Consider the following 54,619-nt stretch of genomic DNA (forward strand, 5'->3'; position numbering starts at 1 on the left):
AGCGGGAGCGAGTTGGAGGATTGGGCGGGGCGGGAGTTCGACGGGTTCCTGCTGAAACCGTTTACGATGGAGACCCTGGCGGGAGCGATCTCCGGTGGTTCCGCTCGGGGCGAAGCGGGAGCAAGCGGCGCGAGTGGAGTTGTGTTGGATGAGGGCGTTTACGCGAAACTGATAGGGTCGATGCGGCGTTCACAGTTAGACGAGCTATATGCGCTCTGCCTGAAGGATGCGGAGGCGAGGGTTGGGAGGATGCGGCGGGCAGCATCCGAGGGCGATAATGCTGCGTATAGAAAGGAGGCCCATGCGATCAAAGGCGGATGCGGAATGGTGGGTGCCCTTGAGCTGCAAAGACTTGCAACGTCAATGGAGGAGCGGGGTTTGTGTGATGACGATGTAGCTACACTGGACGAATTCATGGTGGCGTGCGAACGGCTGCGGCGTATTCTGGTCGCACGCGAAAGCAACTAGTGTCGAGTCAATGAGTTGTCGGGAGATGATGCACGATGAAGGAATCGATAAAGAAATCTGACGATGCAGTTGTTGCGGCGACACCGATTCGTATCGTTGTTGCCGACGATCATCCTGTAGTGCGCTTCGGCGTGAAAAACATGCTGGAGAATGAGGCTGGCTTCGAGGTGGTAGGCGAGGCCGAGGACGGCGATGTGGCGATTACACAGACGCTGGAGCTGGAGCCGGATATTCTGCTACTCGATTTGCAGATGCCGCGTCTGCCTGGGCTTGAGGCTCTGCGCGCGATTATGAGCAAGTCGCCGCGCGTGAAGATCATCATGCTGACGAGTACGATCTCGACGCAGCAGATTATCGAAGCGCTGCAGATCGGAGCTCGCGGGATCGTGCTGAAGGATGCGGTTGCGGGCGATCTTTCGCGTTCGCTGCGTGCTGTACTGTCTGGCGATTACTGGATTGGCGGCGAGCGTGTCGTGAATCTGGTGACGGCACTGAATGAGTTGATGAAGAAAGCGGCCGCGGTGCCCGAACGGAAGACCTATGGGCTGACACCGCGAGAGTTGGAAGTTGTGACCTGCATCGTGGAAGGCTGCAGCAACAAGGATGTGGCGAAGCAGTTCACCATCAGTGAGGAGACGGTGAAGCGGCATCTTTCAAATATCTTCGATAAGACCGGCGTTTCGACGCGGCTGGAGCTGGCGCTGTTTGCGATTGCCCACAAGCTGGTTGTACTGGATAACTAGCTCTGGGACTGGACGCTTGCACCTTCAGTAGAATGAGGGGATGAGTGAGGGTGCGGATTCAGAGATTGTAGATTTACTGGTGATTGGCGCGGGTCCGACCGGCATGGCCTGCGCGATTGAGGCACAACGGGCTGGCTTTACGACGATGCTGGTCGATAAAGGCTGCCTTTGCAACTCGCTGTTTCATTACCCGGCGCATATGACGTTTTTTACGACGCCGGAGCTTCTGGAGATCGGGGACATGCCCTTCTCCAGCCCTAATCAGAAGCCTAATCGCAGCGAGGCGCTTGAGTACTATCGCAAGGTGGCGGAGTTCTACAGGCTGGACGTTCGACAGTATGAGAATGTCGAGCGGGTGGATGGCGGGGACGGAAACTTTACAGTTCATACGATGGATCGCTTTGGGCGGGCGGTACAACATCCTGCGCGGAAGCTGGTGATTGCCACCGGGTACTACGATCTGCCGAACTATCTTGGAATTCCAGGGGAAGATCTTAGCAAGGTGAAGCACTACTATCATGAGCCGCATCCCTACTACGGACTCGAGGTGCTTGTGATCGGGGGCAAGAACTCCGCTGCGATTGCTGCGCTCGATCTTTGGCGGCATGGGGCGAAGGTGACGCTGGTGCATCGCGGCAAAGAGATTCAGAAGAGCGTGAAGTACTGGATTCTTCCCGACATCAATAACCGGATCAAGAATCATGAGATCGAAGCCTACTTCGACAGCGTTGTCACAAATATTACTGAGGACGATGTGACGCTCGCGACTCGGAGGGGAAAGGTGACGATTGCAAACCAGTTTGTGTTTGCGCTGACGGGATACCATCCGGACTTCGAGTTCATCGAGCGGTTGGGGGTGAAGCTGGATAAGTCGAATGATCGTTGCCCGGTATGCAATCCGGCTACGCTCGAGAGCAATGTGCCGGGGATCTATGCGGCTGGGGTCATTGTTGCGGGCGAGCGGACGAGCGAGATCTTCATCGAAAATGGGCGCTTCCATGGGAAGTTGATCGCGGAAGATCTGCGGCGAAAAGGAGTTGCGACTTAGCTTGCGAAAATCGGCCGGAGCAACAGTCCCCGCAGCCAATCCTTTTGTTTGACTACCGACGGATGGTAGTCTGGAACCCACACTAGCAGATCTTCAAGTAAGCGTTCGACTTCGCGCTTTGCGCAAACTTAAGGAGAAGGTGCCTTATCGCTCACGTTGTAATCATCGGATCAGGGGCAATGGGTCTTTCCGCAGCGTTCCACGCCACTAAGGCCGGACATACAGTCGAAGTGCTGGAGGTGGCGCCGGAACCCGGAGGCATGGCCGCACACTTTGACATGGGAGGGCTTTCGATTGAGCGCTTTTACCACTTCATTTGTAAGAGCGATGTGCCAACGATGGAGCTACTGGAAGAACTTGGTATCCGCGATCAGCTGAGATGGAGGACTACCTCCATGGGCATCTTTACCGGCAACAGGATGCACGATTGGGGGACTCCGCTTGCGCTACTAAAATTTCCAGAGATCAGTCTCCTCTCCCGGCTCAGATATGGCCTGTTTGCGTTTTTGTCTGTACGCAGAGAACGCTGGGATGCGATTGAGACTGAGGCAGCGCATACCTGGATTACACGATGGTGTGGGACGGAGGTGTTTGACCGTCTCTGGAAGCCGCTGTTCGCGCTGAAGTTTTATCAATATGCGGATAATGTTTCAGCGGCGTGGATATGGACGCGGATCAAGCGGATCGGCCGCTCCCGCAAGTCGTTCCTGGAGGAAGAACTCGGCTACATTGAAGGCGGAAGTCTGACGTTGGTGAATGCTCTGTGCTCGTCGATTGAGAAGAGTGGTGGGAGGATTCGCACGCGTTGTGGCGCGAAGAAGGTAGTCGTGGAAGGTGGACGGGCAACTGGTGTGATCACGTCCGAGGGTTTCGTGCAAGCGGATGCGGTTATTTGTACGGTGCCGACGCCGCTGGTTACGGCGATGATCCCAGACCTGCCCGAAGATTGGAAGGCACGTTACGAATCGATCAAGAATATGGGCATCTGCTGCCTCGTCTTTAAACTCAAGCGATCGATAAGTCCGCACTTCTGGGTCAATATCAGCGAACCTGATATGGCTATCCCGGGAATCATTGAGTTTTCGAGGCTAAGACCTGTAGGCGGCGAGACGGTGGTGTATGTGCCTTACTACATGCCGAACGACAATATCAAATTCACCTGGACCGATGAAGAACTTCTGAGCGAATCGTTCGGATATCTGCAACGATTAAATCCGGAGTTGACGCGCGACGACGTTATCGCTCAACATGTAGCTCGTCTTCGTCACGCACAGCCTGTCTGCGAACCTGGATTCGCAGCGAAGATTCCACCTATACAGACTCCTATACGCGGACTACAAGTTGCCGACACTTGCTTTTACTATCCCGAAGACAGAGGGATCTCCGAAAGCGTCCGTCTCGGGCGTCAGATGGCGGAAGATCTTTCCAAGCTCGAGTTTCCGTCGGCCTGACGTACGATTGTCTAACCTGGCTTACGACGCAACCGTACTTCGGTTGGTTGTTCGTCTTCAGTCGAGCGAACTCGAAAGAACGAGGGTTGAAGTTGTCTATTGAGAACCGGCGTGGTGTTTTCTATCCTGCATTGATTTGTGCGTTTGCTTTGGCCGCAGCCGTTGCAATCTCGCATCCGGTGCTGGAGATGGCAACGTGTGACGACTGGTCTTATGTGTGGAGTGCAAGGGTGCTGGCCGAAACAGGCCATGTTGTGTACAACGGTTGGGGAGCCATGATGCTGGGATGGCAGTTGTACCTTGGCGCCCTCTTCATCAAGCTATTCGGCTTCTCTTTCACTGCTGCTCGAATCTCTGTTCTGATTGTTTCCATGGGGACGGTCGCGTTGATCCAGCGACTCTTCCTGCGATTCGGGATTAGCCAATGGAATGCTACGATCGCAACTTTGACGATTGCCCTCTCGCCACTCTTCCTCCCGCTGGCCTATAGCTTCATGTCCGACGTGCCTTGCCTCTTCTGCCTCATCGTGTGCTTTTATGGTTGCGTGCGTGCCATGCAGGCCAAAACTGACAGGGCCACTGCAGGCTGGCTTGTCTTCGCGGCGTTGTCCAACGTGCTTGGTGGGACCGTACGTCAGATCGTGTGGCTCGGTGCGTTGGTCGTCGTACCCTGTACAACGTGGTACCTGCGCCGGCGAGCAGGCGTTCTTTTAGCTGGTGCAGTCGCTTGGCTGGTGAGCGCCGTTGCGATTGTGGGGTGCATCCATTGGTTCAACCACCAACCGTATTCCGTGACAGAGAAGCTGCTGTCCAACCCACACACGTGGATTGAGTTGTTAGCGACTATAGACAGGTTGATAAGAAACTGTCTGGCAACATGCTTGTTTGTGCTACCAGTCCTGATTGGGTTTGTCTGGAAGCCCCGTGTGAGCTCTAAGCGAATGCGCAATCAGTATGTCGCCCTCTGTACCTTCCTTGTGTGCATAACCATGTTTTTTGTATTGCATCACGGTCCTACAAACTGGCTCGCTCCTTTCTCTCACAATATAGTGACCGAAAAAGGGTTGAGCGATGGTTCTGGAATGGTCGGCCATCAACCAGACATTCTTCCATTCAGTCTTCGGCTGATCTTATCCGTCCTGACTTTTGCCGCTATCATCACTTTTCTTCTTCAGGTATGGAACTCTTCCTTTAGGGAGAATCTCCCTTCAGAGAAGGCATCTGTTCTCCCGTGGCGGGCGCTGTTCACGATCTTCGCCCCATTTACAGTGGCCTATTTTTTTCTGATGGCAACCCGAATCGATATCTACGATCGATACATGCTTCCCCTCATCTTTATATTCATGGTAGTACTCCTGCGTGTCTATGAACAGCAGGTTGGCGATCGTTTACCTGCCTTGAGCATTCTTCTAATCATGCTATTCGCTGTATTTGGAGTGGCCGGTCTGCATGATCTTTTTGCCTTGGGTCGGGCGCGATTGACAGCAGCTAACGAGATGCGTGCCAAAGGCGTTATGAGAACAGAGATTCAGGGCGGGTTTGAGTATGACGGATGGACCCAACTTGAAAGTACAGGCTATATAAACAACGATCGAATCCACATTCCGGTCGGGGCCTTCCATCCTTTCGCCCTACCCACTAATCTTCCTTCCAAGTGTTATTTTGCTCTGGCAGAGTTCGTCCCCGCAGTCAACGCCCGCTACGTACTTTCCTTTGACCAGTCGTCCTGCTATTCGCCTTCAGAGTTTGCGCCGGTTTCCTATCGAGCCTGGCTATATCCATATGATCGGGCTGTTTATATCCAGAAGATACCCTAGTTCGAGCAGATCTCTTCCTGAGTTGTCCGTCTGAAACGAGTGTAGCCCCGAAACGCAATACTTATTTTTGGGAATAAAATAAACCTTCATGCGGATTCACAGTCTTGATGGTCTTCGGGCAGTCGCAGTGCTGGCTGTGATACTGCATCATCACGAGATTTTGCGAGGCGGGTGGGTCGGTGTCGATCTTTTCTTTGTGCTATCAGGCTATCTGATCACTCAGATTCTTCGCAGAGACCGACTTCTGCCTCATTACTGGAAACGGTTCTACATCAAACGCGCGACACGAATCCTTCCGCCAGTCCTGCTTTTAATTGCGTATGTTGCGGTGGCATTCAAGCCCCGCATGCTTTCCGTTCTGGCATACCTGGGGTTCATGGGCAATTTTGCCAGCGCTTCAAGCTGGGTCATTCCGAATTTGATCATGTTGTGGTCGCTGGCGGTGGAGGAGCACTTTTACCTTGTGTTTCCCATAGCAGTCCGCAATATGCAGCGAAGAAGTCTGCAGATTTTGTTACTGGGGCTTCTACTGATTGAGCCGGTGTTACGGTTCCTTGCTACTCCTCATGTGCGGGCTTACGAGCAAATTTATTTCTTGACCCCATTCCATTTAGATGGTCTGGCGATGGGCTGCCTGCTTGCGATCTGGAGCGAGACGGATAGGGGAAAAGCACTTCTTACCCGATGGTCAGGAGCTACCCTTGTTGTCTCGTGGGCTTTGTTCACGCTGATGTCGCGGGCGTTGCCGCATACCTTTGATCGCGAGGCGAATACACAACTCTTCAATACCCTTGGTTATAGTCTTCTCGGGGTTTGTTGCGCCAGCCTGGTGGCTCATGTCTTGTTGCATCCCTCTGCCGCACTGAGCCGTGCCTTGTCGTGGCGGCCGCTCACCTTTATTGGCGTCATCAGTTATGGTTTGTACCTCTGCCATCAGCCAGTTCGTAGCGCTTTTACAGGAGCAACCGGACTGCCCTCCAAAGTGGCGTTTCCGCTTACCCTATCACTCGCTATTCTTTTGAGCTGGATATCATTCCGGTGGTTTGAAACTCCTCTGATAGGATGGGGCCAAAAGCTTGCATCGGCATGGCGTGCGGACAGGCTGGACAGCAAGGTGACGGCTGTGGATGCATAGACGCGAACGCCACCGATGAGATTGCACCACGTTATTTAGCCGCCGGGGGGACTGCTTATTGCCTACGAGAGAAGGACTGCTGAAACGAAATACCTGGCGCTGGATTGCGTTGCTGGCTGTATTGCTGAGTGGGGTCGCGGCTCGAACCTATAAACCCCTGGCGATTCCGGCAGGTTTTGATCAGGACGAAATGTCAGAGGCCTACGAGAGCTATTCGTTGCTGAAGACGGGAGCCGATCGATGGGGCTATCGTCATCCGGTTTATTTCGTTGGGTGGGGATCAGGCCAGAACGTGCTGCAGGCTTACGCTACTGTTCCTGTCATTGCTTTTTTTGGACTATCAGGGTTCTCCACGCGTTTTTTTGATCTTGCCTGTGGACTGCTGACGCTGCCTCTTTTCTTCGTCGTGTGCCGAAGAAATTATGGAGAGCGTGCTGCGTTGTTGAGCACCCTGTTTCTGGCTTTATCTCCATGGCATATCGTGCTTTCTAGATGGGCTGTCGAATGTAACAGCTTGCCCTTCTTTGTTCTGCTGGGAATCATCTGTTTTCAGGAGGCATTGAGCAGAAGATCGACCCTTCTGACCGCCATCTGTCTGGTTCCGTTTGCGATTGCCTTCTACGTCTATGGAATCGCGTTGCTGGTTGTGCCAACTCTGATGCTCCTGTTACTGATGACGGAGTTTCGCCGGATAAAGGCCGATTGGCATGCTTGGGCCGTCGGAGTCGCGGTGTTTCTCACGGTCTCTGCACCCTTTGGCTTCTTCGTATGGAAAAACTATTTGGTAAAAAGAAGCTACGGCTTCGAGCGGTACCTTCCGGTCTCCGTTCCGCTGATTCCTGTCAATCGGCTGCATCAGTTATTGAAGCAAGAAAGCACAATCTCCAACAATATTAAATTCCTGACGCATGCGTTGCAGGATCATACGACATGGAGCCAGGTGAAGCTGTCCCCACCAATTCCGTTGACTGTGCTGGCGTTGGCAGCGATTGGGATTCTCTTGACTATGTCGCGGGCGATCCGATCGCGAAGAATCCCCAACCCACTCGTTCTCTGGCTGGTGGCCGCTCTTCCGGTTTTTTTGATTGTGCCGGTACAGATTAACGAAGCCATAAATATCTACGCTCCGTTGCTCGCTCTTGCTGGCGCCGGGGCGATGGCTCTTTGGTACAAGCTGCGGCGGGTGCGCCTGCGGCCGGTGATTGTGACTATTCTCTGGTGCCTCTTCGCGTTCGAGTCGGGCTGGTTTCTGACCAGTTACTTCGGAAAGAGATATGCGGCGCAGAGCGCCCCTGACTTTCATCCGGAGATGAAGGAGGTTCTCACGAGACTGCAGAACATAGCCCACCCAGAGGACTCGGTTTTTCTTTGTAACCTCTTGAGACTGAACTATATCTATGTGCTCTATTACAACCGCATCGATCCAAAGCGGTTTCAAGATGCACACACGACGTATGCAAACCCCGATTTCGATCAGTATGTCTTTACCCGAGTGAGACTCGCACAACGAAGCGGGCCGGTTACCTATGCGATCTATCGAGGCGAGACTCCCATTTGCGAGAATCCATCGGAGGTTAGAGTGGTTGGGATGTTTGAGACAGGTCGATGCCTTGCGCCTCTACCGTTTATCGGCCCCGAAAACTCCCCTCTCTATTAGCCGATGACTCGGCGGAGGAAACCCTTGATGCCCAGCCAGGTGAGGAGGCAGAGAGAGGCTACAAGCATGCCTACGATGAGGTAGGGGTCCATGTGGGGCAGAGTGGGGGTGAGGGCGGCGCGTAGGCCTTCGCTCATGTAGACGATGGGGTTGATGAGAACGCCGACCTGGAGCCAGCGAATGTGAGTGAGCGCGGCCCAGGGGTAGTAGACGCAGCCCAGGAACGTGATTGGAATCACGACCACGCCGAAGATTAAGCCGATCTGCTGCGGTTTGACGCTGGTGCCGATGGTGAGGCCGAGCGCGCCCGCGGTGAGGCTGGCAAGAGCTACAACCAAGATCAGGAATGGCCAGTTGCTGATATGGGTCGTGGGGTGCGTCGCTGGGACGTAGTAGGCCAGCGGGTAGACGATACAAGCGGCGATGACGCTCTGGACCGCGGAGAAGCAGATCTTTTCGATGGCGACGAAGGGTACGGGCAAGGGGCACATAACGCGGTCATCGATCTCACGGGTGATACCGAACTCCTGCGCGAGAGGGAGGGCGACGGCGGCGATGCCGGAGAACATGATGGCAACGGCCATTAGACCTGGAAGTAAGACCGTAGAGAAGGCGTTGCCGGCCATGGATGCGGTGGGATTCATGGCGGCGCCGGCGTTCATATGCGGGATGACGTAGGTGAAGACGAAGAGGAAGAGCAGGGGGTTCATGCAGACGCGGATGATGAAGGGGAAGAGCTCGCGACGCAGGACATGGAGATCACGGCGGAAGAGACCGACGAAGGCGCGAGTGTACTGAGTAAGCTTCGGGGTTTGAGCGCCGCTGGTGGATTCGCGATTCTGCGGCACGCTCGGTTTTGCGGCTTCTGCCAGTTGGGTCATAGATATCTCGATCTTGGTACGGTGCTCCTGTTGAGGTTTCCCCTTCGCGCTCGCCGCTACTCGCGAAGGTCGCGGCCGGTGAGGCGGATGAAGACGGTCTCGAGGCTGGTTTCGGTAATGGTGAGATCGCGGAGGCCGTACGGGTTCGATTCGCGGACGACGTCGGAGAGCAGACCTTCGGCTCCGTGCGCTAGAACGCGTACGCCCTTGGGAGTGGGCTCTGCGCTGGCCACTCCGGTGAGTTGCTGGAGCTGCTGCACCAGGGTTGGGATGTTGTCCTGACTACGGAGGTAGAGCTCGTAGACCTTCTGCGCGCCGACAGAGCCTTTGAGTGCAGCGGGGGTGTCCTGCACGAGGATCTTGCCGTGGTCGATGATGGCGACGCGATCGCAGAGTTCGTCGGCCTCCTCCATATAGTGGGTGGTGAGGACGACAGTAATTCCCTCTTCGCGGAGGTTGCGGACGGCCTCCCACATGGCGATGCGGCTTTGGGGGTCGAGGCCGGCGCTGGGCTCATCGAGGAAGAGAACCTTGGGGCGGTGTGCGATGGCTCGGGCGATCTGGACACGCTGGGCAAGGCCTCCGGAGAGTTGCGCGGGATAGGCGCCGGCACGCTCGGTGAGGTGGAACTGAGCGAGAAGCTGATTCGTCCGTCCTGTCGCCTCGGGGCCGGAGAAGCCGAAGTAAAGACAGTGGAAGTTGATGTTCTCGTAGATGGTGCAGGCTCGGTCGAGGGTGTTGTACTGGGGCACCACGCCGATGAAACGACGCGCCACCGCAGGGGTTTTGACGACATCGATACCTGCGATGCGGACACGCCCGGAGGTGGGCAGGGCGCGGGTGGTGCAGATACTGATGGTGGTGGTCTTGCCTGCGCCGTTGGGACCGAGAAGGCCGAAGAGCTCGCCCTCGCGGACGCTGAGATCGATGCCATCGACGGCGACGACTCGTTGCTTGCCTTCGTAGATCTTCTGGAGGCTTTCGATCTCGACTATCACTTTGACATAGCCCTCCTGCGCTTCTGCGATTATATGCAACGTAACGGAGCACTCTGAACGCGGAGTTGTTGACTGTTTGCAATGCCAACAAGTGACGCTCTGAAGTTATTAACCGGCGTTTACTTCTGCGATGTGATGCGAATGACGATTTTCCCGAAGTGCGACGCGGACTCCATGTGAGCGAAGGCCTCGGCGGCGTGGGAGAAGTCGAAGACCTTGTCGATGACGGGATGAAGGCTGGCCTTGGAGATGGCATCGTTCATCTGCTCGAACATGGCACGGGAGCCTACATAGATGCCCTGCACGCGAAGTTGCTTGTGAAGAATGGGGGTGAGGGCGACGGGATCCGAGGTGGCGGCACCGGAGAGTACTCCTATCTGCGCGATAGTGCCGCCGACGCGGGCTGCTCGCAGGGATTGACCGAAGGTGCCGCCACCGCCTACTTCGAGGATGCGATCCGCGCCTATGTTCGCGGTCGTTTCGGTGACCCATTTGGACCAGTCGGGGCGCAACTTGTAGTTGCATCCTTCGTCGAGGCCGAGGTTGCGGGCGCGGGATAATTTTTCCTCGCTCGAGGAGGTGCCGAGGACCCGGGCTCCGAGGAGCTTTGCGAATTGCAGCGCGAAGATGGAGACGCCGCCTGTGCCCTGGATGACTACGGTCTCTTCTGGATGGGTTGGATTGGCTGGGTCTCCGGCATGATGCAGGGCGTTCCACGCAGTGACACCGGCGCAGGGCAGAGTGGCGGCCTCTTCGTAGGTCAAGTGCTCGGGGAAGCGGACGACTCCTTCCTGGTCGAGGAGAGCGTACTCGGTGAGCATGCCGTCTACGTCTCCGCCGAGAGCGACCTTTGATTTGTCGGCGGTGAGCGGCCCGTCGAGCCAGCGCTGCATGAAGATGCCGCAGACACGGTCGCCGGCTTTGACGCGCGTGACACCTTCGCCCGTGGCGACCACCTCTCCCGCTCCGTCGGAACAGGGGATGCGCGGGAGGGCCATCTTCGGGTTGTAGAGACCCTTGACCATCATGAGATCGCGGTAGTTAAGAGAGACGGCGTGAACCTTGATCAGGACCGTGCCGGGGGTTGTTTGGGGAGTGGGCAGGTCGATCTGCCGGAGGTAATCGATGCCGAATTGCCGGACCGGGAATGCGTACATTTGGGGCCTCTGGACGACGTCAGGTACTGGTCAAATTGGGATGCAGAAGGAAGAGGAAGTGGCAAACTATTTATATATTGATATATCGCAGCGTAGAATGGGCAGTATGTCGCGAGGATGGGAGAGTAAATCCGTGGAAGAACAGCAAAATCAGGCTGCCGCTCCGAAACCTGTCACCGCAAACGATAATGCCGAGGTGGCGGAACGCAAACGAAGACGGCAGGCGTTAGAGTTGCAGCGAGAACGTATTCTGTCGGAGCGGACCTCAAGCCCGCATCGACGATCCGCGCTTACGATTGCGTTGGCCGATATCGAAGAAAAGCTCTCGGAGCTTGGGTGGTCGATTCACCTTTAGGCTTCGACTGCTGGCTGTGGCAATTGTGCTCCACGGCGTCAGCGTCAACATCGCTGATGTCTGATCGGTCGCCGACTTTGCGGCTTGACCGGCGCTTGACCACTGGCGCGTAAAAGACCTCGCTGGGAAGAAGTTCAATCGTTCATGTGGGAATGAGAAGGGCCGCTCTGGGCGGCCCTTTTGTTTTTTGAAGAAACGAAATTACTGCGGTGTTGCGGAGGGAGCGGGATCGGCGTCAGGGCTGCTCTGTTGAACACCGATTGCGTCGCCTGAGACGACTAGATTGACGCGGCGGTTCTGGGCTCGGCCCTGCGCGGTGGCGTTGTCGGCTACAGGCTTGGCTTTGCCGTAACCGGTGGCGGTGATGTTGTCTGGCTGGACGCCCTGGGTTTCCAGGAAGTCGCGAACGGCGTCGGCTCGGTTCTCCGAGAGTTTCTGGTTGTATTGGTCGCCTCCGACGCTGTCGGTGTAACCCTCGACCTGAAGCTTCAATCCTGGGTAGGCCTGCAGAATTCCAGCCACCTTGGCCAGACTGATCTGAGTGTTGGTCTTGAGGGTGTAGCGGCCGGTGTCAAAGAGCACGTCGGACATGTTGACGATGAGACCGCGGGCCGATTCACTGGTGGCAAGGACGCTGTTCAATTGAGCGCGAAGCCTCTCGCGAACTGCGTTGGCGTCGGTTGCGCTCTTGTTGGCAGCGGCCGCACGCGCCTGTGCTTCGGCAGCGGCTGCTTCGGCACGGGCGCGGTCGGCATCCGCCTCAGCCTGGGCGGCACGGGCACGTTCGGCCTCGAGCTGGGACTGTTGAGCCTGAAGCTGCGACTGTTGGGCCTGAGCCTCGGCGTCGCGCTTGGCGTTGTCAGCGTTCAACTGGCGCTCGGCTGCCTGCTTGCGCAGAGTGACGAGGCGAGCGTCTTCAGCACGCTGTACGGCCTGACGCGCGAAGGTGATCTCCATCTTGCGATCGCCCTTTTTGTTCTGATCGATGTCGGTGGCGTTGCGAAGGTCCTGCATCGCCTCCGCCATGATGTCGGGAGCGTATTTGTCCGCCCCGGTGTTTTGGGCGATTCGAATAGCGTTATTGGCCTGATACAGCTCAAGCGGCGACCTCTCATCCCGAGTAATCGGGTTCAGGTTCGACTTGGAGCCCTCCGTCTGAGCGTACGCGCCGCGTGCCAGAAGCGAGTAGTGGGCATTCACTTTTTCGAGCACGCCGGTTGTTTTGTCATTGAGAATCACGTTTTGAAGCACGACGACGTCGCTTGGCTGCGTTACCGAGAAATAGGGCTCTGCGGTGACGATCATGCCGAAGGACTGCAGGGCGGTGGTCACCTCGATGTTGTTCTTGTTGTTGGCAGGAAGGACCTCGCCAAGGTTGTTGGGACGGCCGTCGGGGGTGATCGCCCAGAGGACATAGGTCAGGTACTCGGGGCCGAAGCCGTTAGCCGGAGTGAGTCCTTGGAACCGGGCTGAGATGTGAATTCCACCACGCTCGCTTGTTACCTTGGCCTCCCCTTTGGCCAACGGAAGAAGAGCCGTACCCTTGAAGCCTATATTGGTCGAACCGCTGCGATGGAGGTAGTTGACAGCGTCGAGGTCGCGCTGGACGACCTTCACCCGGTAGAGATAGATCCCGTTGTCCTGTTTCTTGATCTCATTCGTGTCCTGAGGGGGATTTGCCTGGGAGGTCGGGTTTGGTTCCTGCGCGCGGAGCTTCAAAGATCCGGCTGCGAAGTATCCAGAGATTCCAGCAGAAAGCATGAGGGCAGTAAAGACGTTCTTGGCGCGATTCATTCACAATCTCCTTGCCGAACACTAGCTAATGGCACAGGCACAGAACTTTTCCTGCATCTGGCGGATTATCATGCGATGCGCAGGCCGGGGTAAAGGGTGTCCGGAGGGGCGCGTTACCGGACACACTCCGTAAGAATACACAAATACAAAACGCAGAAAACAGGCAAGTTGCAGAGACGGAACAGCGCGGACCCTCCGGACGAACGACGGCCCCCGCTGAGGAGGGCCGTTGGTGTCGTCTGGCGCTATGCGCTGTGCTGATGTTGTGGGGTGGTCTTATGTACGAAGTGATACGGAGGCCAGGGGCCGGAGAGTTGCATGCGGCAGTCTTTGAGTTCGAGCGTGGCTGAGGTGTACTTGTTCTGGTAACGCTCCACGGTCTTGTTGTCGATCAGGTGGGCGATGTCGAGAAGCATCTTGCCGGTGTCCATGCGCTTGCAGGTGATCTCTTCGGCCAGCGGCAGGAACATGCGATGCATCTGGATGGAGAGGGCGCGGGCCTTCGATTGACGCTCGCGTTGACGGCTGGCACTCTCGCGCAGGCTGGTCAGGTATTGCTGGCCGACTGTCATGTCGCGAGCTGAGTTACCGGGGCAGATGTCGTCAACCAGGACCTTGAGATGCATCTCGGCCTTGCCGCGGAGGCGCTCAACGTTAGCCTGGAAGTGTCGCTGATTGGAGCGGACGGAGCGGCGCAGGGCGTCGTCATCCTGGAAGGTGGTGCCAAAGCGAAAGGGCAGAACGGTGGAGAGCTTAAAGCAGTCTGCGACGACACGTGCGTGGTCTTTGGCGGCCTGCTGGTCGAGCCGGGCAGTGTCTTCGGGGCTGTGCTCGGAGACGATGACCGCAAGATCACTGGCAGGAAAGAGAAACGTCTGGTTACCGAAGAGTCCCGAGACATTCGTCAGGGGCATCGGGCGGCGGTGGCGACAAAGCTCCGGAAATGCTTGTCTCTCTGCGACGCAATACGCGTACCATGCCATAGCTTTTTATCCTTCCGAGCGCGCTGAGGGGTCTAACTGCCCCATCAGGAAGTTGTTATGTAACTCAAACCGATACGTAAATTTTGAAGGAAGTCTTCATTTCATTAGGTTTTTGGTCCTGAGAAGCAGGCCTATTTGCCGCAAACTCCGCCGAACCGAAACGGATAGTATGCCTATTGAAGTACGGTTGGCAATACTTTCTTCGCCGAAAAGATGCACTATTTTCTGGGCACGCACTTTCGCGATCTGGAGGCTCGGCAAGAGGTCGGACCGGCGACACTGCCCTCGGAAGGTCGCCCCCTGGCTGAGACCAAAGATACGGATCTACTCATCAGAGACGGATCTCTGCTTCAGATCTACTCTTCTCTACTCTCCGGTTGAAGTCTCTTTCGATTTGATAGGCGTAGGCGCACGGGTCCGCCAGGAGGGAGGATCTGAAGCAGCCATCGGCCTGGGAGCAGAGTCTTCCGGGCTGGAGATACCGACCAGACGCAATACTTTTCCAATGACACGAACAACGGGTCGCATATTTACCTCGAAACCGCGCCGACTTCTGTCCAGGCTACGCTATTTTTAACGGATGAGCTCACACTACCAAACGAATCCCGGCAGCAGGCGCGGTAAGTGGTACAGCCTGTTCGCCTTGAGTCTGATCACAGGCGTCGCCTTTCAGCAGACAGCAACAGTATGCGCCCAGAGCGCCCCGGCAAAACCGGCACCCGACATCATCGTGTTTACCAATGGCGATCAGTTGACTGGAACTCTGGAGCGGGCGACGGGCGATTCTTTTGTCTTCAAGAGCGATATCGTCGGCGAGATTACAGTCACTGCGGACAAGATCAAAGAGTTGCACACCGGGGGTAAGTTCGTCGCGCTCAAGAACGGCGAAAAAGTGACGCGTACTTCGAAGACGCCAGGGACGATCACCTATCGGGACAATGCCGTGACGCTGGCGGATACCTCTTCCTCGAGCGTGATTGACACGGTGCCTGTGAAGGATCTCTCTGTTTTGATCGACGGCGCGACCTATACCAAAGAGGTGACGGGGAATCCGGGCATCTTCCAGGACTGGACCGGGGGGCTATCGGGCGGCGTGACGCTGGTCGAATCCACGCAGACAGGACAGACATTCAGCGCGGCGGTCAATCTGATACGGCTGGTTCCTTCGGTGATGTTTCTGCCAGCGAGAACGCGTGATTCGATCAACGTGCTGGAGACCTATGGCAAGTTGACGCAGCCTGTGATTCCGCAGACGACTCCTCCGACGCCGGATTCGGTGGCGAAGACGAACATCTTCCATGCAGATGCAGAACACGATAAGTATCTTACTCCACGGCTTTATGCTCTGGTTGGATTGTCGTACGACCACAACTTTGCTCAAGGCCTGAACCTGCAACAGATCTACGGAGCTGGTCTTGGTTACACCGTGATTCAGACACCGGTTCAGGAGTTCGATGTAAAGGCGGATGTGCACTATGAGAGACAAAACTTCGTGCCGCCCACCGCGAGCACGGACCTGATCGGATCAAGCTTCACCGAGCTGTACCACCGCACCCTGCCACGGAAGATACTCTTTACGGAGAGCGGAACGTTTATTCCGGCGTGGAACGATCCGAGCATCTACTCCGCGATCTTCGAAGCTGGATTGCAGTTACCTACCTATAGACGACTTAGCCTCAATCTGAATTTGCAGGATAACTACCTTAGCAATCCGGCGTTTGGTTATAAAGACAACAGCTTCCAATTCGTGACGGGCGTTACCTACTCGCTGAAGTAGCCAGCGCTTCAAAGAGAACGGCCTCGACGTGAATGTTGCGTCGAGGCCGTTCCCTTTTGCTCTTCGAGCACCGAAGGCTTACGGTGTTGGGGAGTCGAGAATCTGGGTGACGGGACCGGGTAGCTCCTTGTCGGCGTTCTTCAGAAGCAGGCTGACCTGCCACATCTGGGTATCGGAGAGGACATGCTTGTAGGAGGGCATGCCAGAGAGGCGGATGCCGTTGGCGACCTTCCAGTAGGTCTCGCCTGGTTCATCGTCGCTGACGCCGACTACATCGCTATTTGAGTGTTTTTTCCAGAGCTGTGGAGCCGAGGGAAACATTGCTTTGGCAAAGGGCACATCGCGGCCGGGAGTGCCGTGGCAGCTTGCGCACTGAGCACGGTAGATGTGCGCTCCGGACTCGAAGACATCCTCGCTGGTGCCGAAGGGAGCGGCTTTGGACTCGCGCTCGATGCGGGCATCGAGAGGAACCCTGACGATCTGTTTTTCGAACGGCAGGGGCGCGTCAGCCACCGCGACTGGCAGCGGTCCGAACTTGAGATAAACGAAGAGTCCCAGGGCTGCGGCGACAATGCCGATTAGAAAACCGAGAAAGACTTTGCCAAAACCGCCACTGCCGCTGCTTTTTTTCGCCATCTTGAGCAAACTCCTTTGGGGTGAAGGCCGCTTTGAGGGGCGGCGGATGTTCTAATAAGGGATGGCCGCAGTTGGGGTTCCAGCCAGCGGGCCTCGAGTTCCACAATAGCAAAGCCAAGCTTGTGCAGGAGTAATCGTTGATGTTCGGTTTTCGTTCGAGTGTAAAGAAGGTAGCAGGATTGTTGCTGGTGGGGCTGATGGCCAGCGGAGCAGTTGCAGTACAGGCGCAAGTGACGCACAGGACGCGGCGAGAGTCGAGCGCAAACCGCAAGGCCCGCATTGCGAGGACGACGGCAGAGACCTACGGCCACCGGTATGAAGTTGCGGGTGGTGGCGGGTACATGCGGTTCAAAGCCGGATCTTCGCTGCAAAAGAACAATGAAGTGACGTTCTGGGCGTCGGGAACGTACTTCCTGAATCCGAAGCTGGGAATCATCGGCGAAGTTCGCGGGGCGTATGGGAATGCGAAGATCGGAAACAACCTTGGCTCGCCCGTCACCCTCCCCTTCAATCCGCAGATCTCCGAGTATCCGTTCCTGGGCGGCGTGGCGTACCGGGTATATGCGAAGGAGAAGGTTGCGGTGACGGTGACTGGCGAGGGCGGAGCTGTGCTGGGCAAGTTCGACGGGGGAGCCAAGGGCTTCCAATCGAAGGATATCGGGGTGTGGCAGGATGCGACCAAGCCGGCCTTTGCTCTTGGCGCCAACTTCGACTACAACTTCTATCCGAACATCGCGTTCAGGGTTTCGCCAACTTACGTGGGTACGTTCTTCCGGCTGGATCCGTTGGATCTGACCCACGGACCGCAGAGCACGATCCAGAACAACTTCGGGGTCAATGTCGGTCTGGTGTATCGGTTTGGAAAGATCAAGTAAGCGTTGGCCAATTCTGAACGGGTGCGGCGAGAGACTTCGCTGCACCCGTTTTGTTTTTTGGCGCTGATTCCGGGTGCGGGTGGAGCAAGCCCTCATTCGGCCAGAGGTGCCGCAGCGCAAGTAAAATGCGTTAGTGGAATGATCCGTAGGAGGGCAGTTCGTAATGGCGACGATCAGGCAGGACGACTTTATCCGGAGTGTGGCGGACGCGCTGCAGTACATCAGCTTCTACCATCCGGTGGACTACATTACGAACCTGGCACGGGCCTACGAGATGGAGCAGAGCCACGCCGCGAAGGATGCGATGGCGCAGATTCTTATCAACTCGCGGATGTGCGCGGAGGGACATCGGCCGATCTGCCAGGACACGGGAATTGTGACGGCGTTCGTGAAGGTCGGGATGGAGGTTCGGTGGGAGCCCGGCATCGGCGGCATGATGACGATGCAGGAGATGGTCGATGAAGGCGTGCGCGAGGCGTGGCGGAACGCCGATAACGTGCTGCGGCCGAGCATCCTCGAAGACCCGGCGTTTACGCGGAGAAACACAGGTGACAACACGCCGTCGATGGTGGTGGTCGAGTTGGTGGAAGGCGGCGAGGTGGACGTTACGGTGGCGTCGAAGGGCGGAGGCTCGGAGGCGAAGAGCAAGTTTGCGATGTTGAATCCGTCGGACTCGGTGGTGGACTGGGTCTTGGCGACGGTGCCGACGATGGGCGCGGGATGGTGTCCTCCGGGGATGCTGGGAATCGGGATCGGTGGGACCGCGGAGAAGGCGATGGTGATGGCGAAGGAGTCGCTGATGGACCCGATCGACATGCAGGAGCTAATCGCGCGTGGGGCGAAGACGAAGATTGAAGAGCTGCGGATCGAGTTGTATCACAAGATCAACCGGCTGGGCATCGGAGCGCAGGGGCTGGGCGGGCTGACGACTGTGCTTGACGTGAAGATTATGGACTTTCCGACGCATGCGGCCAATTTGCCAGTCGCGATGATTCCGAACTGCGCAGCGACCCGGCATCTGCACTTCCATCTGGATGGCAGCGGGCCGGTGATGGTGGATCCGCCTAAGCTGGATGCGTGGCCGAAGCTGGAGTACGACGTACACACGGCGCGGCGGGTTGACCTGAATACGGTGACGCACGAGGACGTTAAGACGTGGAAGCCGGGCGAAGTGATTCTGCTCTCGGGCAAATTGCTGACCGGGCGCGACGCGGCTCACAAGCGAATGACCGACATGCTGACGCGAGGCGAGAAGCTTCCAGTCGACTTCAAAAACCGGTTTATCTACTACGTTGGGCCGGTGGAAGCGGTGCGCGACGAGGCCGTGGGGCCTGCGGGACCGACGACCGCAACGCGCATGGACAAGTTCACGCGACAGATGCTGGCTGAGACCGGCCTGCTGGGAATGATCGGCAAGGCGGAGCGCGGACCTGCCGGGATCGATGCCATTCGCGAGTTCGAGGCGGTCTATCTGATCGCGATTGGCGGCGCCGCGTATCTGGTCTCGAAGGCGATCAAGAGCTCGAAGGTCCTGGCGTTCGCGGACCTTGGGATGGAGGCGATCTACGAGTTCGAGATCCAGGATATGCCGGTGACCGTGGCGGTCGATACCAAAGGCACCAGCGTGCATACGACGGGGCCGGAGGAGTGGTCGCGCAGAATCGCCGGGATTCCGATCCTGCAATAGATTTTTGTCATGCGCGCACTCGATATTGAGAAGGCGCAGCTATGCTGGTTGCTGAGAGTGGCTGCGCTGCAGTTCGGCATAACGTGATTCATCGAGGAGAAAGGTGTAATCACCTCGCTTTTTATGGATGAGCCGATAGCCCGCACGATGGAGCCTTGCGATCGTCTTCAACGTCTGGCCAGGCCTGAGCCACGAGTGAAATTCGACGCATAACTGCCGAACCGGGATGCATTGATCGAGGAGCTGATTGACGATATCGAACTCAAAACCTTCGATATCCATCTTCAGCAGATCGATGTAAGAGTCGCCGTTTGTGCTCATGATCGTGCCAAGGTCATAGCAGTCAAACTGGATGGTTTCGACGCCATCCTGCACTACGGAATACGATCCTTCCGCAGCGTCTTTTGGCAGGGAAAATTCAATGGACCCGCTGTGAACTGCGAGCCCAACGGGGAAGAACTTGATGTTCGTGATGTCAGACTTCTCCACAGTGGCTATGCCGGTTGGAGAAGGATCAAAGACCAGGACAGGCTCAGCCGCCATCTTTGCCAACGCCACTTCGAAGCTCATGTCGAGACCGACGCCTGCACAGTAAATGACCCTAAGTGGCTCGCTGACGTTTATGTACCAACCACCACTATCTATATCTCCTACCGGCCTGATGTCTGGGGAAGACGAGCAGAAGAACCCGTCCACAGTGGCGCGCGCTTTGTTTCGAAGCTCCAACACGAGTGCCATTGCATTGATTTTAGATGCAGGCAATGATCGAGGCGGTCAAAATTACGGCACCAGCGTGCACGCGACGGGACCGGAGGAGTCATTCCGCAGTAGCTGCGCGCGGCTGTCGGTCTGTGTCTCTGGTACCCCCTCTCCCCTCGATAAAGTGCTAAAGTATTCAAAAAAGACGGCTTAGCTTGGTACTTTCGGTGTAAACTACGCTCTTCAAAGGGTTTAGCTAAAAGCTGTTTACTAAAGAGTAAAGGCCCCGATGGATAGTCGGGGCCTTTACTCTTTCTCTACTTACCATTATAGCAATTGAGGCGGGCGTTTATGACAGGAGTATCTCTTTGAAATGAGATAGGTTAAGTGAGTTTTGGGCTTGACAGAATCGGGCAGTGGGTCCGTTTGACCCGTTGATGTGAAAATTGCCTATAACCCGATTTCGCGGGCGCTACGGGCTTACTTCCGGTTTGCCCGATATCCAGGGCAATCGCTGATCGGACATATCGGACTCCAATCAAAGCTTCCCCGAGCGCCGAGCCGCGAGGTAAAGGCTTGCGTGTGGTGCCGTGGATCGCTGGCCAAGGACTTCCAAGGCTGAGATCCATGCCTTCGGAGTTGTTCCAAACGTCCGGCGGAACATTTCGACAAAGGCACTAGACTGGCAATAACCGACCCTGTAGGCTACTTCCTTGATCGATCGTCCTGAAACTAATAACTCCACTGCTTTCGTTAGTCGGACCTGTCGTCGCCACGATTCAAAGCTGGTGCCAATGTCTTTACGAAACGCTCTCTCGATCGTCCTGACGCTGACACCTGCCTCGGAACATAGAACTGCCATTGGCTTCGATTCGGCTGGATTCCGCAATATTGCCTGAGCTACTGCAAGTGCTCTCTCCTCTCGTGGCAGTGTCACAAAGGTGGGCATGGGGGAGGCCTTTTGAAGCTGATGAATTAGCGTGTCGCGAAGGCCACACTCGTAGCGATTCCGCATACGAAGCTGACCAATGCTTACGGTTTCGACAATGAGTTCTCGCAGCAATGGAGTCACATGGAGCACCGCGCAACGTGGCTCCAATCCTGCGACCAACCCAGTCCGCAGGTAAAGCGTGCGCATCGAGACAGGTCCTGGCATCTGGATCCGATGGAGGGTTCGCGCTGCAATCCACAGTGCAAAATGCGGCGGGATCAACCACATGCTCTGGTCGGAAGATACTTCCATAAGGCCGCTGATTGCGTAGATCAGTTGATCCGACCCATGTGCGTGTTCTGGCACCTGAAACCTGGAAGGGTATTCATAGGCGAGCGTCGCAACAGAAACACCGCGCTTCGGATCATATTCTGTCAAAACTTTAGCTTGTCGCAATAGAGATATATTATGTCGCAAGAACACTCTTGCGACAACCTGCAAAGAAGCTCATCATAGCCGCATGTCACAACAGTCTGGACTCGGCAACTACAACATCATCGGATTTGTCTCCATCGTCGACGTACCCCGCGCGAGGGATTTCTATAAGGACACTCTTGGGCTTCGCCTTGTCATGGAAGAGCCACCGTTCGCGTTAGTCTTTGAGGCCAACGGCATCATGCTGCGTCTCGGCATGGCTAAAGAACTCCCGCCAGCCCATGGCACGGTGTTGGGTTGGCAAGTCCCAGAGATCACGGCAACCGTTAGGAATTTGGCACAAGCCGGAGTTCGCTTCGAGCACTATGGGGGTATGAACCAGGATGAGCTAGGCATCTGGACTTCACCGACCGGCGCGAAGGTCGCCTGGTTCAAAGACCCCGACGGGAATACTTTGAGTGTCTCGGAACATCCAGAGCTGAAGAAGTGAGCCTCTCGAGACCTTGATCGGATTGCCATCTGTGCGGTAGGTTCCGGTTAGGCGGCTACTCGGAGACAATCCGGTCAACTGACAATCCGAACTGCGCCTTAGTTATAGAAAATGGTGTGACCGGCAGATAGTGTTGGCAACCCAAACTGATCCACTACTGGAGAATTTTGGCTTTGGCTTCCCAGGTAGACGCGGCAGGGTTCAGTAGAGGAGGGGATGCGGGACGCTAGGTGATGCGGGACGGATGCTCTGCCGGGGGCACCGGCTTGGGCTTTCGGCTGAGGACGAAGCTGCGACGCTTGCGGCGTTTGTCGGAGGCGTGGTCGATCTTCTTCCAGAAGCCGATGAAATAGTCGACCGCTGAGATGATCGACACGATGGTCATCCAATAGATGGCGGTGACGGCGACGAAGTGAACGCCGACGATGTACCCTCCCCAGTTCCAGTAGTCCCAGCGATGCGCGAGAATGGCCGCAACGACCGAGACGATCTGAATGACGGTCTTGAGCTTTCCGATCTCGCTGGCTTCGATGGTGAAGCCTTCGGTGGCGGCGATGGAGCGGAGACCTGAGACTAGGAACTCGCGGCCGATGACCAGGACTGCGATCCAGGGTGGGACGATGCGCGGGTTGTAGGCGACCAGGACGATGTACGCTGCCGTGACCAGGAGCTTGTCGGCGAGAGGGTCGAGCAGCATGCCCATGGTGGTGATCTGTTTGCGGCGGCGGGCGAGGTAGCCGTCGAGGCCGTCGGTGATGGCGGCAAGGATGAAGACGATGCTGGCGATGATCTCCTGTTCGCCGCCACGCAGGCCCACGGCTCCGTGTCCGCCGGTGAAGGGGAAGGCGGGCGAGAGGATCCAGATGAGCAGAGGCACGCATGCGATACGGCTCATCGTGATGGAGTTGGGCAGGTTCATCGAGAGGTTACACGGTGCGCATCGAGAGTACGCGACACAATAGCATTCTGCCACAGTAAGACGCGTGAAAGTGCGAAAGGCTAACGGCAGCTTTAGGTTGCGGGGCGCTACCTTGGCGGCTATCGACAAGATAGCGGAGGACTTTAGCGAAACGGGCTGGCGTTTCGACGGCTCGGCGGACGCTTCTCCTTCCCTCCCGAAACAGGCGTTCTACCTGGACTCTAACTTCAGATGCACCTCTCTGTTCCTTCGATAACGCCGATAGAGAAGTAGTTCGAGCGTTTCGATATGCCGATTCGTGGTGTCTTGCCGAGGACGATAGCCTTCTGCTCGCTAAGCCTGATGGCTGCGACGGCGCAGCAGTTTCAACAGCCCGCGCAGCAGTTTCAACAGCCTCTGATGATTGCTACGGGGAGTTGGCCCTCTGGAGTTGTGGCGGGCGATGTGAACGGAGACGGCCGGGCCGACCTGCTCTACACCGACTACGGCGCTACAGCGACCTCGTCGACGACTCATATCCTGCTCAGCAACGGGGACGGAAGCTTCGCACCCGGCCAGACACTGGCTACCGCGGGGGCTTCGATTGCCGTCGCAGACTTCAATCACGACGGGCATGTGGACCTGGCGTGGGTTTGGGGCGCGGTCGGGCTCGGGAAGGCTTATCTGGCGCTGGGGAACGGCGATGGAACCTTCAGGCCGGCGCAGGAACTTGGGACCTTCGCGATTCTCGGAACGAATGCGCCTGGGTTCCGCTACGTGATGGGGGCGCAGCTGAACGATACGGGGACCCTGGACCTGTTGGTGGAGGATGCCGCGAACCCTTCGCTGATTACGATGACGAGCGATGCGAGCGGAGTTCTGGTGAGGATCGTCGGAACGCGGCTCGTGGGCGGCGTTGGGCCGATGGCAACTGCAGATCTGAATGGGGATGGTCACACCGACCTGGTGATTCAGTCCGTCGTCAGCGGCGCGGTGGATGTGTTTCTTGGATCGGCCAATGGACTGCTGACCCCTTTCGGGAGCTTTGCCGGCTCAAGCGCGACGCGGAGCATGCTGCTGCATGACGTCGACGGCGACGGACATCCCGACCTGGTGTTGGAGGGCGTCGATGGACGGATTGAGATCTTTCATGGAGACGCCGATGGAAGTTTTTCGACCAGATCTGAGGGCGGAAGTGGGAGCCCAGATGCGACGACTGGTTTGGGGGGACACCTGGTCGGGGTGACGGATATCGCAAGACGCCACAATTTTTATACGGCGACTCCCGCTGGCATCAGCGTTCTTTTTGAGCAGAGTGATTTGAGCCTGACGCTAAAGGGGATCTACAACGCGGGGCCGGGGCGGACGAGCTTTGCAGCGGCGGACTTCAACGGCGACGGCGTTCTGGATGTGGCGGTGGATTCGCCTGAGGGAATCGCAGTTCTGTTGGGGAGTGCGGATGGAGGACTTGGAAGTTCCCGCGCGTTTTCGGCTGGTCAACCGGCGCTGAGGGGAGCTTTGGGAGAGTTCAGCGGATCGGGCAATCTGGATGCGGTTGTGAATATTTCGGCTTCGCAGGCGCTGTTGCTGCATGGGAATGGAGACGGAACGTTCTCCTCTGTCGCGACACCGACGGCCGCGCTGGTGAGTACGACCGTGGAGGTTCAGGTTGCCGGCTTGCCGGGAGCGCCGCAGGGAGCGGGACTTGTGCAGACCGCGTCAGTCACGGTCGATCTCGATGGAGATGGCAATCAGGACGTGATCGCGGCGTGCGACAACACGAGCGCCGATCACGCTCACCCGACCGCAGCCGCAGCAAATGCAATCTATCTCTGGTATGGGAGCGCCGACGGAAGCTTCTCGACGCCTGTGGTAATGACGCCATCACGAAACTTCTACCAGTTGGCGGCGATCGATTTGGACGGCGATGGGCGGCCGGACCTGGTGATGAGCGATGGATATGTGGTGAGCGTGCAGAGCAATCTTGGCGGGCGGGCCTTTGGGGCGGAGGCGCACTTCCTTGCAGGAATGGGAATCAATTCGATCTCTGCCGGAGATGTGAACAGGGATGGATTTACGGATCTTGTTGTTGCCAATGGCGGGACGGTGATTGCGAACTCGGCGTTGGGGCCAACGACGCCAGCGAGCGACGATGTCATTACCGGTGCGATCACGGTGCTGCTCAACACGGCCAAAACGAAACCTGTTTCAGGCGTGCTCACAGCTGCGCCGAACGCGACGGACTATGGCGAGAGCTTTACGATTGTGGCGCAGGTCACTCCTCCGGCAGATGGCCCACAGGTGACGGGAACTGTGATGTTTTCTCTCGACGGCAAGATGCTCGGGAGGGTGCCTGTGAGCGGCGGTGTGGCTTCGATCACGGTTTCTGGAACGACGCCGATCGGACGGCATGCATTGACAGCAGAGTACAGCGGGAGCTCCGCCTACAACAGCATCGTATTGAACGGGACGCACGCAGTAACGGGCATTTCGACCACGGTGGTCTTTACGATTTCGACACCGTCGACGATCTACTTCGGACAGACGGTCAGTGGGTCTGCGATAGTGACTGCGAGCGATGGCAGCACGCCGACCGGGACAATCTCTTTTTTTGACGGCACAACGAACATCTGCACAATCGCTGTAACCCAGACGGCAAGCTGCCCCGCGAGTGCAGGCTCCGGATTCGCAGTAGGGAGACATACCCTGACTGCGGTGTACTCCGGAGATGCAACGCATCAGGGATCGACCTCCGCACCGGTAACGGTGACGGTGCTGCCGGTGACGACGACAACGAATGCATTCAGCATTTCGGTGACTGGCTCCGCGACTACGAAGGTGGGCGGGACGGTCAGCCTGCAGGTGACAGTGACTCCTCAGGCCGGGTATATGCAGCCGGTGCAGTTATCGTGCAGCGATCTTCCCTCGGAGGCGACCTGTATCTTCGCAGCGTCAACGATTCCTGGAGGTGGCGGGACGACGACTCTGCAGGTGAGCATGATGGCTCCACGATCCTGCGAGGTCGCGGACTCCGAGTCGCGGACGGCTGGTCTGCCGTTTGCGGGTACGACTCTTGCTGCGCTGGTTGTATTGCTCATCCCGGGTAAGCGGCGTCGGACGATTCGAAACTTGCTGGTGGCAGTTCTTGCCATCAGCGGAACGGCTTCGCTGACCGGATGTGGAGCCTGCACCGACCTGGGGACCAAGCCAGGCAGCTATACGATTCGAGTCGTCGGGACAGAATCTGGAACGGCAGCCAGCATCGTGTCGGCCGTCGTGTCAGCCAGGATAAAAGTGATCGTGCAGGAGTAGCTGCTCAGCTACCGGACGATAGTAAGTGACAGCAAAAGAGGCAGCCTTGTGAGCTGCCTCTCGGCTTGTTGTTGCAGGAGCGTCAGGCGTAGATGCCGCGCTGTTTGGTGGTGTAGGCCACGCGGTCGATCGCCAGCATGTAGGCAGCGATGCGGTTGTTGACTCCGTGGTTCTGCGCGTAGGTCACGACGTCGTGGAAGCTCTCGGTCATGATGTTGTCGAGGCGTTGGTTGACCTCGGCCTCGGTCCAGAAGTAGCCCATGCGATCCTGCACCCACTCGAAGTAGCTGGTGGTGACGCCGCCAGCATTGGCGAGGATGTCGGGGATGATGAAGACTTTTTTGTCGGCGAGGATCTCGTCGGCCACCGTCGTCGTCGGGCCGTTGGCGCCTTCGCAGAGAATCTTGCAGCGGATGCGGTCGGCGTTGCGGCTGGTGATGACGTTCTCGGTTGCTGCGGGGATGAGGATCTCGCAGTTGTAGGTGAGGAGTTCGTGCTTGTCGACGGCCTCGGCCTCGGTGAAGCCGGTGATGGTGCCGGCACGCTTGCGATGTTCCATGAGGGCGTGGATGTCGATGCCGTTGGGGTTGTAGAGGGCACCGTCGTACTCGGCGATGCCGATGACGGTGTAGCCCTTCTGTGCGAGCAGCTTGGCGGAGTTGGAGCCGACGTTGCCGAAGCCCTGGATGATGACGCGGCAGCCGTCGATGGACATGCCGAGATGCTTCATGGCCTCATCGCAGACGACGGAGACGCCGCGGCCGGTAGCTTCTTTGCGTCCGCGCGAGCCGCCGAGGTTGACGGGCTTGCCGGTGACGACGGCGTTGACGGTCTGGCGCATGTGCATGGAGTAGGTATCCATGATCCAGGCCATGGTCTGCTCGTCGGTGCCCATGTCGGGCGCTGGAACATCTTTTTCCGGTCCGATGAATTCGATGAGTTCGGCGGTGTAGCGGCGGGTCATGCGTTCGAGTTCGCCCTGGGACATTTTTTTGGGGTCGCAGATGATGCCGCCCTTGGCTCCGCCGAAGGGGATGTTGACGACGGCGCACTTCCAGGTCATCCAGGAGGCCAGGGCGCGGACCTCGTCGAGGGAGACGTCGGGGGCGTAGCGGATGCCGCCTTTGGCTGGGCCGCGAGCGATGGAGTGCTGGACGCGGTAGCCGGTGAAGACTTCGATGGAGCCGTCGTCCATGCCGACGGGAATGTGGACGATGAGTTCGCGGGAGGGGTAGCGGAGGACCTTCCAGATGCCTTGATCGAGGTTGAGTTTTCTTGCGGCGAAGTCGAATCGAGCGGCCTGGGCTTCCCAGGGGTTAGTCTCCTGCTCGAGCGTAAGCGTCTGCATTTTTACGTTCCTTTGTTCTGTTGCTGGTATCAGCGATTCTCCGGCCATCGTTTTGCCTCACAAGAAGCAGGATACAGCTTGTGCCAGACCGGTCTGTGGCCAAACTTGGCGAGTATAGGCCGCTGGAATGACGATATGCAATGAAACCAATGGGGGAGTATCCGCCTTAGTCAAGGTTCGCCGATTCGACCTAAAACGTGCATAAAGACGCATTTATGATGGAGGAAGACATGCCTTCTTTTGACTCCAACTCCCTCCCCTCTGCCGCTGAATTTCTAAAATTAAGCCGTAAACACTCGCTGGTGCCCGTTTATCGCACGGTGACGGCAGATCTCGAGACCCCGGTGTCGGCGTTTCTGCGAATTGCTTCCGAGGAGCCGGAGGCGTTTCTGCTGGAGTCGGTTGAAGGCGGCGAGCATGTGGGGCGCTATACGTTTATCGGGATACAACCGTACAAGCGGATGGTGGCGCGGGGGACGCGGATTACGGTTCGCGAGGGGCGGCGGGAGAGCGCGTTTGACGGGGACATCTTTGAGGAGCTGAAGAAGGCTCTGAGTGGGCATACTCCGGCGCGGTTGCCGGGGCTGCCTCCGTTTACGGCTGGTGCGGTGGGGTTCTTTGCGTATGACGTGGTCCGGCAGATTGAGAAGCTGCCCTCGCTGGCGAAGGATGAGCTGGGAGTTCCGGATGCTTGCCTGATGTTTTTTGACCAGGTGCTGGCGTTCGACCATGTGAAGAAGGAGATTCACCTGATGGTGACGGCGGACCTGACGCGGGAGGCTCGCGAGGGTGCGTATGAGCGGGCGGTGCGTCGGCTGAACAAGATGGAAAAGCGACTGGCGGAGGCGTTGCCGGTACGCAAGAAGAAGAAGCCTGAGGGGAGGTTGAAGATCACTTCGCGCACCCCAAAGGCTGCGTTTCTAAAGGCAGTGGAGAAGACGAAGGAGTACATCGCTTCTGGGGATGTGTTTCAGTGTGTGATCTCGCAGCGGTTCGATTGCGTGCCGGGGGTGGATGCGTTTGAGGTCTATCGTGCGCTGCGGATTGTGAACCCTTCGCCGTATATGTACTTTTTGCGTTTTGGTTTGGAGGATGCTGGCGAGGCCGGGTTGAAACCCTCGTCTGCAAAGGCCAGACGTGGGGCACCCGCTTCGGTACCGCCCCGATCTTCTGTGGCGCATATTGTGGGGTCGTCCCCGGAGCTGCTGGTGAGGGTGCATGGGCGTGAGGTGGAGTATCGGCCGATTGCGGGGACGAGGCCGCGGGGTGCGGATGAAGCGAAGGATCGGGCGATGGAGGCGGATCTGCGCGCGGATGAAAAGGAGGTCGCCGAGCACATCATGCTGGTCGACCTGGGGCGGAACGACGTGGGGCGGGTGAGTGAGTTTGGGTCAGTGAAGGTGAAGGATCTGATGTTCGTGGAGCGGTACAGCCACGTGATGCATATGGTGAGTTCACTGGAAGGCAAGCTGAAGGCTGGGCTGGGGGCGCTGGATGCGTTTCGTGCGTGCTTCCCTGCCGGTACGCTTAGCGGTGCGCCGAAGATTCGGGCGATGGAGATTATTGAGGAGTTGGAGCCTGCTCGGCGTGGGGTGTATGGCGGGAGTGTGCTGTATGCGGACTTCAGCGGGAACTTGGATTCTTGCATTGCCATCCGGACGCTGTTCATGAACGGCGGGCAGGGGCACTTTCAGGCGGGCGGGGGGATCGTGGCGGATTCGGTGCCGGAGAAAGAGTTTGAGGAGTCGGTGAATAAGGCGCGGGCGGTGGTGCGGGCGATTGAACGGGCGAGGGGCGTTTAGCGAATCTTGCGTAGGTGCGAGTACCTCCGCTGCGGATGGAATCGAAGCCGCAACAAGATCAGTTCGGTACCGAAATCAACTTGCGTGGTGTTCTAGTAATGTTATTGAAATTCCTGCAGCATATTTTCTGGTTATAGCGATCTCTGGGGGAACACGTGATTCGTAAGGGGCTAACGCTAGGGTTGTTTTCAATTCTCGTTGTGTCGACGGCTGTAGGAGGTCAAACAGCGCCGACCAATAACCTGTACAGAAACTTTGACGGAACCTGGGTCGGTTTCGAACAGACGTTACGGAACGGTGCCATGGTAGAGGAACCCGTGAAGATAGTTATTTCTGAGCTTCCAAAGAAACACCTGATGCGTTGGGACTATATCGACAACGCGGGGAAGGGGTCACGATTCGTAGCTCTGAATCTCTCGAAATCCGAGATGACGATGCATTTTGGAGAAGATCCAGACGAGCATCTGAGGGTCACGGGCTTGGATCGTTTCGCGTCTGAAGGGTTAGGCGAATTTTCTGCCTTTCGTGCGAACTCTGACAGCAAAGGCAAAAAGAGCATTGACCGCGTTACCTTTCACCTTGCACCCAATAGTTTCAATTACGAATGGGAAGTAACTTCTGACGGGCAGAGTTACAAGACCTATTCCGCATTTGCGCTAAAGCGCGAGGTCTCTTCATCGGCTCCCAGAAAGCCTGAATAATGTTAAATCAATAGCAAATACGGTGAACTGATCCCGACTTCGCAATGTCTCTCATCGGCGACGGTTTCATGGCCTTAGTGTCTCAACACTTGGTTCCGACTAATGCTTGGGGCGTAGAATTTAATTGCTATGGTCTTTGTTCTGGATAACTACGATTCGTTTACTTACAACCTGGTGCAGTATATGGGTGAGCTTGGGGCCGAGATGGTGATTCGGCGCAACGATGAGCTGACGCCGAAGGAGGTTGAGGCGCTGCGGCCGGAGAGGATTTTGATCTCGCCGGGGCCTTGTACGCCGCAGGATGCGGGGATCAGCATGGAGCTGATCAAGCACTTCGCTGCGTTGGGTGCGGCGGGTGGGCGGAGGGTGCCGATCCTTGGGGTGTGCCTGGGGCATCAGGCGATTGGAGCGGCGTTTGGAGGCAATGTGATTCGCGCGCCGAAGCTGATGCACGGCAAGACGAGCGAGGTGGAGCATGATGGAAAGACCATCTTTGCGGGGATACCGTCGGCGATGACGTGTACGCGATACCACTCGCTGATTGTGTCGGAGGAGGGGCTGCCGGAGGAGCTGGAGGTGTCGGCACGGACAGCAGATGGTGAGACGATTATGGCGCTGCGGCATCGCGAGCTACCGATTGAAGGCGTGCAGTTTCATCCGGAGAGCGTGTTGACGGTGCACGGCAAACAGATCATTCAAAATTTCCTGAAGATGTAGGGTGGGTTGCGATGGTGCGTCGGCTGATGGTGGTGTTCGCGATGGGGTGTGGAGTGGCGCGGGCGCAGCAGCCGATTGGGACGGTGGGGATTCAGAACGCGAACGTTGCAGGCGCGCTTGAGGTGAGCAACGGTCAGGCGATTCTGGTGGGGAACACGACCGTCACGGCCAGAGATCACACGGCTGAGATTGAGTTGAAGCGGGGCGGCACGGTGCGGGTGTGCGCGACCAGTGGTCTGCATCTGACCTCCGGCCAAGGGGCGACTGGCCAGCAGCCGTTGATGCTGGCGCTGGATCGCGGCGCGATTGAGGTGCAGATGGCCGCGACGACGCACGACATGGTGATGACGCCGGACCTGCGTTTTACGATGCGCGGAGACGGCCCGCTCGATCTGCAACTTCGCGTGACGCGGAACGGCGATACGTGCGTTGAAAATCGCGGGACACAGGCGCCTGTGCTCAACATCGCGGACCAGTTTGGGGAGACAAGTTACGTACTGAACCCCGGGCAGCATGTGCTCTTCGAACATGGCAGCCTGAAAGAGGTCGTCGACCATGAGAGTTCGTCGTGCGGATGCCCTTCGGAGCCTGCGGCGCCTACGATGACGGTCGCCGACGCACTTTTGAACGCGGGCGACGCCTCAAAGACTGCGGCGGAACAGCATCCCTTCCCTGCTGCCGTGAGCGCGGGCTTGGCTCCAGTCGCGGTGCCGCAAGCTCCTACGGGAGATCTGCATGAGCAGGTTGCGGCGACCTTGAGCTCCGGAGAGGGAGCCGATAGTTTGACACCGGCTGCTGCGCCGGATCCGAAGGGAAAGACCGGAGAAGCCCCTACGAGCGCGACTGCGCAGACTACAACCCCGCCCAATTCGCCACCGCCGACGCCCCCTCGCCACGGTTTCGCGCACGCCCTGGGCCGGTTCTTCCGAAAGATTTTTGGCGACTGATCAGACGTGGTGTCAACGCGGCTACAGGAGCAGGAAACATTCGCTCTGAGCTACAATTATAGGGTTGTAGGCTCGCCGGCAGAGATGCCGATGCCCACACCAAAATTCTCAGTACAGCTGAAATTCAGCACAGATCAGGGGTTTTCTTTTATGTCGATTCCCGCAACGCAGATGCGCCCGGGCATGATTATCAAGTACAGGGACGATCTTCACCTGGTGTTCTCGGTGGAGCATCGCACTCCCGGCAACCTCCGCGCGTTCATCCAGGCAAAGCTTCGCAATGTTCGCACGGGCGCGATGTTCACCGAGCGCTTTCGCTCGCCTGACCCGATTGAACGCGTCTACGTGGATGAGGTGAAGATGGAGTTTCTTTACAACGACGGCGATGAGTACTACTTCATGGATGACAAGTTCGAGCAGACCATGCTGAAGCGTGACACTTTGGGGGATGCCGTCGATTACCTGCTGCCGAACCTTTCGATCAGTGTCAGCTTTCATGATGGCAAGGCAGTCGGCATCGAGCTTCCGGGAGTGGTCGAGATGACCGTGATGGAGACTGAGCCTGGGATCAAGTCGGCGACAGCGTCGTCTGTCTCCAAGCCAGCAAAGCTCGAAACAGGGCTCGTCGTGCAGGTGCCCGCCTTCATTAACGAAGGCGAAAAGATTCGCGTGGATACTGCAGAAGGCGCCTATATGAGCAGGGCATAACAAAGCTCATTCTTAGAGATGGCGGAGTCACTGGCTCCGCCTTTTCTTTCGTCTGCTGCTCCTTGCATGGGGGTAGCTGCTCTGCGACACTGGAGGCTCCATGGTGTGCCATTACCTCGTAAAAGGTCGCGTGCAGGGAGTCGGGTTTCGCTGGTTCGTGCACCAGGAGGCGGCTGAGATTGGTCTGCGGGGATGGGTCCGGAATACCGACCAGGGTCACGTTGAGATCGTTGCGGCGGGGAGACCAGAAGAGCTTGCCGAGTTGAAGGATGCGCTGCGGAAGGGTTCGCGCGGCAGCCGCGTCGACGCCGTAGAGGAACAGGAACTGGTCGAGAGTGAAGGCGCGCAGCTCGGACCATTTGAGATTGAAGGAGCCTGGTAAGAACTGATGACACTACCGATTAATTGTGAACCACTGAAGACTCTGATCCGCACCGTGCCGGATTTTCCCAAGCCTGGGATTCTGTTCTACGACATCACGACAGTCTTAAAGGATAAGGCGGGGTTCGCCACGCTGATCGACGCCTTCGCGCAGTACTACATTGGGAAAGAGATCGACCTGGTGCTGGGCATCGAAGCCCGTGGCTTCATCTTCGGACCGGCGCTGGCGTATCGCCTGAACGCGGGATTTGTGCCGGTGCGCAAGCCGAAGAAACTGCCCGCCTCAACGGCTCGAGTCAACTACGATCTCGAGTACGGCACCGATTCATTGGAGATTCATCTCGACGCCATCCAGCCCGGCGAGCGCGTCGTGATCGTGGATGATCTTCTCGCGACCGGCGGCACCATGCAGGCGACGGTGCAACTGGTGCGGCAGCTCGGCGGGGAGATCGCGGGTCTTGGATTTGCGATTGAACTCGATTTCCTGAAGGGCCGCGAAAAGTTTCAAGAGTACGACGTATTAAGCCTGCTCCACTACGACGAATAACTGAATCGCGCCAAACAACATCTCTTGAGCTACTCGTCACACTGCAACGACAAAGGGGAAAAGATGAAGTCACGTGGATATGCGGTGCACGATAAGAAGTCGCCTCTGGTTCCTTTCAGCTTCGAGCGGCGTGAGCCAGGCGCGAACGATGTCGTCGTTGAGATTGCTTACTCCGGCGTCTGCCACTCGGATATTCATCAGGCTCGAGATGAGTGGGGCGGTTCGATCTATCCGATGGTGCCAGGGCACGAGATCGTCGGGCATGTGACCGCAGTTGGTGGTGCGGTAAAGAAGTTCAAGGTCGGCGACCTTGCCGCCGTCGGAGTGATCGTCGACTCCTGCCGGGTGTGCGAAAACTGCAAGGCCGACGAGCAGCAGTACTGCCTGAAGGGCGCAGTGGAAACCTACAACAAGCGCAACTACGCGGGCGAAGTCACTTACGGTGGCTACGCCAATAACATTGTTGTGAACGAGAACTACGTCCACACGATCTCCCCGAAGCTGAACCTCGCTGCGGTGGCGCCGTTGCTGTGCGCGGGAATTACAACCTACTCACCGCTACGCCACTGGAAGGTCGGAGCGAACAGCAAGGTGGGCGTGGTTGGACTGGGGGGTTTGGGTCACATGGGCTTGAAGTTCGCTCATTCTTTCGGCGCGTATGTGGTGCAGTTCACCACCTCCGAAAACAAGATCGAAGATGCGAAGAAGCTGGGTGCCGATGAGGTGGTTGTCACCAAAGACGCCGCAGCTCTAGCCAAACACACTGGAAGCTTCGACTTCATTCTCGACTGCGTTTCTGCGCCCCACGATATCAACCAGTATCTGAATCTGCTGCGATTGAATGGAACCCTGTGCCTGGTGGGTCTTCCTGAAACTCCCTTGTCGGTGGCTCCGTTTTCGGTGGTGGCCAATCGGCGTTCGCTGGCAGGATCGGGGATCGGCGGGATGAATCAGACGCAGGAGATGCTGGACTACTGCGCCGAACACAACATCGTCTCCGACATTGAGCTGATCTCGGTCGACAAACTGGACGAAGCCTACGAGCGGGTATTAAATGCCGACGTGAAGTATCGCTTCGTAATCGATATGGCTACGTTGCCTAAGGGTTAGTCGGGCCGCTTGTCTTCGCGGTTCAGGCGAAGAGGGTAAACAGCGGCGAATCCAAAGCGACGGTCTGCGTAGGCCCGGAGAGCTTTCCCGTGGAGGAATCGCGGCGAAAGACCGTGACATTCGCGGAGTCCTGATTCCCGCAGAGCAGCCACTGCGCCGTCGTGTCCAGCGTGAAGTGGCGAGGCGTCTTGCCGCCGCAGGGGATCCGCTGGAGCAACGCAAGGTCGCCGTTTCTTGCAATGGAGAAGACGACCAGCGAGTCTTCCCCACGATTGCTGGCGTAGAGAAAATTTCCGTCGGGAGAGATCGTGAGTTCCGCAGCGGTATTCTTCTCAGCCGGAAAGTCCGCCGCGATCGTCTTGATCGAGAAGGTGGAATTAACCAAAAGGCCCTGCGGCGCATTACTGAAACGAGTAGCTGTCCACAGGCAGCGATCGATACTTGAGTCGATCTCGTTGATGCAGTAGACCCAGCGGCCGTTGGGGTGGAAGACGACGTGGCGAGGCCCGCAACCTGGACGCTCGTTGGTGAACAGATGTGGGTCGGAGAGCTCGCCCGTCTCCGGATGAATGTAAAAGACTGCGATGTGGTCGGTGCCAAGATCGCAGACCAGTAGGAAGCGGTCATCGGGCGAGATGGTAACGCAATGCGGGTGCGAGTTGTCCTGACGAGCAGAGATAGGACCAAGTGCTCCGAACTTCTGATGATCCTTAAAGTCTACACGTTCGACCGGCTGGCTGAGCGTTCCATCTGGCTGGATGCGGTAAGAGGCGACAGAACCGCCGAAGTAGTTAGCCACAAAGGCGGCATGCCCGGTAGAGTCTACCGAGACATAAGCAGGCCCGGCGCCGCCGGAGGGAACCTGCCCGGTCTGCTGAAGGTTGCCATCTTTCGGATCCAGCATAAAAGTTGTAACGGTAGCGCCAGGATCGTTGATGGCATTGACCGCATAAAGCGAGCGGCGTCCCACACCAGGCGGGGTGACCGCAAGATAAGACGGCCGGACCGTGGCGGCAATCAGTGTTGGCGGAGTCAGTTGACCAAGAGCGGGATCGAAGGTCGACCGGTAGATACCTTTGCTGACTCCCTTATTCGTGTCAGTTCCAAAGAAGACATGAATCGGGGGCGGCGGAGCTACTTTCTTTTTGCGAGTGGGCCACGTCGCAAAGGCCCGCGCAGAGGCGGCGAAGGCAGGAAACAAGACAAGGAATCGTCGGCGCGAGAACATGGACCAAACCCCTGGGAGGTTATGCTGGTTCGCCTGGAAGGTGGATGCCCAACTCGTCTTCGGGCCGAATATTGTCGTTGATGACGGGAAGACTGGGAAGATTGTCGGTACGGCCAGCCTCTTTTACGACGGCGCTGGCGTGTTCTAGAACCTCATCGACCGTCATGGTGTACATCTCGCGGCCATTATCGTATCCGGACTTGACAGCGTGCTGCAGATACCGGCCGGCGGTCTGCGCCGCAAGATAATCCGTAATGACATGCCCCGTACGGCGCTTCTGCTCGACCCAGGCCAGGTTCGGCATGGCGATCCAGACTGGTCTGCCATTGACGGCAAAGCGGATGTCGGTGGCATCGGCATGGCGAGTCGCGATGGCCACTATGGTGCCTTTCCATACGCAGTGGAGGTCTTCCCCGGTCCAGCGGTCGGTTACTTTGAAGTCTTCGTACATGATTGTCTCTAGCTTAGAGCAGGGGGAAGGGATGAGCAAGGCGGAGACCTAAAACCATAGAAATTTGCTGGAATCTGTCTTTAATCTTGTTTGTCGTTTCCCATAATCCCACAATGGGAATAAAGTAAGGTGTTACTTTCGTAAGCACTTGAAATTGCCTCTGGCTTATGCAAGTTACCGCAGCTATTCTTGTCTTGTTTTTACGGTGATAGATGAGCGTGCGTCGAACAGAAGCTGAAGCCGCTAGCTTAAGGGCGATCTGGACACGTGATTTGTTGGACTCCCAGCCAGAGCTTGAATGTGACGAACTGGTTAGGCTTGCTGCCTGTCTCTGCGGAACTCCACTCGGCCTGGTGACGCTGCTTGATGAGCGACACCAATGGTATCGTGCGTCCGAAGTGCTTAAGATGGGCGAGACCCCGAGGGAGGTGGCCTTTTGCGCACACGCGGTGCGGCAGACTGGTCTCTTCATGGTGAAGGATGCCCTGCTGGATAGCCGATTTTCCAGCAATCCCCTGGTTACCCCGGATCCGGCGATACGATTCTTTGCCGGGGTGGGTTTGCATGACTCCGACGGTGAGCCGATCGGGACCTTCTGCGTGGTCGATATGTCCCCTCGCATCCTCAGCGAGGATCAATCTGAGGCTCTCGAAATCTTCGGGCGGCAGATAAGTCTTCGCCTGCAAGCGATAGTTCAGCGCCGGGCACTAGAACAGGCACTGGCGGAAAAGGAAAGGGCAAGCGCAGGACTCCGAGCGAGCGAAGAACTGTTTCGCGCTTTCATGAATGCGAGCCCGTTTCTGAGCTACATCAAAGATGCCGCCGGGCGGTTACTCTTCTACAATCGCAGCTTCGCGCAGAGGTTTGGCGTTAGCGAATATGCGTGGCTCGGACGAACCGACGAGCAGCTCTGGTCCAGAAAGCTGACCAAATCCGTACGAACTCATGATCTCGAAGTGATGGCTGGCGGAAAGATGGTCGAGACCGAGGAGCACATTCGGAACTCCGACGGATCGGTCAGTTCCCTGCGGTCCTTCAAGTTTCCCTGCCACGATTCAGCGGGAAATGTACTGCTGGCCGGGGTGGCCGTCGATGTGTCGGAGGAGGTAGCGCATCACGCGGAGTTGGAACGCTATCATCGCGAGCTTGAAGATGCCAACGACCAGCTGCGCAAGCTCGCTGTCACCGACGAACTTACGGGATTGCGCAATCGCAGATCGTTCGAGGAGCGGCTGGTGATGGAGTTTTCGCTGGCGCGACGGAGGAAGCGGGAGCTTTCCGTGCTGTTGATCGACGTTGACGACTTCAAAACGATTAATGACCGGTGGGGCCACGCGGCAGGTGACGAAGTGCTGCGACGACTGGGCATGATTCTGCGAACGACAGTGCGGTTGCCCGATCTGCCCGCGCGGTATGGAGGGGAGGAGTTTGTGGTCCTACTGCCGGAAAGCGGCGAAGAGAGCGCCATGGGCCTCGCCCGACGGGTCATGCAGCGGGTCGCGACTGAGGACTGGGAGAATCAGCCGTTGACCATCAGCGTAGGAATGGCTTCGATGAACGAGTCGCTTGAGAATGGGTTTCAGTTAGTAGAACTGGCTGATGAAGCTTTGTATGCGGCAAAGCGCGCGGGAAAGAATCGCGTTATGGTGCACAGCGGCTAGATTGTTTCGTTCTTACAAACACACAAAGAGGCGCATCCATAAGGTGCGCCTCTTTGATTTAATGCCTGATGCTGAAGTTTAGACTTCGGCGTTGGGATCGCCGGCTTCGCCTTCGCCGCGCTCTTCCATCTGCTTGGCAAGCTCTTCACGCTTCTTGGTACGGGCTTCGGCGCGCTTCTGAGCCTTCTCGTTGAGCTCGTGCTCGGCACCGAGAAGTTCGATGTAGGCCATCTCGGCGGCGTCACCCTTGCGGGCTCCAAGGCGCGTGATGCGGAGGTAGCCGCCTTGGCGTGCAGCGTAGCGCGGAGCCACGGTCGCAAAGAGGCGGTCGACCGACTCAGGCGTCATCAGGTAAGCAGCAGCCTGGCGGCGGGCATGAACAGTGCCGCGCTTGCCGAGGGTAATCATCTTCTCGATGAGGGGGCGGGTGGCCTTGCACTTGGTGATGGTGGTCTCGACGCGGTCCATCAGGATGACGGAGGTGACGAGGTTGCGCAGCATGGCGCGGCGATGGCTGGTGTTGCGGCCTAATTTGTATCCTGCATTACGGTGACGCATCGGTGATCTCCTTCGACTCGGCATTGGCCGTGAGTCGGTACTGCTTAGAATGTGTGCGTCGGCCTAAGCTGGCGCGGGGGAAGCTGCGTCAGGTCAAGCGAGAGGCCTATTGCTACGCAACTCGTGCTGCGTATTCTGGTAAGACTGCGGCGGTGGATTGGATTCCACCGCCACAAGCCTGGTTAGAAATTCTCTGGCTCACTGCCGACGAGGTCGAGGTCTTCGTCCTCATCTTCATCTTCGTCATCGTCGTCATCAAAGTTGCCGAAGCTGGCGGCGAGAGTAGCTGCGGGCAGAACGGAGGTGGGTCCGGGCTGCGGGTTGCCGTTCTCGTCGATCTTCATGCCGAGGGACAGGCCCATCTGCGCGAGGATCTCTTTGATCTCATTCAGGGACTTGCGTCCGAAGTTCTTGGTCTTGAGCATCTCGGCTTCGGTCTTCTGGATGAGTTCGCCGATGGTGGCGATGTTGGCGTTCTTAAGGCAGTTGTAGCTGCGGACGGAGAGCTCAAGCTCTTCGACCGAGCGGTTGAGGTTCTCGTTGCGTAGGGCAGGGCCGTCGTGCAGACCGTCGTGACCGGCTTCCATCTCCTCTTCAAAGTTGATGAAGATGGTCATGTGGTCCTTCAGCAGCTTGGCGGAGAGGCCGAGGGCGTCTGCGGGGAGCACAGTGCCGTTGGTCCAGATCTCGATCGTCAGCTTGTCGTAGTCGGTGATCTGACCGAGACGAGCTGCCTCGACGAGGTAGTTGACCTTACGAACTGGCGAGTGAACGGAGTCGACGGGAATGAAGCCGAGGCCGAGGTCGCCATCGAAGTTCTTGTCGGCAGAGATATAGCCACGGCCGCGCTTGAGGCGCATCTCCATGTCGATCTTGCCGCCTTCGGAGACGGTGCAGATGTAGACGTTCTTGTCGAGGATCTCGACGTCGCCATCAGCTTCGATCATGCCGGAGGTGATGACGCCGGCCTGATCGGCACGGAGGTAGAGAGCCTTGGGGCCTTCGCCAGCAAGCTTGAAGGGGATCTGCTTGAGGTTCAGGATGATGTCGGTCGCATCTTCGACAACGCCGGTGATGGACTGGAACTCGTGCAGGACACCTTCGATGCGAACGGCGGTTACTGCGGCACCCTCGATAGAGGAAAGTAACGTCCGGCGGAGCGCGTTGCCGATAGTGGTACCGAAGCCGCGCTCAAAGGGCTGCGCGGAGAACTTGCCGTACTTTTCGGTGAGTGTTTCGGTGTCGACTGCGAGACGCTTGGGCTTTTGAAAACCTCTCCAAAGCATGTGTTTCTCCTTTTCCGGCTCACTCGCGATGCATTCTGCGAGATGGCGGGGTGCTTCTATTTCAGGTTAGGTTTTGTGTTGCTTTCGCATTTGTAGCGCGACAAGGAACAAATACAATGTTCTTTGCCGCGCTGCCAAATGACGAATCTTATATGTAACTACAGCGGTTACTTGCTGTAGAGTTCGACGATCAGCTGCTCGTTGACGGGCAGGTTGACGTCTTCGCGCTTCGGCAGAGCGATGACCTTGCCGGAGAGATTGTCGCGATTGATGTCGAGCCACTGGACCTGATTTTGACCCGCGGCAAAGTTCTTCGCCTCTTGGAGCATGACCAGAGCCTTCGAACCCTCGCGGATCGCGATCTCATCGCCAACCTTCACCTGGAAGGACGGGATGTTGACCTTGCGGCCGTTGACCTGGAGGTGGCCGTGACGGACAACCTGACGGGCCTGACGGCGGCTCATGGCGAAACCGAGACGGTAGGCGACGTTGTCGAGGCGGGTCTCAAGCTGCTGGAGCAGGAGTTCGCCGGTGACGCCGGTCTTGTTGGAGGCCTTCTGGTAGTAGGCGCGGAACTGGGTCTCGAGAGTGAAGTAGATGCGCTTGGCCTTCTGCTTCTCACGGAGCTGCAGACCGTAGCCGACGACCTTCTTCACTTTGCGGGACTGACCGTGCTGGCCTGGGGGGAAGTTGCGCTTCTCAACGGGGCATTTTTCAGAGAAGCACTTGGTCCCCTTGAGGAAGAGCTTGGTGCCGTCGCGGCGGCAGAGGCGGCAGACGGGTCCGGTGTAACGTGCCATTTTTATAACTCCTGACTTCGGGTGACGATCGCTTTACGCGCGGGCAGCGCTTCCTCACGATCCGGTTGTTGTAACGTCTTGCCTGCGGCGGGGCCTGAGAACAAGCTCACCGCCGCAGTTGGGACAGATTGCATTCATAACCTGAGCGCATGTTGCACAGAAGCTGCACTCGTAACTGCAGATGAAGGCTACTCCGTTTGCATCGAGGGCCGTATCACAGCGCTCGCATTCGGACTTCATCAAAAGTGCCACAGATCAAACGCGGCGGCGCTTCGGCGGACGGCAGCCGTTGTGCGGCATCGGCGTAACGTCGCGGATGCTGCGCACCTCGATGCCGGTGGTGGCGAGAGCGCGGATCGCGGACTCACGGCCAGAACCGGGACCGGAGACGCGCACATCGACCGAACGGACACCATGGTCGCGGGCTGCGTTTGCTGCACCGACGGCGGCCTGCTGCGCGGCAAACGGAGTTCCCTTACGAGAACCACGGAAGCCAAGCGAACCGGACGACTTCCAGCTCAGCGTGTTGCCGACCTGGTCGGTGATCGTAACGATCGTGTTGTTGAACGAAGCCTGAATGAAGACGAGGCCAAATGGAACATTCTTCCGCTCGCGCTTCTTGAACTTCTTATTCTTGCCGGGCTTTGCTGCGCCCTTCGTATTCTGTGTCTTCGCCATGTCTTATTTCGTCGCTTTCTTCTTACCGGCAACGGTTCCCTTGCGTGGGCCTTTGCGGGTGCGAGCGTTGGTGTGGGTGCGCTGGCCACGGACAGGAAGGCTGCGGCGATGGCGGAGGCCACGGTAGGACTGAATTTCGATCAGGCGCTTGATGTTGAGCGAGATGTCCTTGCGGAGATCGCCTTCGATCTGGCCTTCGGCTTCAATAACTTGACGGATGCGGTTCAGCGCGTCCTCGTCGAGCGTGCCGACCTTCGCGACGGGATCGACATCCGCCTTCACGAGGATCTTGGCGGCGCGAGAGTCGCCGATTCCGAAGATGTAGGTGAGACCGATGCGCACCTGTTTGTTATTAGGGACATCGACTCCAGCAATACGTGCCATGGGGTTCCTTTTCGGTTGAGCTTCGCGGGCTTCGCCACGAAAGCGGGTTGTTTGTTTACGGCAAGTCCGTCGGGTTCAACGCAAGCCTTGACTTCGGCTAACTAGCCCGACGGGGCCGGTACTGCTGACTTCGGAGATTTAGCCCTGACGCTGCTTGTGCTTCGCGTTCTCGCAGATAACACGCACAACACCGCGGCGGTGGATAACCTTGCACTTGTCACACATCTTCTTTACTGAGGCACGGACCTTCATTGTGATTCCCTTCTTTTATTGCAACGTGAAACCGGCAAACCAGAGACGCGTCTCGAGGAGACGAAACTCCTTTTGACGTGCAGCCTGAACGCCAGGGTCAAAAGCCCTGAACTATCCCAAGTGCAAATGCGCTTGAGCAACCCATGATGGAGACGGGATGGGCTCCCGTAGCCGTTTGTCTACTTGTAGCGGTAGACAATGCGGCCGCGGTTGAGGTCGTACGGACTGAGCTCAATCGCGACGCGGTCGCCGGGGAGGATACGAATGAAGTTTTTGCGCATACGTCCAGAGACGTGTGCAAGGGCCTGGTGCTTGTTCTCAAGCTCGACCTTGAACATCGCATTCGGCAGAGTCTCTACGACCACCGCCATCACTTCAATTGCATCTTCCTTCGACAAACGATCTCCTTTGGAAGGTCAAGGGGCGAACCCCTTTCGTTTCCATAACTTCTTCTTTGAGTTGAGAGTTTTCCTCAACCAGAGTCACCATGCGACACACTTGCGCACACCGCATCTCTTATAGTACCCCAAAAGCGGCCGATTTTCCTAGCGGGTAAGCACCAGGGGGCCATCTTTCGTGAGGGCGACCGTGTGCTCAAAGTGGGCGCTGTAGCTGCCGTCCACGGTAACCGCCGTCCAGCCATCCTTCAAAACCCGCACTTCAGGCCCGCCAGCGTTGATCATAGGCTCGATGGCGAGCACCATGCCCGCCTTCAGCCTTGGTCCCTTGCCCGCAGCCCCAAAGTTCGGAACCTGCGGGTCTTCGTGCATGGCGCGGCCAATTCCGTGCCCCACAAACTCCCGGACGACCCCAAAACCCTCCGCCTCGCACAACTCCTGCACCGCTGCGGAGATATCGCCCAAACGCCCGCCAACCTGGCACTGCTCGATCGCCTTCTCGAGGGACGCTTTGGTCACTTCGAGCAGCTTTGTCGTCCCAGCGCTCACCTTGCCGATCGGATAGGTCACGGCTGCGTCCGAGTAAAAGCCGTCGATAATGACTCCACAGTCGATGGAGAGAATATCTCCTTCGGCGAGAATGCGCTTGGCGTTGGGCATGCCGTGGACGACTTCGTTGTTGACCGAAGTACACAGAGCCGCGGGGAAGCCGTGGTATCCCTTGAAGGCCGCAATAGCGCCCAGCTCAGCGATCTTTTTGACGGCAATCTCTTCCAGGTCCATCGTCGAGGCGCCGGGAACAACATGGGGCGCGATCGCGTTATGAACCTGGCGGAGAGCCTTGCCGGAGATTCGCATCTTCTCGATCTCCTGCGCCGTTTTGATCATGATGGCCATAGTGAGGACTTAGGAGTTCGGATGCTGGCGAAGGCGAATCAGGGCTGCTTCGATGTCGGCGGTAACCTGTTCGACGGTTTGGTCGCCGTTGATCTCTTCGAAACGGCTTTGGTTGCGATAGTGCTCGATCACCGGGGCGGTCTGGACTTCGAAGGTCTTCATGCGCTCGGTGAAGACGACATCGGAGTCGTCGGGACGCTGGACGAGGGTGGAACCGTCTACGTCACAGATGCCGGGAGTCCTGGGCGGGTTCGAGTAGATGTTGTAGATGCGGCCTGCGGGCGAGATACGGCGGCCGGTAATGCGGTGCAGTAGCTGCTCGTAGTCAACGGAGATGCTGATGGCGACGACAGGCAGGGTGTTGGGATCGGCGGAGAGCTGGGCGTCGAGCCAGGTGGCCTGGTTAAGGGTGCGGGGAAAGCCGTCGAGGATGAAGCCTCGCTGCGTATCGGGCTGCTTGAGGCGGTCGGCGACCATCTGATTGACGAGTTCGTCGGAGACGAGGGTGCCCTGGTCGACGAGAGTCTTCGCCGCCTTGCCGAGTGGCGTGCCGCTGGAGATGTTCGAGCGGAGGATGTCGCCGGTGGAGATCTGCGGGATGCCATAGGCAGCCATCAGCGCCTTCGCCTGTGTGCCTTTACCAACGCCGGGAGCGCCTAAAAGGAGGACCGGCCCGGGCAGGAAGTTCTTCTCTGCCGGGGCCGTCTCGGTTTCGGATGCAGTGCCTGTCGTCAACGGACTGACTTCCCTACCAGCTCTTGCGGCCACGGATGCGGCCACTCTTGGGAGTGAAGCCGTCGTAGTGACGCATGATGAGCTGCGATTCGATCTGCTGGACCGTGTCCATGGCTACGCCGACGACGATCAGCAGGCTAGTACCGCCGAAGTAGAAGTTGACGCCGAGGCCGTTGGTCATCCAGGTCGGCAGCCGATCAAAGACCGAGCCGATGAGCCAGAGATGGTTGAAGTGGATTCCGCTGATCAGCAGCTGCGGAATGATGGTGATGATGATGAGGTAGAGCGCGCCGACAAGGGTGATGCGGGTCAGCACATCATTGATAAAGTCGGCAGTACGCTTGCCGGGACGAATGCCGGGGATAAAGCCGCCGTATTTGCGCATGTTGTCGGCGATATCGTCCGGACGAAACACGATCGAGATGTAGAAGTAGGCAAAGAAGATGATCGCGACCATCTGCAGCAGCTCGTACCAGGGCTCGCCGGGAGCCAGAGCACGCAGGATCGGACCGAAGAAGGACGAGTCCTGCAGAGAGTAGCCGAAGATGTGAGCGCCGGAGAAGAGCAGAGGAGCTGAGAGAATGGAGCTGGCAAAGATGACTGGCATCACGCCGCCGGAGTTGACCTTGAGCGGCAGGTGCGTGGATTGGCCGCCCATCATCTTGCGGCCAACGATGCGCTTGGCGTATTGGACCGGAATGCGACGCTCCGAGCGCTCCACGAAGACGATGAAGGCAACGACGGCGATCATACCCGCGATCAGGAGGGCAACAGCGAGGGGAGTCAGCGCACCCCAGGCGTTGTCGCGTACCTTCTCGTAGAGATTCTCAATGCCTTTCGGCAGACCGACGACGATACCAGCGAAAATGAGCAGACTCATCCCATTGCCGATGCCGCGCTCAGTGATCTGTTCCCCCAGCCACATGATGAATGCCGTGCCGGCAGTGAGAGTAATGACGCAGAGCGGAATGAAGGCAGCGCGGGAGATGGTGACCATCGTCTGGCCGGTGCTGGTGTTCGTCAGCGTCAGCGCGATGGCAAACGACTGCACGATTCCAAGCAGCACCGTAACGTAACGCGTCCATTGGGTGATCTTGCGGCGGCCTAGTTCGCCTTCTTTTTGCAGCTTCGCCAGCGGCTCATAGATGACCGTGAGCAGTTGGAAGATGATCGACGCCGTGATGTACGGCATGATACCGAGGGCGAAGACGGTGAGCTTGCGAAGGTTTCCGCCAGAGAAAAGGTCGACCAGGCCGAGAGCTGAGCCGGAGTTCTGATTGAAGAACTGGGCGAGCATGTCGGCGTTGATGCCGGGGGTGGGGATGTGCGAGCCGAGGCGGTATACGGCCAACATGCCAAGCGTAAACAGCACGCGCTTGCGGAGGTCGGGGATTTTGAAGATGTTTGCGATTTTCTCGAACATCGGGTACTGGAACCTCGGGGGGAAACGCTGGTGATCTGGTGAAACGGCGATGCGAGGGCGCGCGCCCTCGCCTGCCAATCATTCTAAATGCTGCCTAGCCGATCAGGATGGCCTTGCCGCCGGCCTTTTCGATCGCCTCCTGGGCGGTCTTCGAGAACTTGTGCGCGTGGACCGTCACGGCAGTCTTGATCTCTCCGTTATTCAACACTTTGATCAAAGCGCCCTTCTTGCGGAGCAGGCCAAGCTCGATGATCTTGTCGAGGGTGAACTCGGTGACGTTCTCTGCAGCAACGATCTCGGCGACGCGGTCGAGGCCAAGCACCTGGTACTCGACGCGGAAGATGTTGGTGAAGCCGCGCTTGGGCAGACGGCGATGAAGGGGCATCTGGCCGCCTTCAAAACCACGCATCAGCGACGAACCCGAGCGGGAGCCCTGACCCTTGTGACCACGGGTCGAAGTCTTACCCATGCCTGAACCCATACCACGGCCAACACGCTTCTTGTTTTCGTTTGCCCGCTTGGGGGCACGGAGATTGGAGAGATTACGGATTGCCATTTGTTTCCTCGCTTAACGCCGGTGAAGCAGCTTCTGCTCTTCGCCGACTCGCTTATGAGTTAGCCCTTACGGGATCGTGCTGTTATGCCGGATCGCGACTAGTCGACGACGCGGACGAGATGGGGAACCTTTGCGACCATGCCACGAATGGATGGCGTATCTTCGCGCTCGACGATCTGGTTGAGACGGGTAAAGCCCAGGCCCTTGATAACGAGCTTGTGCTTGACCGGGGTGCAGATCTTGGAACGGAAGTACTGCAGCTTGATTTTGGCGATTGCGTTGGTGTCAGCCATGAGAGAGCTCCTTGAATCTTGTTGGAGCAGAGGTTGAGCTTAGAGCTCTTCCACTGCCTTACCGCGCAGGGCGGCGACTTCAGCCTTGTTGCGAAGCTGGATCAGAGCATCGAACGTAGCCTTGATGACGTTGTGCGGGTTCGCCGAGCCGAGGCTCTTGGTCAGCACGTTCTGCACGCCGGCGGCGGTCATCACAGCGCGAACCGTCTTGCCGGCGATCACGCCCGTACCTTCAGGGGCAGGCTTGAGCATCACCTGGCCTGCGCCGAAGTGGCCGAGAACCTGATGAGGAATCGTGCTCTCGGTCAGGTTGACCTTGTGCAGATTCTTCTTGGCCGACTCGATCCCCTTACGGATAGCCTGAGGAACTTCCTTGGCCTTGCCGGAGCCGTAGCCGACGACGCCTTCCGCCGGGTCGCCGATGACGACCAGCGCGGCGAAGGACATATTCTTACCGCCCTTGACGACCTTGGTGACGCGGTTGATCGAAACGACCTCATCCTTCAGATTGAGGCGGTTCGCATCGATTTTTTTCTTCATTGCCATAATGTCTTATCCAGCTTTCTGGCCGCCAATCGAGGCGCGCCGTGGGAACCTTAGAAATCGAGACCCGCTTCACGGGCTGCATCGGCGAGAGCTTTGACGCGGCCGTGATACAGATAGCCGCCACGATCAAACACAATCTTCTTGATGCCCTTCTCCTTCGCACGCTCGGCGATCAGCTTACCGACTTCGGCAGCCGCGGCGATATTGCCGCCGTACTTCTTCTCTTCGGTCTTCTTGCCCATGGAGGAGGCAGAGGCGATGGTGACTCCGTTGAGATCGTCGATGAGCTGCGTGTAGATGTGGTTGAGCGAGCGATAGACGTTGAGGCGCGGACGCTCGGCGGTACCGGACATCTTCTCGCGGATGCGGGTGTGAACGCGCTGGCGGATCACATTACGCTGACGTGGATTGATCATGGTTGACTTTCCTTCCTAGTGGCGTCCCCAGAGTGCTGAGGACGTTCGGTTATTGAAACTAAGGTTGAGTGGCTGCGTGATGGGCAAGTCAGATCTCGCTCCTCACGCAGCGCAGATTACTTCGCTCCGGTCTTACCGACCTTCTTCTTCAGCTTCTCGCCGGTGTAGCGGACGCCCTTGTTCTTGTAAGGGTCGGGCTTACGGAGAGAGCGCATGTCGGCAGCGATCTGGCCCACCTTCTGCCGATCGATGCCGGAGACGGTGAGGTGCGTCTGCTTGGGGTCGATCTCGACGGAGATGCCAGTGGGCAGAGGAAACTCGATAGGGTGAGAGTAGCCCAGGGTGAAGACCACCATGTTCTTCCCCTTCAACTCGGCGCGGTATCCGATGCCGACGATGTCGATCTCTTTGGTCCAGCCGGTGGTGACGCCGGTGACAGCGTTGAACACCAGAGCACGTGCGAGACCGTGAAACGCCGCCTGCTTGTCGGTCTGGCGCTCGGTGATCAGGTGGCCATCCTTCTGAACGAGCGTGATTCCGCCAGGCAGCATCGCGCTGACCTTGCCCTTGGGCCCTTCGACCATTACGGTGTTGCCGTTCTCGCTGACCGTGTACTTGACGCCGGCGGGTAGAACGATCGGCTTCTCACCAATACGTGACATAACAAATCCCTTTTGTGGCTTGCGAGTCGCTTAGGCTTTCTAAGTTCCACTGCAGCCGATGAGCCGAAGGCTCGAATGCAGTCTTTTCAGAGTTGAGATTCTGGAAAGACTTCGTTTGTCTTTCTTTACCAGACTTCGCAGAGGATCTCGCCGCCAACACCTTCGCGACGCGCCTGACGGCCGGTCATGACACCCTTGGGGGTGGTCATGATGGAGATGCCAAGACCGCCCTGAACACGGCGGATCTCGTCGCGGCCAAGATACACACGGCAACCGGGACGCGACACACGCTGCAGATCGCGGATGACAGCCTCGTTGTTCGGGCCGTACTTCAGGTAAACGCGGATGACCTTCATGCCATTCTCTTCAGTCGGCTTGTAGTTCGCGATGTAACCCTCTTCTTTGAGGATGCGGGCGATCTCGGCCTTGAGCTTGGAAGCGGGGACGTCGAGCTTCTGGTGACGCGCACGGATCGAGTTACGGATGCGGGTCAAAAAGTCTGCTACTGGATCTGTGAGGTTCATTCATTCTCCTTCATCCCCCGTTCGCTCACGAGTATCTCTCGCAAGAACCAGCGGGGATGTCTGTTTCGGGTGATACGTCCAGACTTCTGCACCATAAGCTTGACGCCCTGATGAGGTCTCTGGAGTAAGTGCGCGACCGGAGCCGCACACGGATCCTTTTATTCTACCAGCTCGACTTCACAACGCCCGGAATCTCTCCCTTGAGAGCGAGCGAACGGAAGCAGAGACGGCATACGCCGAACTTCCGCAGGAAGGCGCGAGGGCGACCGCAGAGCTGGCAGCGGTTGTGCTGGCGAGACTTGAACTTCGGTTTCCTTGCGTCTTTGACGTGCTTTGCTGTAGTTGCCATGTGTTTTGCTCTCTATCTTTGCTGCAAGTTCAAAAAGAAAACTTGGTTGATCTTTCTTTATGCTCCAACGCGGAAGGGCATACCAAAGCTCTTCAGCAGGGCGCGGGCACCGTTGTCATCCTTCGCCGTTGTGACGATGGTGACGTTCATACCCTTCAATTTGTCGACCTTGGCGTAATCGATCTCAGCGAAGATCAGCTGATCGCGCAGGCCAAGGGTGTAGTTGCCGCGGCCATCGAAGCTCTTCGACGAGACGCCGCGGAAGTCGCGGACGCGGGGAAGCGCAATCGAGATGAGGCGGTCAAGGAATTCGTACATGGTGTCGCCACGCAGGGTCACCATCGCGCCGATGGGCATGCCCTCGCGCACCTTGAAGGCTGCGATGGACTTCTTCGCCTTGGTGGTCACAGGCTTCTGGCCGGCGATGGAGGCAAGATCGGCCACCAGGGGATCCATAATCTTGACATTCTGGGTGGCTTCGCCGAGACCCATGTTGATGACGATCTTCTCGAGCTTCGGAATCGCCATGGCGTTGGTAATGTTGAGCTCTTTGCCCAGCGCCTGCTTGATCTCGGCCTCGTACTTCTGCTTCAGACGTGCTGCCATTTTCTTCTTCGCTTTCTCCACGGTTGCCGGGTTGGGTTTTGCCCGTGTACCGATGCGTGGGGTGAACCGTTGAACCAGGATTTGAACTGCCACAACATGAAACAAAACTTCGCTAAATCTTTACTTCTTCTTCTCAGCGATCGTCGCGCCGCTGGTCTTCGCGAACCGAACCTTAGTGTCGCCTTCGAAGCGCGATCCAACGCGGGACTTCTTGCCGTCGCCATCGAGCAACATCACGTTCGAGACGTGAATGGTAGACTCCTGCTCCGCGATGCCGCCCTTGATATTCCGCTGGGGGTTCGGCTTCACGTGCTTCTTCACCATCATCACGCCCTCAACCAGCACGCGATTCTTTTCCGCAATGACGCGAAGGACGCGGCCCTGCTTGCCCTTATCCTTGCCTGCGATCACTTCGACCTTGTCATTCCGCTTGATCTTGATGCCTGCCATAGCTCTCTCTCTTCTCGACGATCATGAAACCTCGGAGCCGGACCCCGGTTAATACTTTGTGGCGCCGCGCAAAGCCGCGCGACGTGAAACTAGATGACCTCAGGTGCGAGCGAGACGATCTTAAGAAACTTCTTCTCGCGAAGTTCGCGGGCAACAGGTCCAAACACACGGGTTCCGACCGGCTCGTTGGCATCATTGATGACGACAGCGGCGTTTTGGTCGAAGCGGATGTACGTCCCATCGCGGCGTCGATACTCCTTGCGCGTACGGACGATCACAGCCTTGACGACCTTCCCCTTCTTGACGGTGCCATCGGGAGAGGCTTCCTTGACAGCTGCGGTGACGACGTCGCCGAGGCCTGCCTTCTTGCCGAGACCGCCACCGAGGGGCAGGATCACCTGCAACTTGCGTGCGCCGGAGTTATCGGCTACGTCAAGCATTGTTCTCATTTGTACTGACATCGTTCTTCTCCTGGCAATCTACTGCGGTGACACGGCCGGGGCTCATGCCCCAGGCTTTGAACTTGATAACCGCTAAAAGCTACTTAGCTTCGGCAGCGTGAGCGGCTGCGGACTTCTCTTCCGCCAACGCGAGCGACGAGCGGCGAACGATCTCCTCGAGCGACCAGCGCTTGAGCTTCGACAGAGGACGCGCCTCGCGGATGCGAACCACATCGCCCACGCGGGCCGAGTTCTGCTCGTCGTGTGCGTAGAACTTCTTGTTCGACTTCATCACGCGCTTGTACTTGGGGTGCGCCTTACGCATCTCGATCTCGACGACGATCGTCTTCTGCATCTTGGTCGAGACGACCAGACCCACCTTCTCATTGCGACGCGAGGTCTGAGCTTCAGGAGTTGCTGCTGCGGTGTTGGTTGTATCTGCCATGATTAGTCCTTCTTCGCTTTCTTGCGGGCGGTGCGAGTGCTCTTGGCCGGCGCAACGTTGGCGACGACGGGGTTGGCGGCCTTCTCGGCGGCCAGGGTGCGCTGCCGCTCGACGGTCTTGATGCGGGCAACGTCCAGCTTGAGTGTCCGCAGCTTCTTGATGCCCTCGTTGTTACCGAGGCTCTTCTGGAAGCGGATGCGAAAGAGCTGCTCGCCGGCCTTGGCCTGCTCGCTCTTGAGCTCTTCGTCACTGAGGTTCTGAATCTTTTCGAATTCCATTGTCTTTTTCCTTGACTACTAAAAGCTACTTAGCGACTACCGTCGCCTTGACATCGTGGCGCTGGACGAAGCTGGTCTTGAGCGGAAGCTTGTGTGCCGCCAGACGCATCGCCTCTTTGGCAAGCTCCGGAGTGACGCCTTCCATCTCGAACAGGATGCGGCCCGGACGAACAACGCAGACCCAGTGATCCGGAGCGCCCTTACCCTTACCCATACGGGTTTCGGCAGGCTTCTTCGTGATCGGCTTGTCCGGGAACAGACGGAGCCAGACCTTGCCGCCACGCTTGATGAAACGCGTCATCGCGATACGGCTGGCTTCGATCTGGCGGTCGGTGATGTAACCGCACTCCATCACCTTCAGGCCGAAGTCGCCGAAGGAGAGATCGGAGCCGCGCCACGCTTTGCCCTTCATTCGTCCGCGCTGCTGCTTGCGGAACTTGACCTTCTTTGGCATCAACATAAGAAAACCCTCTTCACTCTTTCAGGAATACGTTCAACACGCTTCCCGGAAACTCCGGCCAGGCCGGGAAAAACTTAGCTTGCGAATGCGCCAGTGGTAACGCCCTGGTCGCGACGCTTCTTCTGCTCGTAGATATCGCCGCGATAGACCCAGGTCTTGACGCCGATGATCCCGTAGGTGGTGTGCGCCTCAGCAAAACCGTAGTCGATGTCAGCGCGCAGTGTGTGCAGCGGCAGACGACCCTGGAGATACCACTCGGAGCGGGCGATTTCGTTTCCGTTCAGACGACCGGAGACGCGGACCTTGATGCCCTTGCAGCCAAAGCGGAGCGCGGAGTCAACCGACTTGCGCATCGCACGGCGGAAGCTGACGCGCTTCTCGAGCTGCAGCGCGATGTTCTCGGCAACCAACTGAGCATCGAGCTCGGGCTTGTTGACTTCAAGGATGTCGATAAACACTTCGCGAGACGTGCGCTTCTGGATATCGGCCTTGAGCTTATCGATCTCGGCGCCCTTGCGGCCGATGATGATGCCCGGACGCGCAGTGCGGATGATCAGACGCAGCTTGTTGCCTGGGCGCTCGACTTCAACCGAGCTGACACCGGCAGCCTTCAGCTTCTCGCGCAGCTCAGCCTTCAGCTTGACATCTTCAACCAGCAGCTTGTCATAGCCGCGTTCCACGAACCAGCGTGACTTCCACGGCTTGTTGATGCCGAGGCGCAACCCATACGGATGGACTTTCTGTCCCATAGCTTCCCTTTACTCCGTGCCCTCTCCGGTTGAGCCGGTGGGCGGTAGTGCAAAACTTTAAGTTTACAAGAAAACCGGCTTACTTCGCGGCCTTTTTCGCTGCGGGTTTCTTGGCGGCTGCCTTCTTGACTGCGGGTTTTGCCGCAGTCTTGCTGGCTGCCTTCTTGGTGCCCTTCTTCGCGGCCGGGGCCGGAGCTGCATCAGCACCTGCACTGATCGCAGTAGCCGACTTCTTCTCAGCAACGGTGACGATGATGTGTGCAAGCCTGCGCTGGTAGCGGAAGGCACGGCCCATTGGAGCAGGGCGGATGCGCTTCATACGGGGGCCTTCGTTCGCGATCGCGGTGCGGACGTAGAGGTTATCGACATCGACGTCGAGTCCCTGCTCCTGCGAGACGTAGGTCGCGTTCTGGATCGCCGAACGCAGAACCTTCTCCACCACGGGCGCCATGCGCTTGGTGCTGAAGTGAACGGTATTGAGTGCCTGCTCGACGCGTAGTCCCTTGATCAGATCCAGGACAAGCTTCGCCTTCTGCGGGCTGGTGCGCTGAAACTTAGCTTCTGCGCGGAACTCTCTGATTTTTTCTGCTGCCTTAGCCATAATCTTCGTCCTTCAAAACTTCTGCTTCGCTGCCCGTTATCCGTTGCCGCGGGCTCGCGGTCCTGCCTAACTGCAAATCGTCCAGCCCGGTTTATTTGGGCTTCGCGGAGGTCTCAGCGGCGCGCGCCGAGTGGCCCTTGAACGTGCGGGTGGCCGAGAACTCGCCGAGCTTGTGGCCAACCATATTCTCCGTCACATAGACCGGGATGAACTTGCGGCCGTTGTGTACGGCGATGGTATGACCGACGAAGTCCGGGTGAATCGTGGACCGGCGCGACCAGGTGCGCAGTACCTTCTTGTCGTTGACCTGGTTCATCCCCTCAATCTTCTTCATGAGGTGACCATCGATGAAAGGACCTTTTTTCGCTGAACGTGACATTTTGCTAAGCTCCGACTTTCTTGTTGCGATGCTGGATACGACGAATCTCTTGCTTGCGAGACTTGGTGTTGCCCTTTGCTGCGGAACCAAAACTGAAAACAAAAACTATTTGCTGAGAAGCTTTTTCTTTACTTCGTACGACGCTTCACGATGAACACATCGGTCCGCTTGTTATTGCGGGTCTTGTATCCACGGGTCGGCTGGCCCCAGGGGGTTACAGGATGACGACCGCCTGAGGTCTTACCTTCACCACCACCGTGCGGGTGGTCGACCGGGTTCATTGAGACACCGCGGTTGGAGGGGCGGATACCCTTCCAGCGATTACGTCCGGCCTTACCGATCGTGACGTTCTCGTGGTCGGTGTTACCAACCTGTCCGATGGTTGCCATGCACTCGACCAGAACCTTGCGGGTCTCGCCCGAAGGCAGCTTGAGCAGAGCGTAGTCGCCTTCCTTGGCGATCAGGTTCACCTGCGCTCCGGCCGAACGAGCCATCTGTGCACCCTTACCCGGACGAAGCTCGATGTTATGCACAATCGTTCCGGTCGGGATGAACTTCAACGGCAGAGCGTTGCCGACGAGGATATCGGCCTCCGGGCCACTCATGATCGACTGACCGACGGTGAGGCCAATCGGCTGAATGATGTAGCGCTTCTCGCCGTCCGCGTAGTGAATCAACGCGATACGCGAGCTGCGGTTCGGATCATACTCAACCGTCGCAACCGTACCGGGGATCCCGAACTTGTCGCGCTTGAAGTCGATAAGGCGCAGCTTCTGCTTGTGACCGCCACCGTGGTGACGCATCGTAAGACCGCCGTTATTGTTGCGGCCGCCGGTGCGCTGCTTGACTCCGAGCAACGGCTTGTGCGGCTTGTCCGTCGTGATGTCATCGTTGACAAGCTTCGTCGCGAAGCGGAGTGATGGGGTAATCGGTCGAAATGATTTGATCGGCATCGTCTTTATTCCCTTGCCCGCGCTGCTAATCGCTTAGCGGCGCTTCGGTCCTGAATTCTGTTACTCGCGAAACAATCTCGCTTAGAGGCTGTTGAGGTACTCCGGCATCTTCTCGCCATCCTTCAGGCGAACATAAGCCTTCTTCCAGTCGGGGCGGTAGCCGGCGAACTTACCCCGGCGACGCTCTTTACCCTCAACGGTCGCGGTGCGAACACCAGTGACTTTGACCTTGAAGAGTGTTTCAACAGCCTGCTTGACTTCGGTCTTGGTGGCCTTCAGGGCGACTTCGAACACCAGGGTGTTCTGCGTCTCCTTCACGGTCATGCCCTTCTCGGTGATGAGGGGGCGGCGAATGACGGTATAGAGAGTTGGCATTACGCAACCTCCTTCTGCGCGGCTTTGCTGCGCTCATCTGTTGCCTTGCTGCGTTTGGATACAAACTTCTTGAGCGTGTCCTGAAGAGCCTCGATGGCATCCTTCGAGAAGACGGCGTGCTCATAACGGAGCAGGTCGTAGGGATGAACCTCCGAACTGAGAACCAGCTCCACACCCTGCAGATTGCGTGAGCCAAGGTAAAGCTTCTCGTCCAGCTTGCGGCTACTCTCAACCAGGAGAGTCGTCTTGCCCGCTTCGAGCATGTCGAGCGCCGTGCGGAAGAGCTTGGTCTTCGCCT

General features: G+C 57.6%; 64 protein-coding genes (2 of these 64 running past the window's edge). 22 read left to right on the top strand and 42 right to left on the bottom strand.

What is annotated here, in order from left to right; all coding sequences use genetic code 11:
- From HDF10_RS17420 to HDF10_RS17450, 7 genes are all read left to right on the top strand, one after another.
- A protein-coding gene (locus tag HDF10_RS17420) for a response regulator (RefSeq protein WP_183815643.1) crosses the window boundary here: on the top strand, window positions 1–468 show its 3' portion. Its footprint begins 249 nt before the window's first position; only the last 468 of its 717 coding nucleotides appear in the window; its start codon lies beyond the left edge, outside the window; its stop codon occupies window positions 466–468.
- Window positions 469–503: 35 nt separating this feature from the next.
- A complete protein-coding gene (locus tag HDF10_RS17425; protein ID WP_183768758.1) occupies window positions 504–1,211 on the top strand; it encodes a response regulator in 708 nt (235 codons plus the stop codon).
- A gap of 40 nt (window positions 1,212–1,251) precedes the next feature.
- A complete protein-coding gene (locus tag HDF10_RS17430; protein ID WP_183815645.1) occupies window positions 1,252–2,259 on the top strand; it encodes a YpdA family putative bacillithiol disulfide reductase in 1,008 nt (335 codons plus the stop codon).
- Between the two features lie 164 nt (window positions 2,260–2,423).
- Entirely contained in the window at window positions 2,424–3,710 is a 1,287-nt protein-coding gene (locus tag HDF10_RS17435; RefSeq protein WP_311732808.1) for an NAD(P)/FAD-dependent oxidoreductase, read from the top strand.
- 92 nt (window positions 3,711–3,802) lie between these two features.
- Window positions 3,803–5,527, top strand: a complete 1,725-nt coding sequence (locus HDF10_RS17440; protein WP_183815647.1) for an ArnT family glycosyltransferase — start codon at window positions 3,803–3,805, stop codon at window positions 5,525–5,527.
- 88 nt (window positions 5,528–5,615) lie between these two features.
- Complete coding sequence (locus HDF10_RS17445) at window positions 5,616–6,662, top strand: acyltransferase family protein (RefSeq protein WP_183815649.1); 1,047 nt, start codon at window positions 5,616–5,618, stop codon at window positions 6,660–6,662.
- A gap of 58 nt (window positions 6,663–6,720) precedes the next feature.
- Window positions 6,721–8,319: an ArnT family glycosyltransferase gene (locus HDF10_RS17450; RefSeq protein WP_183815651.1), complete on the top strand. Its 1,599-nt coding sequence runs from the start codon at window positions 6,721–6,723 to the stop codon at window positions 8,317–8,319.
- Here HDF10_RS17450 and HDF10_RS17455 read toward each other — a convergent pair.
- From HDF10_RS17455 to HDF10_RS17465, 3 genes are all read right to left on the bottom strand, one after another.
- On the bottom strand, window positions 8,316–9,200 hold the full coding sequence (locus HDF10_RS17455; RefSeq protein ID WP_183815653.1) for an ABC transporter permease: 885 nt from the start codon (window positions 9,198–9,200) through the stop codon (window positions 8,316–8,318). The two genes, HDF10_RS17450 and HDF10_RS17455, sit on opposite strands and share 4 nt — an antisense overlap.
- Before the next feature lie 56 nt (window positions 9,201–9,256).
- On the bottom strand, window positions 9,257–10,228 hold the full coding sequence (locus HDF10_RS17460; protein ID WP_406706669.1) for an ABC transporter ATP-binding protein: 972 nt from the start codon (window positions 10,226–10,228) through the stop codon (window positions 9,257–9,259).
- 89 nt (window positions 10,229–10,317) lie between these two features.
- A complete protein-coding gene (locus HDF10_RS17465; protein WP_183815655.1) occupies window positions 10,318–11,355 on the bottom strand; it encodes a zinc-dependent alcohol dehydrogenase family protein in 1,038 nt (345 codons plus the stop codon).
- A gap of 133 nt (window positions 11,356–11,488) precedes the next feature.
- On the opposite strand from HDF10_RS17465, the gene HDF10_RS17470 reads away from it, so the two are divergent.
- Window positions 11,489–11,710, top strand: coding sequence for a hypothetical protein (locus HDF10_RS17470; RefSeq protein WP_179585564.1), 222 nt, complete (start codon window positions 11,489–11,491; stop codon window positions 11,708–11,710).
- A 201-nt stretch (window positions 11,711–11,911) separates the two neighbouring features.
- On the opposite strand, the gene HDF10_RS17475 is transcribed toward HDF10_RS17470, so the two are convergent.
- Window positions 11,912–13,504, bottom strand: coding sequence for an OmpA family protein (locus HDF10_RS17475; RefSeq protein WP_183815657.1), 1,593 nt, complete (start codon window positions 13,502–13,504; stop codon window positions 11,912–11,914).
- 245 nt (window positions 13,505–13,749) lie between these two features.
- Window positions 13,750–14,487, bottom strand: a complete 738-nt coding sequence (locus HDF10_RS17480; RefSeq protein WP_179637013.1) for a GvpL/GvpF family gas vesicle protein — start codon at window positions 14,485–14,487, stop codon at window positions 13,750–13,752.
- A gap of 580 nt (window positions 14,488–15,067) precedes the next feature.
- On the opposite strand from HDF10_RS17480, the gene HDF10_RS17485 reads away from it, so the two are divergent.
- Complete coding sequence (locus tag HDF10_RS17485) at window positions 15,068–16,264, top strand: DUF481 domain-containing protein (RefSeq protein WP_183815658.1); 1,197 nt, start codon at window positions 15,068–15,070, stop codon at window positions 16,262–16,264.
- Window positions 16,265–16,342: 78 nt separating this feature from the next.
- Here HDF10_RS17485 and HDF10_RS17490 read toward each other — a convergent pair whose 3' ends face one another.
- A complete protein-coding gene (locus HDF10_RS17490) occupies window positions 16,343–16,900 on the bottom strand; it encodes a c-type cytochrome (protein WP_183815660.1) in 558 nt (185 codons plus the stop codon).
- A gap of 140 nt (window positions 16,901–17,040) precedes the next feature.
- Here HDF10_RS17490 and HDF10_RS17495 point away from each other — a divergent pair, with 140 nt between their 5' ends.
- Both HDF10_RS17495 and HDF10_RS17500 read left to right on the top strand, forming a co-directional pair.
- On the top strand, window positions 17,041–17,775 hold the full coding sequence (locus HDF10_RS17495) for a hypothetical protein (RefSeq protein WP_183815662.1): 735 nt from the start codon (window positions 17,041–17,043) through the stop codon (window positions 17,773–17,775).
- A 163-nt stretch (window positions 17,776–17,938) separates the two neighbouring features.
- Window positions 17,939–19,462, top strand: coding sequence for a fumarate hydratase (locus HDF10_RS17500; protein ID WP_183815664.1), 1,524 nt, complete (start codon window positions 17,939–17,941; stop codon window positions 19,460–19,462).
- 39 nt (window positions 19,463–19,501) lie between these two features.
- On the opposite strand, the gene HDF10_RS17505 is transcribed toward HDF10_RS17500, so the two are convergent.
- The gene (locus tag HDF10_RS17505; protein WP_183815666.1) at window positions 19,502–20,200 is read right to left on the bottom strand and encodes an FkbM family methyltransferase; all 699 of its coding nucleotides are present in this window, start codon (window positions 20,198–20,200) and stop codon (window positions 19,502–19,504) included.
- Between the two features lie 499 nt (window positions 20,201–20,699).
- The gene (locus tag HDF10_RS21470; protein ID WP_406706671.1) at window positions 20,700–21,575 is read right to left on the bottom strand and encodes an AraC family transcriptional regulator; all 876 of its coding nucleotides are present in this window, start codon (window positions 21,573–21,575) and stop codon (window positions 20,700–20,702) included.
- Window positions 21,576–21,612: 37 nt separating this feature from the next.
- On the opposite strand from HDF10_RS21470, the gene HDF10_RS17515 reads away from it, so the two are divergent.
- Window positions 21,613–22,017, top strand: a complete 405-nt coding sequence (locus tag HDF10_RS17515; protein WP_183815670.1) for a VOC family protein — start codon at window positions 21,613–21,615, stop codon at window positions 22,015–22,017.
- Window positions 22,018–22,243: 226 nt separating this feature from the next.
- Here the strand turns inward: HDF10_RS17515 and pgsA are convergent, their stop codons facing one another.
- A complete protein-coding gene (gene pgsA / locus HDF10_RS17520; protein WP_183815672.1) occupies window positions 22,244–22,936 on the bottom strand; it encodes a CDP-diacylglycerol--glycerol-3-phosphate 3-phosphatidyltransferase in 693 nt (230 codons plus the stop codon).
- Window positions 22,937–23,224: 288 nt separating this feature from the next.
- Here pgsA and HDF10_RS17525 point away from each other — a divergent pair, with 288 nt between their 5' ends.
- On the top strand, window positions 23,225–26,227 hold the full coding sequence (locus HDF10_RS17525) for an FG-GAP-like repeat-containing protein (RefSeq protein ID WP_183815674.1): 3,003 nt from the start codon (window positions 23,225–23,227) through the stop codon (window positions 26,225–26,227).
- Window positions 26,228–26,309: 82 nt separating this feature from the next.
- Here the strand turns inward: HDF10_RS17525 and HDF10_RS17530 are convergent, their stop codons facing one another.
- Window positions 26,310–27,575: a Glu/Leu/Phe/Val family dehydrogenase gene (locus tag HDF10_RS17530; protein WP_183815676.1), complete on the bottom strand. Its 1,266-nt coding sequence runs from the start codon at window positions 27,573–27,575 to the stop codon at window positions 26,310–26,312.
- Between the two features lie 230 nt (window positions 27,576–27,805).
- Here HDF10_RS17530 and trpE point away from each other — a divergent pair, with 230 nt between their 5' ends.
- The 8 genes from trpE to HDF10_RS17570 all read left to right on the top strand — a co-directional run bounded on the left by trpE (window position 27,806) and on the right by HDF10_RS17570 (window position 34,488).
- A complete protein-coding gene (trpE, locus tag HDF10_RS17535) occupies window positions 27,806–29,377 on the top strand; it encodes an anthranilate synthase component I (protein WP_183815678.1) in 1,572 nt (523 codons plus the stop codon).
- 317 nt (window positions 29,378–29,694) lie between these two features.
- Window positions 29,695–30,078, top strand: coding sequence for a hypothetical protein (locus tag HDF10_RS17540; protein WP_183815680.1), 384 nt, complete (start codon window positions 29,695–29,697; stop codon window positions 30,076–30,078).
- Window positions 30,079–30,207: 129 nt separating this feature from the next.
- The gene (locus HDF10_RS17545) at window positions 30,208–30,795 is read left to right on the top strand and encodes an anthranilate synthase component II (RefSeq protein ID WP_183815682.1); all 588 of its coding nucleotides are present in this window, start codon (window positions 30,208–30,210) and stop codon (window positions 30,793–30,795) included.
- An 11-nt stretch (window positions 30,796–30,806) separates the two neighbouring features.
- Window positions 30,807–31,742: a nuclease gene (locus tag HDF10_RS17550; protein ID WP_183815684.1), complete on the top strand. Its 936-nt coding sequence runs from the start codon at window positions 30,807–30,809 to the stop codon at window positions 31,740–31,742.
- A 150-nt stretch (window positions 31,743–31,892) separates the two neighbouring features.
- On the top strand, window positions 31,893–32,450 hold the full coding sequence (gene efp, locus HDF10_RS17555; RefSeq protein ID WP_183815686.1) for an elongation factor P: 558 nt from the start codon (window positions 31,893–31,895) through the stop codon (window positions 32,448–32,450).
- A 100-nt stretch (window positions 32,451–32,550) separates the two neighbouring features.
- Window positions 32,551–32,832, top strand: a complete 282-nt coding sequence (locus HDF10_RS17560) for an acylphosphatase (RefSeq protein WP_183768724.1) — start codon at window positions 32,551–32,553, stop codon at window positions 32,830–32,832.
- Between the two features lie 6 nt (window positions 32,833–32,838).
- Window positions 32,839–33,378, top strand: coding sequence for an adenine phosphoribosyltransferase (locus tag HDF10_RS17565; protein WP_183815688.1), 540 nt, complete (start codon window positions 32,839–32,841; stop codon window positions 33,376–33,378).
- Window positions 33,379–33,441: 63 nt separating this feature from the next.
- Window positions 33,442–34,488 (top strand): NAD(P)-dependent alcohol dehydrogenase, encoded by a 1,047-nt coding sequence (locus HDF10_RS17570; protein WP_183815690.1) that lies wholly within the window; start codon window positions 33,442–33,444, stop codon window positions 34,486–34,488.
- Window positions 34,489–34,510: 22 nt separating this feature from the next.
- Here the strand turns inward: HDF10_RS17570 and HDF10_RS17575 are convergent, their stop codons facing one another.
- The gene (locus HDF10_RS17575; RefSeq protein ID WP_183815692.1) at window positions 34,511–35,716 is read right to left on the bottom strand and encodes a lactonase family protein; all 1,206 of its coding nucleotides are present in this window, start codon (window positions 35,714–35,716) and stop codon (window positions 34,511–34,513) included.
- 19 nt (window positions 35,717–35,735) lie between these two features.
- Window positions 35,736–36,167 (bottom strand): hypothetical protein, encoded by a 432-nt coding sequence (locus HDF10_RS17580; RefSeq protein ID WP_183815694.1) that lies wholly within the window; start codon window positions 36,165–36,167, stop codon window positions 35,736–35,738.
- 212 nt (window positions 36,168–36,379) lie between these two features.
- On the opposite strand from HDF10_RS17580, the gene HDF10_RS17585 reads away from it, so the two are divergent.
- Window positions 36,380–37,828 (top strand): GGDEF domain-containing protein, encoded by a 1,449-nt coding sequence (locus tag HDF10_RS17585; RefSeq protein WP_260177973.1) that lies wholly within the window; start codon window positions 36,380–36,382, stop codon window positions 37,826–37,828.
- Window positions 37,829–37,906: 78 nt separating this feature from the next.
- Here HDF10_RS17585 and rplQ read toward each other — a convergent pair whose 3' ends face one another.
- From rplQ to rplD, 30 genes are all read right to left on the bottom strand, one after another.
- Window positions 37,907–38,386, bottom strand: coding sequence for a 50S ribosomal protein L17 (gene rplQ, locus HDF10_RS17590; RefSeq protein ID WP_158943440.1), 480 nt, complete (start codon window positions 38,384–38,386; stop codon window positions 37,907–37,909).
- Between the two features lie 182 nt (window positions 38,387–38,568).
- Window positions 38,569–39,672 carry a DNA-directed RNA polymerase subunit alpha gene (locus tag HDF10_RS17595; RefSeq protein ID WP_183815702.1) on the bottom strand — a complete coding sequence of 368 codons (1,104 nt, stop codon included), beginning with the start codon at window positions 39,670–39,672 and terminating at the stop codon, window positions 38,569–38,571.
- Between the two features lie 167 nt (window positions 39,673–39,839).
- Window positions 39,840–40,472: a 30S ribosomal protein S4 gene (gene rpsD, locus HDF10_RS17600; protein ID WP_183815709.1), complete on the bottom strand. Its 633-nt coding sequence runs from the start codon at window positions 40,470–40,472 to the stop codon at window positions 39,840–39,842.
- Between the two features lie 54 nt (window positions 40,473–40,526).
- A complete protein-coding gene (locus HDF10_RS21475) occupies window positions 40,527–40,712 on the bottom strand; it encodes a DUF1272 domain-containing protein (protein ID WP_221271836.1) in 186 nt (61 codons plus the stop codon).
- Between the two features lie 15 nt (window positions 40,713–40,727).
- Window positions 40,728–41,150, bottom strand: coding sequence for a 30S ribosomal protein S11 (rpsK, locus tag HDF10_RS17610; protein WP_179585612.1), 423 nt, complete (start codon window positions 41,148–41,150; stop codon window positions 40,728–40,730).
- 3 nt (window positions 41,151–41,153) lie between these two features.
- Window positions 41,154–41,534 (bottom strand): 30S ribosomal protein S13, encoded by a 381-nt coding sequence (rpsM, locus tag HDF10_RS17615; protein ID WP_183768702.1) that lies wholly within the window; start codon window positions 41,532–41,534, stop codon window positions 41,154–41,156.
- A gap of 138 nt (window positions 41,535–41,672) precedes the next feature.
- Window positions 41,673–41,786, bottom strand: a complete 114-nt coding sequence (gene rpmJ, locus HDF10_RS17620; RefSeq protein ID WP_158790629.1) for a 50S ribosomal protein L36 — start codon at window positions 41,784–41,786, stop codon at window positions 41,673–41,675.
- 179 nt (window positions 41,787–41,965) lie between these two features.
- A complete protein-coding gene (gene infA / locus HDF10_RS17625) occupies window positions 41,966–42,184 on the bottom strand; it encodes a translation initiation factor IF-1 (protein ID WP_013581270.1) in 219 nt (72 codons plus the stop codon).
- A 147-nt stretch (window positions 42,185–42,331) separates the two neighbouring features.
- On the bottom strand, window positions 42,332–43,081 hold the full coding sequence (gene map, locus HDF10_RS17630) for a type I methionyl aminopeptidase (protein ID WP_183815713.1): 750 nt from the start codon (window positions 43,079–43,081) through the stop codon (window positions 42,332–42,334).
- A gap of 9 nt (window positions 43,082–43,090) precedes the next feature.
- Entirely contained in the window at window positions 43,091–43,816 is a 726-nt protein-coding gene (locus HDF10_RS17635; protein ID WP_183815715.1) for an adenylate kinase, read from the bottom strand.
- A gap of 13 nt (window positions 43,817–43,829) precedes the next feature.
- On the bottom strand, window positions 43,830–45,239 hold the full coding sequence (secY, locus tag HDF10_RS17640) for a preprotein translocase subunit SecY (RefSeq protein WP_183815717.1): 1,410 nt from the start codon (window positions 45,237–45,239) through the stop codon (window positions 43,830–43,832).
- Between the two features lie 94 nt (window positions 45,240–45,333).
- Complete coding sequence (rplO, locus tag HDF10_RS17645; RefSeq protein WP_179585620.1) at window positions 45,334–45,795, bottom strand: 50S ribosomal protein L15; 462 nt, start codon at window positions 45,793–45,795, stop codon at window positions 45,334–45,336.
- Window positions 45,796–45,893: 98 nt separating this feature from the next.
- Complete coding sequence (gene rpmD, locus HDF10_RS17650; RefSeq protein WP_158943424.1) at window positions 45,894–46,088, bottom strand: 50S ribosomal protein L30; 195 nt, start codon at window positions 46,086–46,088, stop codon at window positions 45,894–45,896.
- Window positions 46,089–46,127: 39 nt separating this feature from the next.
- Window positions 46,128–46,634, bottom strand: coding sequence for a 30S ribosomal protein S5 (gene rpsE / locus HDF10_RS17655; RefSeq protein ID WP_218884479.1), 507 nt, complete (start codon window positions 46,632–46,634; stop codon window positions 46,128–46,130).
- Between the two features lie 50 nt (window positions 46,635–46,684).
- The gene (gene rplR / locus HDF10_RS17660) at window positions 46,685–47,050 is read right to left on the bottom strand and encodes a 50S ribosomal protein L18 (RefSeq protein ID WP_179636966.1); all 366 of its coding nucleotides are present in this window, start codon (window positions 47,048–47,050) and stop codon (window positions 46,685–46,687) included.
- A gap of 116 nt (window positions 47,051–47,166) precedes the next feature.
- Window positions 47,167–47,712, bottom strand: a complete 546-nt coding sequence (rplF, locus tag HDF10_RS17665) for a 50S ribosomal protein L6 (protein WP_183815719.1) — start codon at window positions 47,710–47,712, stop codon at window positions 47,167–47,169.
- Window positions 47,713–47,837: 125 nt separating this feature from the next.
- Window positions 47,838–48,236, bottom strand: a complete 399-nt coding sequence (rpsH, locus tag HDF10_RS17670; RefSeq protein ID WP_158790620.1) for a 30S ribosomal protein S8 — start codon at window positions 48,234–48,236, stop codon at window positions 47,838–47,840.
- Window positions 48,237–48,399: 163 nt separating this feature from the next.
- A complete protein-coding gene (locus HDF10_RS17675) occupies window positions 48,400–48,585 on the bottom strand; it encodes a type Z 30S ribosomal protein S14 (protein WP_183815729.1) in 186 nt (61 codons plus the stop codon).
- Window positions 48,586–48,642: 57 nt separating this feature from the next.
- Window positions 48,643–49,191, bottom strand: coding sequence for a 50S ribosomal protein L5 (gene rplE, locus HDF10_RS17680; protein WP_183815731.1), 549 nt, complete (start codon window positions 49,189–49,191; stop codon window positions 48,643–48,645).
- 120 nt (window positions 49,192–49,311) lie between these two features.
- Window positions 49,312–49,641, bottom strand: a complete 330-nt coding sequence (rplX, locus tag HDF10_RS17685) for a 50S ribosomal protein L24 (RefSeq protein ID WP_221270196.1) — start codon at window positions 49,639–49,641, stop codon at window positions 49,312–49,314.
- A gap of 89 nt (window positions 49,642–49,730) precedes the next feature.
- Window positions 49,731–50,102, bottom strand: coding sequence for a 50S ribosomal protein L14 (gene rplN / locus HDF10_RS17690; protein ID WP_158790617.1), 372 nt, complete (start codon window positions 50,100–50,102; stop codon window positions 49,731–49,733).
- Between the two features lie 79 nt (window positions 50,103–50,181).
- Window positions 50,182–50,526: a 30S ribosomal protein S17 gene (rpsQ, locus tag HDF10_RS17695; protein ID WP_179585628.1), complete on the bottom strand. Its 345-nt coding sequence runs from the start codon at window positions 50,524–50,526 to the stop codon at window positions 50,182–50,184.
- A gap of 2 nt (window positions 50,527–50,528) precedes the next feature.
- A complete protein-coding gene (rpmC, locus tag HDF10_RS17700; protein ID WP_183815733.1) occupies window positions 50,529–50,804 on the bottom strand; it encodes a 50S ribosomal protein L29 in 276 nt (91 codons plus the stop codon).
- A gap of 25 nt (window positions 50,805–50,829) precedes the next feature.
- A complete protein-coding gene (rplP, locus tag HDF10_RS17705; protein ID WP_179636956.1) occupies window positions 50,830–51,264 on the bottom strand; it encodes a 50S ribosomal protein L16 in 435 nt (144 codons plus the stop codon).
- Between the two features lie 74 nt (window positions 51,265–51,338).
- Window positions 51,339–52,013 (bottom strand): 30S ribosomal protein S3, encoded by a 675-nt coding sequence (gene rpsC, locus HDF10_RS17710; RefSeq protein WP_158943402.1) that lies wholly within the window; start codon window positions 52,011–52,013, stop codon window positions 51,339–51,341.
- Between the two features lie 79 nt (window positions 52,014–52,092).
- Window positions 52,093–52,614, bottom strand: a complete 522-nt coding sequence (gene rplV, locus HDF10_RS17715) for a 50S ribosomal protein L22 (protein WP_183815740.1) — start codon at window positions 52,612–52,614, stop codon at window positions 52,093–52,095.
- A 91-nt stretch (window positions 52,615–52,705) separates the two neighbouring features.
- Window positions 52,706–52,993, bottom strand: a complete 288-nt coding sequence (gene rpsS, locus HDF10_RS17720) for a 30S ribosomal protein S19 (protein WP_183768684.1) — start codon at window positions 52,991–52,993, stop codon at window positions 52,706–52,708.
- A 128-nt stretch (window positions 52,994–53,121) separates the two neighbouring features.
- Window positions 53,122–53,946 (bottom strand): 50S ribosomal protein L2, encoded by an 825-nt coding sequence (rplB, locus tag HDF10_RS17725; protein ID WP_183768682.1) that lies wholly within the window; start codon window positions 53,944–53,946, stop codon window positions 53,122–53,124.
- Window positions 53,947–54,027: 81 nt separating this feature from the next.
- Window positions 54,028–54,321 (bottom strand): 50S ribosomal protein L23, encoded by a 294-nt coding sequence (locus HDF10_RS17730; RefSeq protein ID WP_158943394.1) that lies wholly within the window; start codon window positions 54,319–54,321, stop codon window positions 54,028–54,030.
- Window positions 54,321–54,619, bottom strand: partial view of a 50S ribosomal protein L4 gene (rplD, locus tag HDF10_RS17735; RefSeq protein ID WP_183815742.1) — the end only. Its footprint extends 397 nt past the window's final position; 299 of the gene's 696 nt are visible here — the last part of the coding sequence; its start codon lies off the right edge, out of view; the stop codon is at window positions 54,321–54,323. Before rplD ends, HDF10_RS17730 begins: the two co-directional genes overlap by 1 nt.

Source organism: Tunturiibacter empetritectus (genome assembly GCF_014201375.1).
GTDB lineage: Bacteria > Acidobacteriota > Terriglobia > Terriglobales > Acidobacteriaceae > Edaphobacter > Edaphobacter lichenicola_D.

What these genes read in the sequence shown, in the direction of transcription:
- HDF10_RS17425 (WP_183768758.1), top strand. Translation starts at nt 504, where the DNA reads ATGAAGGAATCGATAAAGAAATCTGACGATGCAGTTGTTGCGGCGACA.
- HDF10_RS17430 (WP_183815645.1), top strand. Translation starts at nt 1,252, where the DNA reads ATGAGTGAGGGTGCGGATTCAGAGATTGTAGATTTACTGGTGATTGGC.
- HDF10_RS17445 (WP_183815649.1), top strand. Translation starts at nt 5,616, where the DNA reads ATGCGGATTCACAGTCTTGATGGTCTTCGGGCAGTCGCAGTGCTGGCT.
- HDF10_RS17455 (WP_183815653.1), bottom strand. Translation starts at nt 9,200, where the DNA reads ATGACCCAACTGGCAGAAGCCGCAAAACCGAGCGTGCCGCAGAATCGC.
- HDF10_RS17465 (WP_183815655.1), bottom strand. Translation starts at nt 11,355, where the DNA reads ATGTACGCATTCCCGGTCCGGCAATTCGGCATCGATTACCTCCGGCAG.
- HDF10_RS17475 (WP_183815657.1), bottom strand. Translation starts at nt 13,504, where the DNA reads ATGAATCGCGCCAAGAACGTCTTTACTGCCCTCATGCTTTCTGCTGGA.
- HDF10_RS17480 (WP_179637013.1), bottom strand. Translation starts at nt 14,487, where the DNA reads ATGGCATGGTACGCGTATTGCGTCGCAGAGAGACAAGCATTTCCGGAG.
- HDF10_RS17485 (WP_183815658.1), top strand. Translation starts at nt 15,068, where the DNA reads ATGAGCTCACACTACCAAACGAATCCCGGCAGCAGGCGCGGTAAGTGG.
- HDF10_RS17490 (WP_183815660.1), bottom strand. Translation starts at nt 16,900, where the DNA reads ATGGCGAAAAAAAGCAGCGGCAGTGGCGGTTTTGGCAAAGTCTTTCTC.
- HDF10_RS17495 (WP_183815662.1), top strand. Translation starts at nt 17,041, where the DNA reads ATGTTCGGTTTTCGTTCGAGTGTAAAGAAGGTAGCAGGATTGTTGCTG.
- HDF10_RS17500 (WP_183815664.1), top strand. Translation starts at nt 17,939, where the DNA reads ATGGCGACGATCAGGCAGGACGACTTTATCCGGAGTGTGGCGGACGCG.
- HDF10_RS17505 (WP_183815666.1), bottom strand. Translation starts at nt 20,200, where the DNA reads ATGGCACTCGTGTTGGAGCTTCGAAACAAAGCGCGCGCCACTGTGGAC.
- HDF10_RS17515 (WP_183815670.1), top strand. Translation starts at nt 21,613, where the DNA reads ATGTCACAACAGTCTGGACTCGGCAACTACAACATCATCGGATTTGTC.
- pgsA (WP_183815672.1), bottom strand. Translation starts at nt 22,936, where the DNA reads ATGAACCTGCCCAACTCCATCACGATGAGCCGTATCGCATGCGTGCCT.
- HDF10_RS17525 (WP_183815674.1), top strand. Translation starts at nt 23,225, where the DNA reads ATGCCGATTCGTGGTGTCTTGCCGAGGACGATAGCCTTCTGCTCGCTA.
- HDF10_RS17530 (WP_183815676.1), bottom strand. Translation starts at nt 27,575, where the DNA reads ATGCAGACGCTTACGCTCGAGCAGGAGACTAACCCCTGGGAAGCCCAG.
- trpE (WP_183815678.1), top strand. Translation starts at nt 27,806, where the DNA reads ATGCCTTCTTTTGACTCCAACTCCCTCCCCTCTGCCGCTGAATTTCTA.
- HDF10_RS17545 (WP_183815682.1), top strand. Translation starts at nt 30,208, where the DNA reads ATGGTCTTTGTTCTGGATAACTACGATTCGTTTACTTACAACCTGGTG.
- HDF10_RS17550 (WP_183815684.1), top strand. Translation starts at nt 30,807, where the DNA reads ATGGTGCGTCGGCTGATGGTGGTGTTCGCGATGGGGTGTGGAGTGGCG.
- efp (WP_183815686.1), top strand. Translation starts at nt 31,893, where the DNA reads ATGTCGATTCCCGCAACGCAGATGCGCCCGGGCATGATTATCAAGTAC.
- HDF10_RS17560 (WP_183768724.1), top strand. Translation starts at nt 32,551, where the DNA reads ATGGTGTGCCATTACCTCGTAAAAGGTCGCGTGCAGGGAGTCGGGTTT.
- HDF10_RS17565 (WP_183815688.1), top strand. Translation starts at nt 32,839, where the DNA reads ATGACACTACCGATTAATTGTGAACCACTGAAGACTCTGATCCGCACC.
- HDF10_RS17570 (WP_183815690.1), top strand. Translation starts at nt 33,442, where the DNA reads ATGAAGTCACGTGGATATGCGGTGCACGATAAGAAGTCGCCTCTGGTT.
- HDF10_RS17575 (WP_183815692.1), bottom strand. Translation starts at nt 35,716, where the DNA reads ATGTTCTCGCGCCGACGATTCCTTGTCTTGTTTCCTGCCTTCGCCGCC.
- HDF10_RS17580 (WP_183815694.1), bottom strand. Translation starts at nt 36,167, where the DNA reads ATGTACGAAGACTTCAAAGTAACCGACCGCTGGACCGGGGAAGACCTC.
- HDF10_RS17585 (WP_260177973.1), top strand. Translation starts at nt 36,380, where the DNA reads ATGAGCGTGCGTCGAACAGAAGCTGAAGCCGCTAGCTTAAGGGCGATC.
- rplQ (WP_158943440.1), bottom strand. Translation starts at nt 38,386, where the DNA reads ATGCGTCACCGTAATGCAGGATACAAATTAGGCCGCAACACCAGCCAT.
- HDF10_RS17595 (WP_183815702.1), bottom strand. Translation starts at nt 39,672, where the DNA reads ATGCTTTGGAGAGGTTTTCAAAAGCCCAAGCGTCTCGCAGTCGACACC.
- rpsD (WP_183815709.1), bottom strand. Translation starts at nt 40,472, where the DNA reads ATGGCACGTTACACCGGACCCGTCTGCCGCCTCTGCCGCCGCGACGGC.
- HDF10_RS21475 (WP_221271836.1), bottom strand. Translation starts at nt 40,712, where the DNA reads ATGAAGTCCGAATGCGAGCGCTGTGATACGGCCCTCGATGCAAACGGA.
- rpsK (WP_179585612.1), bottom strand. Translation starts at nt 41,150, where the DNA reads ATGGCGAAGACACAGAATACGAAGGGCGCAGCAAAGCCCGGCAAGAAT.
- rpsM (WP_183768702.1), bottom strand. Translation starts at nt 41,534, where the DNA reads ATGGCACGTATTGCTGGAGTCGATGTCCCTAATAACAAACAGGTGCGC.
- rpmJ (WP_158790629.1), bottom strand. Translation starts at nt 41,786, where the DNA reads ATGAAGGTCCGTGCCTCAGTAAAGAAGATGTGTGACAAGTGCAAGGTT.
- map (WP_183815713.1), bottom strand. Translation starts at nt 43,081, where the DNA reads ATGGCCATCATGATCAAAACGGCGCAGGAGATCGAGAAGATGCGAATC.
- secY (WP_183815717.1), bottom strand. Translation starts at nt 45,239, where the DNA reads ATGTTCGAGAAAATCGCAAACATCTTCAAAATCCCCGACCTCCGCAAG.
- rplO (WP_179585620.1), bottom strand. Translation starts at nt 45,795, where the DNA reads ATGGCAATCCGTAATCTCTCCAATCTCCGTGCCCCCAAGCGGGCAAAC.
- rpmD (WP_158943424.1), bottom strand. Translation starts at nt 46,088, where the DNA reads ATGGCTGACACCAACGCAATCGCCAAAATCAAGCTGCAGTACTTCCGT.
- rpsE (WP_218884479.1), bottom strand. Translation starts at nt 46,634, where the DNA reads ATGGCAATGAAGAAAAAAATCGATGCGAACCGCCTCAATCTGAAGGAT.
- rplR (WP_179636966.1), bottom strand. Translation starts at nt 47,050, where the DNA reads ATGATCAATCCACGTCAGCGTAATGTGATCCGCCAGCGCGTTCACACC.
- rplF (WP_183815719.1), bottom strand. Translation starts at nt 47,712, where the DNA reads ATGTCACGTATTGGTGAGAAGCCGATCGTTCTACCCGCCGGCGTCAAG.
- rpsH (WP_158790620.1), bottom strand. Translation starts at nt 48,236, where the DNA reads ATGAACCTCACAGATCCAGTAGCAGACTTTTTGACCCGCATCCGTAAC.
- HDF10_RS17675 (WP_183815729.1), bottom strand. Translation starts at nt 48,585, where the DNA reads ATGGCAACTACAGCAAAGCACGTCAAAGACGCAAGGAAACCGAAGTTC.
- rplE (WP_183815731.1), bottom strand. Translation starts at nt 49,191, where the DNA reads ATGGCAGCACGTCTGAAGCAGAAGTACGAGGCCGAGATCAAGCAGGCG.
- rplX (WP_221270196.1), bottom strand. Translation starts at nt 49,641, where the DNA reads ATGGCAGGCATCAAGATCAAGCGGAATGACAAGGTCGAAGTGATCGCA.
- rplN (WP_158790617.1), bottom strand. Translation starts at nt 50,102, where the DNA reads ATGTCAGTACAAATGAGAACAATGCTTGACGTAGCCGATAACTCCGGC.
- rpsQ (WP_179585628.1), bottom strand. Translation starts at nt 50,526, where the DNA reads ATGGCAGATACAACCAACACCGCAGCAGCAACTCCTGAAGCTCAGACC.
- rpmC (WP_183815733.1), bottom strand. Translation starts at nt 50,804, where the DNA reads ATGGAATTCGAAAAGATTCAGAACCTCAGTGACGAAGAGCTCAAGAGC.
- rplP (WP_179636956.1), bottom strand. Translation starts at nt 51,264, where the DNA reads ATGTTGATGCCAAAGAAGGTCAAGTTCCGCAAGCAGCAGCGCGGACGA.
- rpsC (WP_158943402.1), bottom strand. Translation starts at nt 52,013, where the DNA reads ATGGGACAGAAAGTCCATCCGTATGGGTTGCGCCTCGGCATCAACAAG.
- rplV (WP_183815740.1), bottom strand. Translation starts at nt 52,614, where the DNA reads ATGGCTAAGGCAGCAGAAAAAATCAGAGAGTTCCGCGCAGAAGCTAAG.
- rpsS (WP_183768684.1), bottom strand. Translation starts at nt 52,993, where the DNA reads ATGTCACGTTCAGCGAAAAAAGGTCCTTTCATCGATGGTCACCTCATG.
- rplB (WP_183768682.1), bottom strand. Translation starts at nt 53,946, where the DNA reads ATGCCGATCAAATCATTTCGACCGATTACCCCATCACTCCGCTTCGCG.
- HDF10_RS17730 (WP_158943394.1), bottom strand. Translation starts at nt 54,321, where the DNA reads ATGCCAACTCTCTATACCGTCATTCGCCGCCCCCTCATCACCGAGAAG.